Source organism: Aliidiomarina sp. B3213, from assembly GCF_003290085.1.
GTDB lineage: Bacteria > Pseudomonadota > Gammaproteobacteria > Enterobacterales > Alteromonadaceae > Aliidiomarina.
The window spans coordinates 230,246-287,916 of the sequence record NZ_QMKJ01000003.1 but is presented as its reverse complement, the minus strand read 5'-3'; the positions used below and the strand labels follow the sequence as shown (position 1 = coordinate 287,916).

51 protein-coding genes (2 of these 51 running past the window's edge) are annotated in these 57,671 nt (G+C 46.8%); 37 read left to right on the top strand and 14 right to left on the bottom strand.

What is annotated here, in order from left to right; all coding sequences use genetic code 11:
• Positions 1-170, bottom strand: partial view of a bifunctional aspartate kinase/homoserine dehydrogenase II gene (gene metL / locus DQX04_RS10770; RefSeq protein WP_111915932.1) — the 5' portion only. 2,278 nt of this gene lie to the left of the window's left edge; the window shows 170 of its 2,448 coding nt (coding positions 1-170); its start codon is at positions 168-170; its stop codon lies off the left edge, out of view.
• Positions 171-315: 145 nt separating this feature from the next.
• On the opposite strand from metL, the gene metJ reads away from it, so the two are divergent.
• Positions 316-657, top strand: coding sequence for a met regulon transcriptional regulator MetJ (metJ, locus tag DQX04_RS10765; RefSeq protein ID WP_111915931.1), 342 nt, complete (start codon positions 316-318; stop codon positions 655-657).
• Here metJ and DQX04_RS10760 read toward each other — a convergent pair.
• Complete coding sequence (locus tag DQX04_RS10760; protein ID WP_111915930.1) at positions 654-1,928, bottom strand: malic enzyme-like NAD(P)-binding protein; 1,275 nt, start codon at positions 1,926-1,928, stop codon at positions 654-656. The two genes, metJ and DQX04_RS10760, sit on opposite strands and share 4 nt — an antisense overlap.
• A 261-nt stretch (positions 1,929-2,189) precedes the next feature.
• On the opposite strand from DQX04_RS10760, the gene DQX04_RS10755 reads away from it, so the two are divergent.
• Positions 2,190-3,170, top strand: coding sequence for a class I SAM-dependent methyltransferase (locus DQX04_RS10755; RefSeq protein ID WP_111915929.1), 981 nt, complete (start codon positions 2,190-2,192; stop codon positions 3,168-3,170).
• 72 nt (positions 3,171-3,242) lie between these two features.
• On the opposite strand, the gene rpmE is transcribed toward DQX04_RS10755, so the two are convergent.
• A complete protein-coding gene (gene rpmE / locus DQX04_RS10750; RefSeq protein WP_111915928.1) occupies positions 3,243-3,455 on the bottom strand; it encodes a 50S ribosomal protein L31 in 213 nt (70 codons plus the stop codon).
• 282 nt (positions 3,456-3,737) lie between these two features.
• Here rpmE and priA point away from each other — a divergent pair, with 282 nt between their 5' ends.
• The 5 genes from priA (at position 3,738) to hslU (ending at position 10,329) form a co-directional block, all read left to right on the top strand.
• Positions 3,738-5,948 (top strand): primosomal protein N', encoded by a 2,211-nt coding sequence (gene priA, locus DQX04_RS10745; RefSeq protein ID WP_111915927.1) that lies wholly within the window; start codon positions 3,738-3,740, stop codon positions 5,946-5,948.
• 83 nt (positions 5,949-6,031) lie between these two features.
• Complete coding sequence (gene argS, locus DQX04_RS10740; protein ID WP_111915926.1) at positions 6,032-7,780, top strand: arginine--tRNA ligase; 1,749 nt, start codon at positions 6,032-6,034, stop codon at positions 7,778-7,780.
• A 6-nt stretch (positions 7,781-7,786) separates the two neighbouring features.
• Positions 7,787-8,365, top strand: a complete 579-nt coding sequence (locus tag DQX04_RS10735; RefSeq protein WP_111915925.1) for an SPOR domain-containing protein — start codon at positions 7,787-7,789, stop codon at positions 8,363-8,365.
• A gap of 75 nt (positions 8,366-8,440) precedes the next feature.
• Positions 8,441-8,980 carry an ATP-dependent protease subunit HslV gene (gene hslV, locus DQX04_RS10730; RefSeq protein ID WP_111915924.1) on the top strand — a complete coding sequence of 180 codons (540 nt, stop codon included), beginning with the start codon at positions 8,441-8,443 and terminating at the stop codon, positions 8,978-8,980.
• Positions 8,981-8,982: 2 nt separating this feature from the next.
• The gene (hslU, locus tag DQX04_RS10725; protein WP_111915923.1) at positions 8,983-10,329 is read left to right on the top strand and encodes an HslU--HslV peptidase ATPase subunit; all 1,347 of its coding nucleotides are present in this window, start codon (positions 8,983-8,985) and stop codon (positions 10,327-10,329) included.
• Between the two features lie 59 nt (positions 10,330-10,388).
• On the opposite strand, the gene DQX04_RS10720 is transcribed toward hslU, so the two are convergent.
• A complete protein-coding gene (locus DQX04_RS10720) occupies positions 10,389-12,440 on the bottom strand; it encodes a bifunctional diguanylate cyclase/phosphodiesterase (RefSeq protein WP_111915922.1) in 2,052 nt (683 codons plus the stop codon).
• 142 nt (positions 12,441-12,582) lie between these two features.
• Here DQX04_RS10720 and rraA point away from each other — a divergent pair, with 142 nt between their 5' ends.
• Positions 12,583-13,068, top strand: coding sequence for a ribonuclease E activity regulator RraA (rraA, locus tag DQX04_RS10715; protein WP_111915921.1), 486 nt, complete (start codon positions 12,583-12,585; stop codon positions 13,066-13,068).
• 4 nt (positions 13,069-13,072) lie between these two features.
• Entirely contained in the window at positions 13,073-14,128 is a 1,056-nt protein-coding gene (locus DQX04_RS10710; RefSeq protein ID WP_111915920.1) for an arginase family protein, read from the top strand.
• Here DQX04_RS10710 and hutI read toward each other — a convergent pair.
• Positions 14,087-15,304, bottom strand: coding sequence for an imidazolonepropionase (gene hutI, locus DQX04_RS10705; RefSeq protein WP_111915919.1), 1,218 nt, complete (start codon positions 15,302-15,304; stop codon positions 14,087-14,089). The genes DQX04_RS10710 and hutI overlap by 42 nt on opposite strands.
• Positions 15,305-15,408: 104 nt before the next feature.
• On the opposite strand from hutI, the gene hutC reads away from it, so the two are divergent.
• The 3 genes from hutC to hutH are packed head-to-tail and all read left to right on the top strand — an operon-like array spanning position 15,409 to position 19,350.
• A complete protein-coding gene (gene hutC / locus DQX04_RS10700; RefSeq protein WP_111915918.1) occupies positions 15,409-16,131 on the top strand; it encodes a histidine utilization repressor in 723 nt (240 codons plus the stop codon).
• A gap of 5 nt (positions 16,132-16,136) precedes the next feature.
• Positions 16,137-17,819: a urocanate hydratase gene (gene hutU / locus DQX04_RS10695; RefSeq protein ID WP_111915917.1), complete on the top strand. Its 1,683-nt coding sequence runs from the start codon at positions 16,137-16,139 to the stop codon at positions 17,817-17,819.
• Positions 17,820-17,829: 10 nt separating this feature from the next.
• Positions 17,830-19,350 (top strand): histidine ammonia-lyase, encoded by a 1,521-nt coding sequence (hutH, locus tag DQX04_RS10690; RefSeq protein ID WP_207801113.1) that lies wholly within the window; start codon positions 17,830-17,832, stop codon positions 19,348-19,350.
• 65 nt (positions 19,351-19,415) lie between these two features.
• Here the strand turns inward: hutH and DQX04_RS10685 are convergent, their stop codons facing one another.
• Positions 19,416-20,321, bottom strand: a complete 906-nt coding sequence (locus DQX04_RS10685) for a bifunctional GNAT family N-acetyltransferase/hotdog fold thioesterase (RefSeq protein ID WP_111915915.1) — start codon at positions 20,319-20,321, stop codon at positions 19,416-19,418.
• Positions 20,322-20,386: 65 nt separating this feature from the next.
• On the opposite strand from DQX04_RS10685, the gene DQX04_RS10680 reads away from it, so the two are divergent.
• The 13 genes from DQX04_RS10680 (at position 20,387) to DQX04_RS10615 (ending at position 30,570) form a co-directional block, all read left to right on the top strand.
• Positions 20,387-21,064, top strand: coding sequence for a spermidine synthase (locus tag DQX04_RS10680; protein WP_111915914.1), 678 nt, complete (start codon positions 20,387-20,389; stop codon positions 21,062-21,064).
• Positions 21,065-21,192: 128 nt separating this feature from the next.
• Complete coding sequence (locus DQX04_RS10675; protein WP_111915913.1) at positions 21,193-21,786, top strand: hypothetical protein; 594 nt, start codon at positions 21,193-21,195, stop codon at positions 21,784-21,786.
• Positions 21,774-23,393 (top strand): NRDE family protein, encoded by a 1,620-nt coding sequence (locus tag DQX04_RS10670; protein ID WP_111915912.1) that lies wholly within the window; start codon positions 21,774-21,776, stop codon positions 23,391-23,393. Before DQX04_RS10675 ends, DQX04_RS10670 begins: the two co-directional genes overlap by 13 nt.
• Positions 23,390-24,280, top strand: a complete 891-nt coding sequence (locus tag DQX04_RS10665) for a GNAT family N-acetyltransferase (protein WP_111915911.1) — start codon at positions 23,390-23,392, stop codon at positions 24,278-24,280. Before DQX04_RS10670 ends, DQX04_RS10665 begins: the two co-directional genes overlap by 4 nt.
• 50 nt (positions 24,281-24,330) lie before the next feature.
• Entirely contained in the window at positions 24,331-25,224 is an 894-nt protein-coding gene (locus tag DQX04_RS10660) for a virulence factor BrkB family protein (protein WP_207916334.1), read from the top strand.
• Positions 25,221-25,667, top strand: coding sequence for a D-aminoacyl-tRNA deacylase (dtd, locus tag DQX04_RS10655; RefSeq protein WP_111915910.1), 447 nt, complete (start codon positions 25,221-25,223; stop codon positions 25,665-25,667). Before DQX04_RS10660 ends, dtd begins: the two co-directional genes overlap by 4 nt.
• Positions 25,668-25,780: 113 nt before the next feature.
• Positions 25,781-25,972, top strand: a complete 192-nt coding sequence (locus DQX04_RS10650; RefSeq protein ID WP_111915909.1) for a DUF2061 domain-containing protein — start codon at positions 25,781-25,783, stop codon at positions 25,970-25,972.
• Positions 25,973-25,975: 3 nt separating this feature from the next.
• On the top strand, positions 25,976-26,698 hold the full coding sequence (locus tag DQX04_RS10645; protein WP_207916337.1) for an SDR family NAD(P)-dependent oxidoreductase: 723 nt from the start codon (positions 25,976-25,978) through the stop codon (positions 26,696-26,698).
• Positions 26,699-26,754: 56 nt separating this feature from the next.
• Entirely contained in the window at positions 26,755-27,009 is a 255-nt protein-coding gene (locus DQX04_RS10640) for a hypothetical protein (protein WP_111915908.1), read from the top strand.
• A 72-nt stretch (positions 27,010-27,081) separates the two neighbouring features.
• A complete protein-coding gene (locus DQX04_RS10635) occupies positions 27,082-27,342 on the top strand; it encodes a DUF3081 domain-containing protein (protein ID WP_111915907.1) in 261 nt (86 codons plus the stop codon).
• A gap of 39 nt (positions 27,343-27,381) precedes the next feature.
• The gene (locus DQX04_RS10630; RefSeq protein ID WP_111916001.1) at positions 27,382-28,017 is read left to right on the top strand and encodes a hemolysin III family protein; all 636 of its coding nucleotides are present in this window, start codon (positions 27,382-27,384) and stop codon (positions 28,015-28,017) included.
• 35 nt (positions 28,018-28,052) lie between these two features.
• Positions 28,053-29,648 carry a diguanylate cyclase domain-containing protein gene (locus tag DQX04_RS10625; RefSeq protein ID WP_111915906.1) on the top strand — a complete coding sequence of 532 codons (1,596 nt, stop codon included), beginning with the start codon at positions 28,053-28,055 and terminating at the stop codon, positions 29,646-29,648.
• 544 nt (positions 29,649-30,192) lie between these two features.
• Positions 30,193-30,570 (top strand): hypothetical protein, encoded by a 378-nt coding sequence (locus tag DQX04_RS10615; protein WP_111915904.1) that lies wholly within the window; start codon positions 30,193-30,195, stop codon positions 30,568-30,570.
• Positions 30,571-30,655: 85 nt separating this feature from the next.
• Here DQX04_RS10615 and typA read toward each other — a convergent pair whose 3' ends face one another.
• Entirely contained in the window at positions 30,656-32,497 is a 1,842-nt protein-coding gene (gene typA, locus DQX04_RS10610; protein WP_111915903.1) for a translational GTPase TypA, read from the bottom strand.
• Positions 32,498-32,752: 255 nt separating this feature from the next.
• On the opposite strand from typA, the gene DQX04_RS10605 reads away from it, so the two are divergent.
• Both DQX04_RS10605 and DQX04_RS10600 read left to right on the top strand, forming a co-directional pair.
• Positions 32,753-33,826 carry a serine hydrolase gene (locus DQX04_RS10605; protein WP_111915902.1) on the top strand — a complete coding sequence of 358 codons (1,074 nt, stop codon included), beginning with the start codon at positions 32,753-32,755 and terminating at the stop codon, positions 33,824-33,826.
• Positions 33,827-33,841: 15 nt separating this feature from the next.
• Positions 33,842-34,885, top strand: coding sequence for an AI-2E family transporter (locus DQX04_RS10600; protein ID WP_111915901.1), 1,044 nt, complete (start codon positions 33,842-33,844; stop codon positions 34,883-34,885).
• On the opposite strand, the gene DQX04_RS10595 is transcribed toward DQX04_RS10600, so the two are convergent.
• The 3 genes from DQX04_RS10595 to DQX04_RS10585 form a co-directional block, all read right to left on the bottom strand.
• A complete protein-coding gene (locus DQX04_RS10595; protein WP_111915900.1) occupies positions 34,882-35,925 on the bottom strand; it encodes a CNNM domain-containing protein in 1,044 nt (347 codons plus the stop codon). The genes DQX04_RS10600 and DQX04_RS10595 overlap by 4 nt on opposite strands.
• 300 nt (positions 35,926-36,225) lie before the next feature.
• Entirely contained in the window at positions 36,226-37,881 is a 1,656-nt protein-coding gene (locus DQX04_RS10590; protein WP_126266351.1) for a sensor histidine kinase, read from the bottom strand.
• Positions 37,882-38,013: 132 nt separating this feature from the next.
• A complete protein-coding gene (locus DQX04_RS10585; RefSeq protein ID WP_111915898.1) occupies positions 38,014-39,501 on the bottom strand; it encodes a S10 family peptidase in 1,488 nt (495 codons plus the stop codon).
• Positions 39,502-39,836: 335 nt separating this feature from the next.
• On the opposite strand from DQX04_RS10585, the gene glnA reads away from it, so the two are divergent.
• The 8 genes from glnA (at position 39,837) to DQX04_RS10545 (ending at position 49,419) form a co-directional block, all read left to right on the top strand.
• A complete protein-coding gene (gene glnA / locus DQX04_RS10580; RefSeq protein ID WP_111915897.1) occupies positions 39,837-41,246 on the top strand; it encodes a glutamate--ammonia ligase in 1,410 nt (469 codons plus the stop codon).
• A 129-nt stretch (positions 41,247-41,375) separates the two neighbouring features.
• The gene (gene glnL, locus DQX04_RS10575) at positions 41,376-42,473 is read left to right on the top strand and encodes a nitrogen regulation protein NR(II) (RefSeq protein WP_111916000.1); all 1,098 of its coding nucleotides are present in this window, start codon (positions 41,376-41,378) and stop codon (positions 42,471-42,473) included.
• Positions 42,470-43,876, top strand: a complete 1,407-nt coding sequence (gene ntrC / locus DQX04_RS10570) for a nitrogen regulation protein NR(I) (protein WP_111915896.1) — start codon at positions 42,470-42,472, stop codon at positions 43,874-43,876. Before glnL ends, ntrC begins: the two co-directional genes overlap by 4 nt.
• A 157-nt stretch (positions 43,877-44,033) precedes the next feature.
• The gene (locus DQX04_RS10565) at positions 44,034-44,723 is read left to right on the top strand and encodes a response regulator transcription factor (RefSeq protein ID WP_111915895.1); all 690 of its coding nucleotides are present in this window, start codon (positions 44,034-44,036) and stop codon (positions 44,721-44,723) included.
• A 24-nt stretch (positions 44,724-44,747) separates the two neighbouring features.
• Positions 44,748-46,124: a HAMP domain-containing sensor histidine kinase gene (locus tag DQX04_RS10560; protein ID WP_111915894.1), complete on the top strand. Its 1,377-nt coding sequence runs from the start codon at positions 44,748-44,750 to the stop codon at positions 46,122-46,124.
• A gap of 67 nt (positions 46,125-46,191) precedes the next feature.
• Entirely contained in the window at positions 46,192-47,247 is a 1,056-nt protein-coding gene (locus DQX04_RS10555) for an alpha/beta fold hydrolase (protein ID WP_111915893.1), read from the top strand.
• A 4-nt stretch (positions 47,248-47,251) separates the two neighbouring features.
• Complete coding sequence (gene trmL, locus DQX04_RS10550; protein ID WP_111915892.1) at positions 47,252-47,731, top strand: tRNA (uridine(34)/cytosine(34)/5-carboxymethylaminomethyluridine(34)-2'-O)-methyltransferase TrmL; 480 nt, start codon at positions 47,252-47,254, stop codon at positions 47,729-47,731.
• Positions 47,732-47,766: 35 nt separating this feature from the next.
• Positions 47,767-49,419: a hypothetical protein gene (locus tag DQX04_RS10545; RefSeq protein WP_126266350.1), complete on the top strand. Its 1,653-nt coding sequence runs from the start codon at positions 47,767-47,769 to the stop codon at positions 49,417-49,419.
• Between the two features lie 21 nt (positions 49,420-49,440).
• Here DQX04_RS10545 and DQX04_RS10540 read toward each other — a convergent pair whose 3' ends face one another.
• From DQX04_RS10540 to rph, 4 genes are all read right to left on the bottom strand, one after another.
• A complete protein-coding gene (locus DQX04_RS10540; RefSeq protein WP_165831987.1) occupies positions 49,441-51,312 on the bottom strand; it encodes a DUF4105 domain-containing protein in 1,872 nt (623 codons plus the stop codon).
• A gap of 89 nt (positions 51,313-51,401) precedes the next feature.
• Positions 51,402-51,887, bottom strand: a complete 486-nt coding sequence (locus DQX04_RS10535) for a DUF3015 family protein (RefSeq protein ID WP_165831986.1) — start codon at positions 51,885-51,887, stop codon at positions 51,402-51,404.
• 155 nt (positions 51,888-52,042) lie between these two features.
• Positions 52,043-52,687, bottom strand: coding sequence for an orotate phosphoribosyltransferase (gene pyrE, locus DQX04_RS10530; protein ID WP_111915888.1), 645 nt, complete (start codon positions 52,685-52,687; stop codon positions 52,043-52,045).
• Entirely contained in the window at positions 52,684-53,400 is a 717-nt protein-coding gene (rph, locus tag DQX04_RS10525; RefSeq protein ID WP_111915887.1) for a ribonuclease PH, read from the bottom strand. The genes pyrE and rph overlap by 4 nt, the downstream gene beginning before the upstream one ends.
• Before the next feature lie 182 nt (positions 53,401-53,582).
• Between rph and DQX04_RS10520 the strand changes: the two genes are divergently transcribed.
• Together DQX04_RS10520 and DQX04_RS10515 are read left to right on the top strand one after the other, a co-directional pair.
• Positions 53,583-54,446 (top strand): YicC/YloC family endoribonuclease, encoded by an 864-nt coding sequence (locus tag DQX04_RS10520; protein WP_111915886.1) that lies wholly within the window; start codon positions 53,583-53,585, stop codon positions 54,444-54,446.
• 204 nt (positions 54,447-54,650) lie between these two features.
• On the top strand, positions 54,651-57,671 hold the 5' portion of the coding sequence (locus DQX04_RS10515; RefSeq protein ID WP_111915885.1) for a DUF3427 domain-containing protein. Its footprint extends 96 nt past the window's final position; only the first 3,021 of its 3,117 coding nucleotides appear in the window; the start codon lies at positions 54,651-54,653; its stop codon lies beyond the right edge, outside the window.

Sequence of the window (57,671 nt, the reverse complement as noted above, 5' to 3'; positions counted from 1 at the left end):
GCGGCGGAAACAATGACTAGATCAGAGCTGCCAGCATGCTCTGTAACAATACGGGCAACTCGTCTGTAGCAGAAAGCGTCTGCCAAGCTGCTGCCGCCAAATTTATGTAGGTGAACTTCATTGGCAATGCTTTCAACTCGGTCTGCGGTGACGGTCTGGCCTGTAGTCATGGATACGTTTTACCTAGCAATATGAAAAATGGAATATTTCGCATCATATCTAAAGTTGTATTCAAATAGAAGTTTAGATGGCTAAATAAATTTAATTAGGGCATAATTCGTTTTGTCATAACTTATAACGAAAGGTTTTCAAGCAATGAAATGGAACGGCGATTACATTTATCCCTATGCAGAGCATGGTAAAAAAAGCGAGCAAGTGAAAAAAGTGACGGTTTCCATTCCTTTGAATGTACTGAAAGTGCTCACCGACGAGCGCACACGTCGTCAAGTCAGTAACTTACGCCATGCTACAAATAGTGAATTATTATGTGAAGCGTTTTTACACGCCTTTACAGGCCAGCCATTACCTACCGACGAAGACTTGAAGAAAGAAAACCCGTATAAAATTCCACAGCAGGTGCGTGAAATATTAGAAGCCCAGGGCGTTCACGTGGGGCCAAATGAAATCCCTGAGCAATCTTCGGACGACGAAGACTAATTATCTAGCATGTAGTTTTCGGGTATGTCGATTCTAGCCACGCCCGACTCTACTGCTGCTTTTGCTACCGCTCGGGCAACGCGTTGACACAGTCTTGGGTCCATTGGCTTAGGAATAATATAATCAGGACCGAAAGAGAGGCTGTCTACTTGTGCAGACTTCAATACCGCAGCAGGAACTTCTTCCTTCGCTAAACTCCGAATGGCTTCTACTGCCGCCACTTTCATTTCGTCATTAATGGACGTAGCTCTTACATCTAGCGCACCGCGGAAAATAAACGGGAAGCATAGAACATTATTCACCTGGTTCGGGTAATCCGAGCGACCGGTAGCTACAATTACGTCTGAACGAGCTTCATGCGCCAATTCAGGTTGTATCTCTGGGTCTGGATTTGAACAGGCAAAAACCACAGGGTTGTCTGCCATCAGCTTAAGGTCTTCAGCCGATAGCAGGTCAGGCCCCGACACGCCTACAAATACGTCTGCACCGTTTATAACTTCCTGCAAGGTACGTTTGTCGGTGTTATTGGCAAATAATTGCTTGTATTCGTTTAGGTCTGAACGGCGAGTATGAATAACGCCTTTCGAGTCGAGCATATAAATGTGCTCGCGTTGCGCGCCACACTTAATAAGTAATTCCATGCAAGCAATGGCAGCAGCTCCCGCGCCCATACACACGATTTGTGCTTGTTCTATTTTCTTGTTGCGAATCTCGAGTGCATTTAGCAAGCCCGCAGCGGTAACAATAGCCGTTCCATGTTGGTCGTCGTGAAATACTGGAACGTCGCAGCGCTCAATCAGTGCCTGCTCTATTTCAAAACACTCTGGTGCTTTAATGTCTTCTAAATTAATGCCACCAAAGGTATTGGCAATCGAAGCTACAGTATTAATAAAGTCTTGAGTGGTGCGGTGTGTAACTTCAATGTCGATAGCATCAAGATTAGCAAAGCGTTTAAATAGCAGTGCCTTACCTTCCATGACCGGCTTTGACGCAAGGGGGCCTAAGTTACCTAGCCCGAGAATAGCAGTACCATTACTGATGACCGCAACTAAGTTGCCTTTAGCGGTGTACCGGTAAGCGTCTTCTGGGTCTGCCGCAATAGCTCGCACCGGCTCGGCAACGCCAGGACTGTATGCAAGTGCCAGATCTTTAACCGAATCTGCGGGCGTTGAAATTTCTACGCTAATTTTTCCTGGAGTTGGAAATTCATGGTAATCGAGAGCTTGTTGGCGAAAAGCAGCTTTTGGGTCGGTATTCGACGTATCGCTCATGCTGTTAGAGATCCTTAGCAGACAATAAGTTAGAAAAACTTAGACTATTCAAAGTAGTTGTTCAGTATAGAAACGCAAGTGTAATGTGTTTAGCCGAAAAAACACATCTTACCAATCTAGTTGTAAATTCAACCTTACAGAACCCGCATTCTGACTTGCTAGAAAGCGCAGAGGCGGGTATTGTGAGCCTTTGTTGTTGCCCAAGCTGGCGCGTAAAAGACCGGCGGGTATTTCATTATTTTAGACACTCGGAAGTAAACCATGAAACATTGGACTCAATTTTGGAAAGCCAGTAGATCGTTAAGTAGTTTCGCAGAAGGTAAGTCTTCGCAAGGCTACGCAGACGAAGTAAAGGCATACTGGGAAAATATTGCAAAAGATTTACCGAAAGACGCAGTAATTGTAGACGTAGGAACCGGGAACGGCGCGCTTGCAGTATTGTTGAATGACCTGAAGAAAGAAAAGAAAACTAACTGGACAATTCATGGTGTTGATGCAGCAGAAGTATTCCCTCAGGAATTAGAAAAAGCTGTTCCAGAATTTAAAGGTCGTTTCGATGGCGTTCAGTTCCACGGCGAAACCAGCATGACTAAAATGCCTTTCGACGACAACTCAGTCGACCTTATTGTGAGTCAGTTTGCGTTTGAATATGCAGACGAGAAGGAAGCATTAGCTGAAGCGCTGCGTGTATTAAAACCTTCTGGCCGCCTTGCTATGTTGGCGCATCACAAGAAATCGAATGTTCATAAGTCTACCGAAACTGGTGTTGAAGTTATCGATTATATCGTGGGTAAAACTCCGCTATTTATCCAAGCCGACTTGTTCCTGCGTTTTGCTTCTCAAGGCTTAACTCAAATGGACAAGCAGCAATTTGAAAGCACGCAAGAAGCGCAAGCGACAGGTAAAACGACTGAATGGATTGCTGAGCAAATTCGCGAGAAATTCAAAAAAGAAGAGCAAGACGTTTGGGTGACGGACATTTTGCGTCGCGTGTTTACTCTGATGGGTGCTGCTGACTCTGCTGAGAAAGCAAAACAAGCGGGTCGCGAGCTTTCAGGTCATTACGACTTGTTGTTGGGACATCAATTCCGTTTGAAAGACATGCTTGAGTCTGCGAAGACTGAAAGCCAAGTGAAGAAATTGATCACGGCTGCGAAAAAGTCTGGCGCGGAAGGCGATTATGAAAGCTTCAATGTTGAAGACGAAACCTTCGCATGGGCTGTTTCATTACAGAAGAGTTAAGTTGAAACTTAAACTGTAGATACAAAAAACGCCGCGAAAGCGGCGTTTTTTATGGAACAAGTAAAGTTAAACTTACTTGCTCTTAAGAGCGCCGAAACGCTTCTTGAAGCGGTCAACACGTCCACCAGTATCCAATACTTTCTGCTTACCAGTGTAGAACGGGTGACACTCAGAACATACGTCGATGTGAAGGTCTTCACAACGCGTAGAGCGAGTTTCAAATTTGTTTCCGCACGAGCAAGTTACATTGATTGCTTCGTACTTAGGGTGAATACCTTGTTTCATGGGTAACCTCATTTAAGGCCGCATCGCCATCCGCGCTCTCCGCGAACACCATACGTTGTTTCAATATATTGGGTGCTCATCCTGCTATACGTTCTGTAGATAGGCAGAACACAAGACTCGTCACCATTTCTAGCTAATTTTAGTATCGCTCATAAAGCGAGCGCGGATTTTACCTCACCTCATAGGTAGGATCAAGGCGATCATGAAGCGGTTTATGATTCCTTTCTTGCGCGTAAGTCGCTAGCATAAGGACATACATTCGCTTTACTTTAATTGGGTGAAATGACCGCGCCTCCTGCTAATAATCGCTTTGTTTCTGTGGCTTTGCCGGTTCCTTTACGGCAGGTATTTGACTACTTGCTGCCTGCAAACTTACCAGAACCTCCGGTCGGAGGGCGTGTTTTTGTGCCGTTTGGTCGTCGCAAGCTCATTGGGTTTGTGTTAGCGGTGGGTAGTGAAACAAGCTTTCCTGTTGAACAGATTAAACAAGTAGAAGAGGTTATTGATAGTGAGCCGTTGTGGCCCAAATCGATGTGGGACATGCTGCAATGGGCTGCGCACTACTATCATCATCCATTAGGCGACGTGCTTCAGCACGCGGCTCCCGCTCTAGTTCGGCAAGGCAAAATGCCGAAGTACGAAACAACGACTTTGTATGCGCTCACGGAAGAGGGTTCGGAAGTTATTCTTAACGACTTAGGCCGTGCGCCACAGCAGCAAAAATTACTTGCCGCACTGCAGAAAGGGCCGGTTTCTGCCGCAGGCGTGCGCGCGATAGAAGTACCTGCTGCAACGGTTAAAACACTGATCGACAAAAACTGGATAGAAGCTACAACGCGTTCCGAAACACCCCAGGAATGGGAATGTAAAGGTGCAAACGACCCATTACGCCTTAATGCTGAGCAAGCGGTTGTGGTAGCTGCCATGGCATCTGCTATTGAAAAGCATGAGCCAAAGGTTTGGTTGCTTGAAGGTGTAACCGGAAGTGGTAAAACTGAGGTTTACCTGCAAGCCATGGAGCCGGTACTAAAACGTGGTGAACAAGTGTTGGTTTTAGTACCTGAAATTGGCTTAACGCCACAAACCATCAAACGCTTTGCTAAACGTTTCGACGTGCCAATTGTGGTTTTGCATTCACAACTTACCGACACCGAGCGCCTCCAGTCTTGGTTGCAGGCGAAAGACGGTAAGGCAGCCATTATTATTGGCACTCGCTCCGCAATATTCACACCGTGTAAAAACATTGGCTTAATGATTATTGACGAAGAACACGACGCCTCGTTTAAACAGCAAGACGGGTTTCGTTACAACGCCAGAGATTTAGCGGTGAAAAGAGCCCACCAAGAGAAGTTTTCTCTAATCTTGGGCTCTGCTACGCCATCTTTAGAAAGCTTGGCGAATGTGAAAGCTGAGCGATATAGCTTGCATCAACTTACGCAGCGCGCAGGTTCAGCTCAAGCTGCGCAGCATGAAATTATCGACTTGAAACAACAGCGTATGAGCCAAGGCCTTGCCGAGCAAACCATGACTCTCATGGCTCGACACCTACAGGCGGGTAATCAAGTGCTGTTGTTTATTAACCGCAGAGGTTACGCCAGCTCTTTACTTTGCCATGAATGTGGCTGGGTAAGTGACTGTAATCGATGTGAGTCGAACATGACCTTACACCAGCAATCCCATAGCTTACAGTGCCACCATTGTGGCTCGCAGCGTCGAGTACCACGGCAGTGCGGGCAATGCGGTAGTACCCAACTCATTTCCCAAGGATTAGGCACCGAACAGCTAGAGGAAGCTTTACAGAAGCACTTCCCCGGTTATCCCGTGCTGCGCATAGACCGCGACAGCACCCGTAAAAAGGGTCAGCTCGAAACAGCGTTACAAGCCGCAACGAAAGGTGAGTACCCTATTTTGCTGGGAACACAAATGTTGGCAAAAGGGCACCATTTTCCAGACGTAACTTTAGTGGCGCTTCTCGACGTAGATGGCGCACTATATAGCTCCGATTTTCGTGCGCCCGAACGGTTAGCACAATTATTTGTGCAGGTTGCGGGCCGAGCTGGCCGTGCTGAGAAAAAGGGAACGGTACTGTTACAAACCCATCACCCCGAGCACCCATTGGTGCAGGAGTTAGTGAATAACGGTTACCGAGACTTTGCCCAAGCGGCGCTTGAAGAACGAGAAATAGCGTTGCTTCCGCCTTATTCAGCAATGGCGTTACTACGCTCAGAAGCAACGTCGATACAGGCGGCAGAAAGCTTGCTGAAAGCAATGCTGCCAGTTTTCGAGGCTTACGGTGAAGTGACTGCAATGGGGCCTATTTCTGCGCCGTTAGGTCGAAGAGCAGGGCGCTATCGCTTTCAACTGATTTTATATGCACAACAAAGGGCTCCACTGCATAAATGTTTACGTGAAGTGTTGCCCATACTCGAAAAGTTACCCGAAACACGTAAAGCAAGGTGGTCGCTCGACATTGATCCACAAGATTTTGCTTGAGTCGCGCCTTTTTTTTATGTCGCTGAACGATTAAACTAAGCGACCATTTTGAATGAATATACAACTGAGGTTTGGCTGGCGCCATGAAAGAACAAATTGAATCCCTTCTCGCGCAGGCGCTTGCGCATCTGAAATCGAATGAAACTCTACCTGCAGATGTGGAGCCACGTATTCAGCTAGACCGTCCACGCGACAAAAGCCATGGCGATTTCGCAACAAACCTAGCCTTGATGCTAGCAAAACCGGCGAAACAGAACCCAAGAGCATTGGCTGAAGCTATTGTGGCGGCGATTCCAGAGAATAACCTTCTTTCTAAGTGTGACATTGCAGGCCCAGGCTTTATTAATTTCACGTTAGACCGTGCTCAACTTATTGGTCAGCTAGAAAACGCTTGGCAAGACAGCAACCTAGGTGTTGACGTTGCGGAGCAAGGCGACACGGTTGTTATTGATTACTCTTCGCCGAACCTTGCGAAAGAAATGCACGTAGGGCATTTGCGCTCTACCATTATTGGCGACGCTGTTGCGCGTGTACTTGAGTTACAAGGCCATAAGGTTGTTCGCCAGAACCATGTGGGCGACTGGGGTACGCAATTCGGTATGCTGCTAGCGCACATGGAAGACGAGATGCAAGACCAAGCCGAAGCTCGCCTTCAGCTTGCAGACCTAGAAACTTTCTATAAAGCAGCGAAAAAGCGCTTTGACGAAGAAGAAGGCTTCGCTACTCGTGCGCGTAATTTAGTAGTAAAGCTTCAGTCTGGCGACCCACAATGCCAAGAGCTATGGCAAGAATTCATTCATATTTCATTGTCACACTGCCAAGAAGTCTATGACCGTTTAGGCGTAAAGCTTAGCCAAGCTGATGTAATGGCCGAAAGTGCATATAACGACGACCTTGCACCAGTGGTTGCTGACCTTACTGAAAAAGGTTTGTTGGTAGAAGACGAAGGCGCGAAATGCGTGTTCTTGGACGAATTTAAAGGTAAAGACGGCGAGCCACTTCCTGTTATTGTGCAGAAGAAAGATGGCGGCTATTTGTACGCAACTACCGACTTAGCCGCAGTTCGCTACCGTGTGGGTGAGCTTCACGCAGACCGCGCAATTTACGTAGTAGACGCGCGTCAGTCGTTGCACTTTGAGCAAATTTTCACAGTTTCAAGAAAAGCCGGTTACGCAAGTGACGCGGTTAAACTTGAGCACCTTGGTTTCGGTATGGTGCTAGGTAAAGATGGTCGCCCATATAAGAGCCGTGACGGTGGTGTAACCAAACTTGCAGACTTGCTCAACGAAGCTGAACGTCGTGCCCTGGAGCTAATTAGCGAGAAAGACAATGACCTTTCTGCGGCAGAGCGTTACGACGTTGCACGTGTTGTGGGCATCGCCTCTGTTAAATACGCAGACCTTTCTAAGAACAGAACTAGTGACTACATGTTCGACTGGGACACCATGTTGAGTTTCGAAGGGAACACGGCGCCTTACTTACTTTACGCGAACACACGAGTGAAGAGTGTCTTCCAAAAAGCGGGTGTAACCATGGACTCGTTGCAGGGCGAAATTCAGCTGCCAACCGAGCAAGACGAAGCACTGGCGAATGTATTAGTCCGTTTCGCTGAAACTATTCAGTCTGTAGGACAAAAAGGTATGCCGCACTTTTTATGTGGTTACTTATTCGAATTGGCGGGCGCATTCTCGTCGTTCTACGAGGCATGCCCAATTCTAAATGCCGAGGATGAAGCATTAAAACAAAGCCGTTTGAAGCTTGCTGCACTTACGCAACGCACGCTGGAAAAAGGCCTTGAATTGCTTGGCATCGAAACCTTAGAACGGATGTAAATTACTTTGGCTGTAGATTACGCGAAGAAGAAAGCCCCGAAGCGCAAACCTCCCCCGAAACGTAAGAAGTCGGTAGCAGCGAAGCCTCGAGCAGGAGCAAAGAAGAACCATAGCGGTGGTTCTCCTTTGCCGCGCGTAATTATGGCCATTATTATCCTAGTAGCATTCGTGGCTTTGCTGGTTTGGTTGAAGTCTAAAAACACCGAGCAAGCAGTGCAAAGTCAACCTGGTGCTGCGCAAGTGAATGAAGAGCCGCTTCCTGAGCCGCCACAAGAACAATGGCAATACATCGACGAGCTAGAGAACAAGGAAGTAGAAGTTGATGTTCCTGAGCGTGCAGAGTCGCACCCACGGGTGATTCAATGTGGCTCATTCCGTTCAGAAAGTGATGCTGAAGCGATGAGAGCGCAAATTGCATTTATCGGCTTAGAAGCTCAAATTCGTGCCACCGAGGGAACTTCTGGCTTATGGCACCGAGTCGTGCTTGGGCCATTTGAAAACCAACGTGCGGCACAAAGCACAAACCACCAATTACAACGCGGTGGTATGCATGGTTGCCAGATCTGGAACTGGACATTCGATTGAGCTATTGAATTTTAGCTCCCCCGCCCCTATCTCAACTTCTATACCTCAAAACGCCCATATTAGGAGTAGAGATTTATGACCACGATCGTATCGGTGCGCCGAGGAGATAAAGTTGCCATTGGTGGTGACGGACAAGTTTCTCTAGGCAACACGGTAATGAAGGGCAATGCGCGTAAAGTTCGCCGCTTGTACAAAGACCAAGTTTTAGCAGGGTTTGCAGGTGGAACTGCAGACGCTTTTACACTATTTGAACGATTTGAAGCGAAACTAGAACAGCATCAAGGTCATCTAACCAAAGCCGCAGTTGAGTTAGCCAAAGACTGGAGAACCGACCGAGCCTTACGAAAGCTAGAGGCGTTGTTGGCGGTGGCAGACAAAACAACTTCACTCATTATTACCGGTAACGGCGACGTCGTGCAGCCAGAGGACGACTTAATTGCCATCGGTTCTGGCGGACCCTATGCGCAAGCCGCTGCACGTGCACTTCTCGAAAACACGGAAATTGCAGCGCCAGAAATTGTGGAAAAAAGCCTGAGTATCGCCGGCGATATTTGTGTGTATACAAACCGATTCCAAACCATTGAAGTGTTGGATGCAGTACCTTCTAAGGAGTAATTATGTCTAACATGACACCGCGCGAAATTGTCGACGAACTTAATCGCCACATTATTGGTCAAGACGAAGCAAAACGCGCCGTTTCTGTAGCTTTGCGTAATCGCTGGCGTCGTATGCAGCTGAACGAAGAGTTGCGCCAAGAAGTTACACCGAAAAATATATTAATGATTGGTCCAACGGGTGTAGGTAAAACTGAAATAGCCCGCCGTTTAGCGAAACTAGCGAACGCGCCATTCATTAAAATTGAAGCCACAAAATTCACGGAAGTCGGTTATGTGGGTAAGGAAGTAGACTCCATAATTCGCGACTTAACCGACACCGCAGTGAAACTGATGCGAGAAACAGAAATGGCTCGCGTTAGACACCGCGCCGAAGACGCTGCAGAAGACCGTATTCTGGACGTACTGTTACCTCCAGCTAAGAAAGGTTGGCCGAGCGACGATGAAGACGACTCAAACAGCGAAGACTCTAGCCAAACACGACAAGCTTTTCGTAAGAAATTGCGCGAAGGCAAGTTAGACGACAAAGAAATTGAGATTGAAGTTTCTATGACCCAAATGGGTGTAGAAATTATGGCTCCTCCGGGCATGGAAGAAATGACTTCTCAGTTGCAGAACATGTTCCAGAACATGTCGGGTGGCAAAACCAAGAAACGCAAAATGAAGATTAAGGACGCGTTTAAAGAATTGGTTGAAGAAGAAGCTGCGAAAATGCTTAACCCTGAAGAAATTAAGGAAAAGGCAGTAGCTGCAGTAGAGCAAAATGGCATCGTGTTCCTAGACGAAGTAGACAAGATCTGTAAGCGTTCAGACTCTAGCGGAGGTCCAGACGTTTCCCGTGAAGGCGTGCAACGTGATTTGCTTCCTCTAGTTGAAGGAACAACCGTAAGCACGAAGCACGGTATGGTTCGCACCGACCATATTCTGTTTATTGCGTCTGGCGCGTTCCAAATGAGCAAGCCGTCTGACCTAATTCCAGAACTACAGGGTCGCTTACCGATTCGGGTGAACTTAAAAGCGTTAACCACAGACGACTTTGTCAGCATTTTAACTGAGCCGAATGCTTCATTAACCGAACAGTACCGTGCGCTAATGAAAACCGAAGGCGTAGACATCGAGTTCACGCAAGACGGCATTCGTCGTATTGCTGAAATAGCTTGGCAAGTGAACGAGCGCACCGAAAATATTGGTGCACGACGCTTGCACACGGTATTGGAGCGTTTGATGGAAGAGATTTCGTTCGAAGCTTCAGAGCGTGAAGGTGACCATATTTCTGTAGACCAAGCTTATGTGAATAAGTACTTGAATGAGCTTGCAGATGACGAAGACTTAAGTCGATTCATCCTGTAGGTCGTTTAAATCAGGAAGTATTTGAAATGTAGAGCGGGCATGGAAACTTGCCCGCTTTTTTATTTCTCGCTAATTAGGCTGAAATTCACTTCGCCCCAGGTTTTCCAATGCTTTTTAAGAATTTCTCGTGCCTCTGAAGTGTTCACCGGTGGCGAGAGCAAATAGCCTTGAGCCGAGTCACAACCCAGGTCAAGTAAAGTGGCGAGCTGTTCGTGGGTTTCTACACCTTCGGCAATGACGGTTTTGCGCAAGCCATGACTGAGTTGAACTAGAGTTCTTACAATCGTGAGGTTAGAGTCGCCTTCTAGCATTTCATGAACAAAGCTACGGTCTATTTTAATTCGGTCAAACGGAAGTCTGCGCAAATAAGACAACGACGAGTAACCAGTGCCGAAGTCGTCGATAGAAATGCGAATGCCCATCTCTCTGAGTTCACTTAATACGTTCAAACCTGTGGTCATGTCTGAAACAGCGACACTTTCTGTGATTTCTAGCTCTAAGTCTGTTGCTTTCAGTTCGTATTGCTGGAAAAGTTTCTGAATGTGGGAAGTGAGTCGGTTGTTTTGGAACTGACGAGCACCCAAGTTTACGGCAATGGGTACGGTTCTTTCGCCAGCTTTTCGCCATTCATAAATAAGTTTTGCGCAGCGAGCTAGAACCCAGTCGTCCAAATCTGAAATCATGCCGAGCTGCTCGATAAATGGCAGGAATTCGCCTGGTCCTAATAAGCCACGGATAGGATGTTGCCAACGTACTAGGGCTTCAAAGCAGGTTAAAGCTTGTCTACGGCCACTAAAAATGGGCTGTAATTGAATGAAAAACTCGTCTTGTGCAAATGCGCGGCGTAATTCCGGCTCGATGTCTGCAAGCCTTATGTAATGCTCGTCCATTCCGCGTTGATAAACCATCACGGACGGGTTGCTAGAAAGCTTTGCATTCGCCAGTGCTATGTTTGCTTTACTGACTAATGTTTCTGCACGGCTGCCGTGCTGAGGATATCGAGAAACTCCCACACTGCAAGAAACAGAAAGCTCGCGGCCATCTATGTGCATAGTGTCTTGCAGACGGTCATGTATGTTTTGTCCTAGTTCCTGCAGTAATGACAAGCGTTTGAGGTGATCAAATACAATAACAAACACGTCGCCACTAATTCTGGCTTGGAAAATTTGACGGTAAGGCAAAGCTTTCAAGCGGTCACTAATTTCAACAAGAACTCTGTCGCCGCCCTTCATACCTAACGTGTCATTAATGGCCTTAAAACGGTCTGCACCGATCATCACAATCGACAGCTGTCGGTCGCTTGCTCTACACGAATCGATGAATAGTGGGAGCTTGGTCATGAGCTCTTCGCGGTTAGGAAGCTGCGTAAGTGCGTCGTGCCTACCGAGAAAGTCGGCTTGTTGAATGGCGCTGAGCGCATGGTGTCTTTCACTGTCGAGCAGCCAAATGGTAATACCCAGCACCACAACCACGACAGAAACCATGTTGAAGTAGCCTTGTAATGCCCACACGACTTCATTTAGGCCATTAAGGCTAAGAAACAACAGAGCACCTAATACGCCCAAGTTCTTAAGCCCATGCACTATGAACGAGAAGGCGATAAGTTTTGGTCCTAGCCCCGCTTTGGTGACTAGCCAAATGATAATCCCTGCGAGTAACAGGGCGAGGCCTGTGATCAAGAACATCGCATCGTCGCCGTAAGAAACAACTTCAAGACCTGACGCAGGCTCAGTAAAGAAAATCGGTGCAACGCCACCTACAATACTAATCGCGTATATGAGCCAGCGCACTTTCTTACGGGGTAGCTTATTTCGAATAATATCGACCGCGCCTATAACTAACGAAGCAAGTGCTACATAAAATGCGCTAATGTGAAAATGCTTTAAATAGAATAAGGTGTTGTCTGAAAACCAGTCGAAGTCAAAACCTACTAAGCGTATGAAATTAGCTGCACAGCCTAATGAATAGTAGAACGTTGCATACGACCAAAACCGGAGGTAACTGCGCTTATATTGGCGATAATAAAACAGCAATAGCACGGCAAAACCGAACATAAGTAAAGCTTGTCCGGCATAACTTGAGCTTGCAATTAATGTGGTAGAAATCGCCATAGAAGAATTAAGCTTTGCGGTAAGGTAAAGAACTCATTACACGATTTAACGAGTTTTACCGGATAAAATCAACCTAAGCGGTGTAAATGCGCGTTTTCATGGTTATACTGTGCGCAGAAACTTTCCCTTTCAGGAGCTTCCCATGGAATATAACACCTCTGAATTATGTGACTTATACGCTGACCTCGTAGACGTGGTTGAGCCAATGTTCGTTAACTACGGCGGATTAAGTTCGTTTGGTGGTCAAATTGTCACGGTGAAGTGTCATGAAGACAAAGGCGTCATCGAAACCGTACTTGCGCAAGAAGGTACAGGAAAAGTGTTGCTTGTAGACGGTGGCGGCTCCATGCGACGCGCATTAATCGATATTAATGTGGCTGAGTTAGCCTTAGAAAACGACTGGGAAGGCATAATTTGTTACGGTTGTGTGCGCGACGTCGACGCGATTGAAGACATTGAAATTGGTATCCAAGCCATTGCTTCAATTCCAGTTGGCGCTGGCTCGGAGGGTGTGGGCGAGTCTGACATCCCCGTGAACTTTGGCGGCGTAACCTTCTTACCTGACGACCACATTTACGCCGACAACACAGGCGTTATTTTGTCTCCTGAGCCATTAGATATCGAATAAACCGATGTACGAGTTTGTGCAGGCTGTAGACCCGCAGGAATGGGTTAAGCCGAGAGATAACGAAACTAAGGTTGGCCAAGCGGTTCCTTTATTACCGAAAGCAGAGTCTTATTCGGCGGCGTTAGCCAGTGCGTATAGTGCTGGCCAGCGTGTTGCTATTTTAGGAGTTCCAGAGTGTATTGGGCCTCGGGCAAACTTAGGTAACGGTGGTGCGCAAGACGGTTGGAATGCTTTTTTGAAAAGCTTTCTCAACTTGCAGTCAACGCATGCATTGCCACTACAAGACTTGCTTCTAGTGGGTAATGTAGACACTACCGACCTTATGTTGGAGGCGGAACAACTCGATGTCAGTAAGCCCCATGAACTACTTAGACTGCGTGAGCTTGTTGCTTTATTAGACACAAGAGTGCAGCACGTGGTGGCTCCGCTATTCAACGCTGGCTTTGAAGTGGTGCTAGTCGGTGGTGGTCATAATAACGCTTATCCGTTGCTAACCTCATTACACCAAGCTGTAGGCGTTCCAGTCGGCGCAATTAACCTAGACCCTCATTCCGATTTTCGTCCGAGAGAAGGACGACATAGCGGAAATGGTTTTAGTTACGCTTACACCGAAGGAGCATTAGGTTATTACCACGTCATGTCGTTGCATGAGGGCAAAAACTCGGCAACTACATTAAAAAATCTTGCAGACGCAGGTTTTCGCTATCACAGCATTCATCATTTATACGATATGCAATTCACTGACGCGATGCGCGACGTAACGGCCAAGGCGATAGCATGGCAAGCACCGCTAGGTGTTGAAGTTGATGTCGACGCTATTCAGTTTGCGCCGGCGAGTGCATACAACACTACCGGCGTATCCGTGGCTCAAGCATATAGCTTTGTGTCTGATTTAGCGTCGTTACCTGAAGCCAAATATCTTCACTTGGCGGAAGCTGCACCGAGTTGTCACCCCGCAGGTATAGATGCAGGAATGCAACACGCGGGTCAGTTGTTAAGTGAACTTCTGATTGCTTGGCTACGCGGCCGAGGAAGAAGAGCTAGCGAACCTTTGCGTTAGACGCTGAACACCAAACTCGTAACAGATCATTTCTGGCGCTTCCATATTCCATAATGCCATGTCGGCTTTGTATCCTTTGGCCAACACCCCAACGTCGCTTTGCCCCAAAGCCTTTGCTGCATGTTTGGTCACACCTAACCACGCTTCTTCAGGAGTCAGCTGAAATAATGTACATGCGAAGTGCATCATCAATGGCAGGTTCACAATAGGTGAAGACCCCGGGTTTGCGTCGGTGGCGATAGCAATGGGCACACCAGCTTCTCGCAATGCTTCAATAGGTGGTAACTTTGTTTCACGCAAGAAATAAAAAGCACCTGGAAGTAGTACAGCAACACTGCCTGCTTTAGCCATTTGCTCGATACCTTGTTGAGAAAGATACTCTAAATGATCTGCAGACAAACCGTTAAAGCTTGCCATGAGTGCTGCACCATCTTGGTCGCTTAGCTGTTCGGCGTGAATTTTCACCGGTAAGCCATGGGCTTTTGCGGCCTCAAATACGCGTTCAGACTGTTGGCGCGTGAAGCCCACTGTTTCGCAGAATACGTCTACAGCGTCAGCTAAGTCAGCTTCTACCGCCGCAGGAATAATAACGTTACACACATGGTCGATATAGTCGTCGGCGCGGTCGCTATATTCGGGAGGTAGCGCGTGCGCGGCTAATAATGTGGTGACAACTCGAGCGGGTAAGGTTTTACCTAAACGTCTTGCCACACGAAGCTGCTTCAATTCGTCTTCTAGGTTTAAGCCATACCCAGATTTAATTTCGATAGTGGTTACGCCCTGCTCAATAAGAGCTTCCGCGCGCAGCAAAGCGTCTTCGAAAAGTTGCTCTTCACTTGCTTCGCGTGTGGCTTTTACGGTGGATTTAATGCCGCCCCCAGCAGCTGCTATTTCTGCGTAGGTGGCTCCATGTAAACGTTGTTTGAATTCGTTGGCACGGTTTCCACCCCATACTAAGTGAGTGTGGCAGTCGATAAGTCCGGGTGTAAGCAGCTGGCCTTCACCATCAATGCGATTAGACAAGTTTTTATAGTTGTCGGGTAGCTGCGACTGTGGCCCAACCCACTCTATTTCACCTTGTGAAAAAACTAGCGCACCATGCTCTATAACGCCTAGAGGGTTGTTATCAGAAGACTGCATAGTGGCAACAGTAACGTTCTCTATCAAGGTTGGCATAAAGACTCCGAAGCTGACAAAAAAGAATTTCTTTGCTATTGTATATACAACAGTATAGCACACCAAACAATGGATTGGGTTGGAATGAAGCGGGGGACTTCAGGATGACCAAGTACGAAAGCATTAAAGAGCATATTTACCAGAAAATAGAGAGCGGCGAGTGGCCTGAATACCACTCGGTGAGTTCTGAAAATGCCCTGGCGAATCAATTCCACGTGAGTCGTATGACCGCGCGCAGAGCTTTACAAGAGTTATGCGACGAAGGTCTGGTCACGCGTACTCGAGGGTCTGGCACTTTTGTTGCGCCGTTGAAATCGCAGTCTGCGTTGTTAACGATTCGAAATATCGCCGACGAAATACGCATGCGTCAGCACCAGCACTCTGCTCGGGTAGTGAAAATGGAGAAAGTGCCGGCTTATCCAGCGCTTGCCACCTTCTTGCATGTGCCTATCGACTCAGACGTATGGCATTCGGTGATTGTTCACTATGAAAACGGTCAGCCGGTACAGGTGGAAGACCGTTATGTGAATCCTAGATTAGTACCCGACTACGGCGACCAAGACTTTAGCGAGCATACACCGCACGAATACTTGTGCGAAGTCACACCGCTGACAGAGGCGAGCCATCAAATTGAAGCGATGGCGCCAGACCAACAATTAATGAAGTGGTTGCAGCTTAATGAGCCGGAGCCATGCCTACAAATTCATAGACGTACCTGGTGTCGAGACGGAGTTGTAAGTCAAGCCACGTTAACGCACCCAGGTTCAAGATTCCGGCTCGGTGGACATATGACCTTCCGCGCCCCCAGAAAAAAGGTAGAGGAGTAAATAGCATGAAATCGACGCGCCTAGATACCTCGCGCAAAATTCGTGCAGCGCGCGGTAGCGAACGCACTGCGAAAAGCTGGCAAACCGAAGCTGCGAAACGCATGCTGATGAATAACCTAGACGAAGAAGTTGCGGAGCACCCGCAAGGTCTAGTGGTGTACGGTGGAATTGGCCGTGCGGCGCGTAACTGGGAATGTTACGACCGTATCGTTGAAGTACTGGACCGTTTAGAAGACGACCAAACCTTGCTAGTTCAAAGCGGCAAGCCTGTTGGCGTATTTCCTACGCACAAAGACGCACCCCGTGTACTTATTGCTAATTCAAATTTAGTACCGCAGTGGGCGAACTGGGAGCACTTTAACAAGCTCGACCGCAAAGGTTTGATGATGTACGGGCAAATGACCGCCGGTTCATGGATTTACATTGGTTCGCAAGGCATTGTGCAAGGCACCTACGAAACATTCGGAGCGGTTGCTCGCCAGCACTTTAATGGCGACGCTAGCGGTAAGTGGGTACTTACTGGCGGTCTTGGTGGAATGGGTGGCGCGCAGCCACTTGCGGCAACCATGGCTGGTTTCAGTATGTTGGCATGTGAAGTAGACGAAAGCCGAATCGACTTCCGTATTCGCACTCGCTACGTAGACGAAAAAGCGACTGATTTAGATAGTGCGCTCGCACGTATTGAACAAGCTAATAAAGAAGGTAAGCCGGTGTCTGTGGGATTACTCGCAAACGCAGCCGACGTATACGACGAGCTAGTTAAACGTGGCGTTACTCCAGACGTAGTGACCGACCAAACTAGTGCTCACGATCCTTTAAATGGTTACCTGCCACAAGGTTGGACTATGGCTCAGGCTGCAGAGCGTCGTGAACAAGACGAAGCTGCGGTAGTGAAAGCGGCGAAAGAAAGCATGGCTGTGCAGGTGAAAGCGATGCTTAAGCTGCAAGAGCGTGGCGCGGCAACACTAGATTACGGCAACAACATCCGCCAAATGGCGAAAGACGTTGGTGTGAGCGACGCATTCGACTTCCCCGGCTTTGTACCTGCGTACATTCGCCCACTATTTTGCCAAGGTATTGGCCCATTCCGTTGGGTAGCGCTTTCTGGAGACCCGGAAGATATTTATAAAACAGACCAGAAAGTAAAAGAACTTATGCCCGACGATGCGCATTTGCACAACTGGCTAGATATGGCGAAAGAGCGTATAGCGTTCCAAGGACTACCCTCACGTATTTGTTGGGTGGGTTTGAAAGACCGTGCGCGCTTAGGTTTGGCGTTCAATGAAATGGTTCGCAACGGTGAACTGAAAGCACCAATTGTGATTGGTCGTGATCACCTCGACTCTGGCTCTGTTGCAAGTCCTAACCGTGAAACAGAGTCTATGATGGACGGTTCTGACGCAGTTTCAGACTGGCCGTTATTGAACGCTCTATTGAATACGGCGGGCGGTGCTACATGGGTAAGCTTGCATCACGGCGGTGGTGTTGGAATGGGCTATTCGCAACATTCAGGCGTAGTTATTGTTGCCGACGGTACAGACGAAGCAGAGCAACGTTTACGCCGTGTATTGTGGAACGATCCAGGCACGGGTGTAATGCGCCACGCAGACGCGGGTTACGACATTGCAAAAGACACCGCGAAAGAATGCGACCTTGACTTACCTATGATTACGGGCGGTCAGAAGTAGGAGTTTTATGATGAAAAAGATTGCTTTAAAACCAGGTCATTTAACCTTAGAAGACCTTCACTTTGTTAGCCGTAACCCGGTTGCTTTAGAGCTCGCAGACGAAGCTTGGCAAGATATTGAGAAGTCGGCGCAAACTGTTGCAGACGTACTTTCGCAAGGTCGTGTGGTGTATGGTATTAACACCGGTTTTGGTTTGCTTGCGAACACACGCATTCAGCCTGATCAATTAGCCGACTTGCAACGCCGTATCGTATTGTCTCATGCTGCTGGCGTAGGTGAGCTCATGGCAGACTCTGTCGTGCGCTTAATGATGGTCTTGAAGATTAACTCATTAGCACGCGGCTTTTCGGGTATTCGCCCGCAGGTGATGGAATTCCTTCTGACGATGTTAGAAAAAGAAGCCTACCCTTGCGTGCCGGAAAAGGGCTCTGTGGGTGCTTGTGGTGACTTAGCGCCACTAGCACACATGGTGTTACCGCTTTTAGGCGAAGGTGAAATTCGCTATCAAGGCGAAGTAAAGCCTTCTTCAGAGGTGTTGCCGCTTATTGGTCTTGAAGCTATGACGCTTGCACCAAAAGAAGGCTTGGCATTGTTGAATGGTACGCAAGCTTCAACGGCTTTGGCTTTGCACGGCCTATTTGCGATTGAAGACGTATTCCGCGCGGGCTTGTTGGCTGGTGGTATGGCGGTAGAAGCTGCGCTTGGTTCTAGAACTCCATTTGATGCGCGTATTCATGGTGTACGTGGTCAATTAGGCCAGCAAGACGTAGCGGCGGAACTTCGTCGTATTCTTGCTGAAACCAGTGAAGTAGGTCAGTCACATGAAAACTGTGACAAGGTACAAGACCCTTATTCACTGCGTTGCCAACCGCAAGTCATGGGAGCTGTTTGGGACCAAATTCGTTACGCGGCAACTATTTTAGAACGCGAAGCTAATGGCGTAACCGACAATCCATTAGTGTTTAGTGAAGACCAAGATATTCTTTCGGGTGGTAACTTCCACGCAGAACCGGTTGCGCTTGTGGCAGACGCCTTGGCTGTAGCGTGCAGTGAAATTGGTGCACTTTCAGAGCGCCGTATTGCACTGCTGGTCGATAAAAACTTGAGTAACCTACCTCCTTTCCTAGTTGAAAACGGCGGTGTGAACTCTGGATTTATGTTGGCTCAGGTTACTGCAGCTGCACTTGCGTCTGAAAACAAAACGCTTGCGCACCCAGCTTCGGTAGACAGTTTGCCGACTTCAGCGAACCAAGAAGATCATGTGTCTATGGCTACATTTGCTGCGCGTCGCTTAGAAGATATTGCCGAAAATACTGCGGCTATTGTTGCAGTAGAATTACTTGGTACGGCTCAAGGATTAGAGTTTAGACGTCCGTTGAAAAGCTCTATTACGATAGAAGCAGCGTTCGCTAAAGTTCGAGAAAAAGTAGGGTTTTATGACGAAGATCGCTACTTTTCACCGGATATTAAAGCAATTACAAGCCTAATTCGCAGTGGCGATCTTTCACCATTGTGTGAAATTAAGCTTTAAGTTCTTAGTTTTAAGTCTTAGCAGTAAAGCGACCTAACCGGTTGGGTTAGGTCGCTTTTTTATTTCTATCTTTTAGCCTTAACCACATAGTGTCCGGTAAACATGGCGGCAAAGTCGTCGCCGTCATACACGGCTACCGTCAGTGTTAAATGAGCATTTTTGCCTTGCTGCAAGGCCGTGAAGTCGCCTTCCATGTCGCTCATGGTCGATATCGCACGGGGTTCACTCTCGACAGGCATTTTGTATTCGATATTGGCGTCGGCAAGCACGATACCGCCCTCAATATTTTCTTCCTGCATGTGCAGCTGAATCATGCCCCAACCGGCAAGCGTTGCGAGGGTATATATGCTGCCTGCAAACATGGTTTGGTGCACGTTAATGTTGCGTGCTAGTGGTGCGCGAAGTTCGAATGTTCTACCGGTATATTGATAAATACGAATACCCATAGCTTCGGTAATCGGTATTTCTTTGTGCCATACGTTTTGCAGGTCTTCGCACCATGTAGGTCGATAAACGATGTAGTCGGGTTTGTCCAACGCCTTCACTAACTGGTGTTCAGCTTGTGGATTTTTTACCGTATCCGCTTCTTCTTTCAGCTCATAGCCACAGCGGATGTAAAACCCTAGTGTATTTTCTCGAGAATTAATAATAACGCGTTCCGCACCTTGTTCTTTCGCAGCAGACTCGAGCGCGTAAATAAGGTTTACACCGTGTCCTTCGCCTTGCACTTTAGGGTCTACCGCCATAAAGCGTATTTGCGCTTCTTCTGGGCTATTAAAGTGAATGCGCCCTACACCGATAGCTTCGCCCTTGCTGTTGACTAGCATGCGGTGTTCGCCGACTTGATCGTATTCGTCTTTTTCAGAACCGCGTGGCCTTTTAAAGGGTTTACGCAGCACTCGCCAACGCAAGTCGTAGTAGCGTTCAAACGTTTCTTCACTGTGCGGTATAACGACTGAAGTTTTACTCATTGCCTTCCTGTTTCAAACACATACACTAAGTCTCTATGGAGTTATTCCCGTAAAGAGGCTTTGCATTGACTCAATATTTAGACGCACCAGCCCTAGAAAATATTATTAGCTCTTCAGACATCGTCGCGTTCAAAGGGAATAGCGAGGTTAGATTAGTCGTATTAGAGAATCAAGAATATCGTCTTTTAGTATTAAATGGCGCTGTTCAGTCTATTCAGTATAAAGCAGAACCTTTTACATTATTGTTTCCACATCAAAGGCAATTGCTGAAAGTTTTAGGCGAGCTACCAGAGAACGCGCAGGTACTTGAAATGGGATTGGGCGGAGGCTCTGCATTAGCGCATGCACAGCAGTATTTTCCCCAAATGCAATGGACCACATTAGAGCGCTCTATCGACGTTATCGATTTGTATCTCGACTTTTTTGCTCCGCAAATTCCTCATCACCGACATCAAATTGTGTGTGCCGACGCTGCAGACTGGTTAGGAAAAAACGATGCCAGAAAATTCGATCTAGTACTTTGTGACGTCTACGACAAAATACAACGGCCTCTGCTGGCAAAGTGCGCCGCATGTGTGGCGAATAATGGTTGGCTGGTGGTGAATTGGTTACCGCACTTACATGAAAACACTGATATAGAAAGGTTTTTAGAAGGCGTACCCGAATTAAAAGGCTGGCAGTTCAATGTGAGCAGAGTTGAAGGCTACCGGAATAAAATACTGCAGTTTCAGCGAAGTGAATGAAATAAAAACTAAACTATTGGTTAATAAATAGGTCACAAAGGGGTGTGTATTTCTTAAAAGTGTCATATTGTGAAGGTATAACAGGCTAAAAATAAATAAGTTTTTAGTTTTCCGCTGGGAGATTATTTATGTCTTTAAAGGACGTGTCTGCAAAGGAAGCGTTAGTCGAGCCAAAGGAACAGTTGTTAGTAGAAGAAAATAAGCGCCAGTTGGACTGGTTAGAGCTTTTGCTCAACCAACTTCGTCCGCAAGACTACAGCCGTTCCGACGCATATTCAGGAGCGTCAGCCATTTCCAGCCATGTTCGCCATGTATTGAATCATTACGACCTGTTCTTGCAAGCTTGCCAGCTTCACACATCCCAAGACACGTTAAACTACGAAGCTAGAACAAGAAACCATCCTGCAGAAAAGAATATAGACGCGGCTAAATACTGGCTTGCAACCATTCGTAAAACCATGAATAGCGCTAATCTCAACGAGAAGAAACCGTTGAAGTTAAAAGAGTGCGCAGGACAAGTCGAGGTGCTGTCCAGCGTGGGGCGTGAAATGGCATTTTTGTATAGCCATACAGCTCATCATTTAGCGCTCATTAAGCAACAAGCTGTTCAGTTAGGTTATGAGCTTGCAGAGAGTTTCGGTGTTCACCCTTCCACATTGCGTGCGCAAGCAAATCAGAAGGTGCAACCTATCCAAGCGAAAGGGAAAGCATGTGCACGATAACTTGGCGAATTGTTGCTGAGAAAGAAACCGACAACCAACCCGTTGAACCCCGCCTGTACATTGTCGCGAACCGAGACGAGAGCCGAACTCGGGTTCGTGCTTTGCCTCCGCAATATTTTGAAGCGTCAGACTGCCGACTCTTAATGCCTGTCGATCCACAGGGTCAAGGAAGTTGGATAGCCACCAACGAATTTGGCTTAACTGTTGCGCTTTTGAATAATTATGAAGCTGAAGCCGAGTTCCATAAGTTAGAAGGTGCGCGTAGCCGCGGATTACTCGTGAAAGCTTTGGCCGGTTGTACAAATTTTTTGGCGGCAGAGAAACAATTAAACGCGGAAGACATCAAGCGTTATGCGCCTTTTCATTTGCTACTATTTGCTGGCGCACAACACCCTGTGTGCTGGACATGGAATGGCCACAAGCTTAGCCAGAAGCACCTGACCAGTGGTTATTTAAGTACTTCAGCGTGGCAGTCTAAGCATATTCCTAAAGTTCGCGCCCGCTATTTAAAAGATGCCTTAGCCAAAGTGACCAACGAAAGTGAGCACTTACATTTACTTCGTTCTGCTAAACCCAAAGGCGGTGGATTTGGTGTTGCGATGAAACGCAACGATGCCATGACCGTAAGTACCACAACGCTTCAAATAACGCCGAAGCAAACGGTGATGCATTATTTTGATGGGCACCCTGATGAGCAGCTAACGTATGAGCAACGTGGTGAAGTGGAATACCGTTTAGACATAAAAGACAGCTTGTATATTAACGCTCAGTTTCACGGCAACGCGCCGTGGCAAACACGTATTCAATTTGAAGCATTATTTGAAGAAAAGGCGCCTGCTTTGTTGGCATCTTTGCCGAAAGGAAGCCTAGCGGTAATCAAGCGCGTTTTGCGTGAAAAACCGTTGAATGAACTTTTCTCTAGATTCGATCATGCGCCACCGCAAGCGTTTTGTGACGCAGCTCTCAACGAGTTAGGCGTGGAGCTAAAGGTACATAGCGAGAGCTGGCCTTCAGCTGAGCAAAGACCGATATTTGTCTGTAATCACCCCACCGGTGGCGTCGACGGTATTGTTCTCATGGCTGCGTTACACAAGCGTTACCCTGAACTAAAAGTGGCGGCAAACGATGTGCTCAAGCAGATAACGCATCTGACACCATGGATTACTCCAGTCAATGTGTTTGGCAATAAACGGGCGGCCCTGCAACCGCTACAAGAGGTGTTCGCGAGTGGCGCACCGCTTATGGTTTTCCCGTCCGGAAAAACAGCACGGCGAGATGGGAAAGGACAGCTGGACGATGGCGAATGGTCGGGCGTACCGGCCAAACTCGCATTGAAACATAACCGAGTTGTGGTGCCGCTACATATTAAAGCGCATAACTCGAAATGGTTCGACACATTGGCGGCGATAAGAAAGCGTTTCGGTGTAAATATGAATATTGAAATGCTGCTTCTAGTGCGCGAACTCATGAAGCCCGCATGTAAACAATTTCACTTGCACTGCGCAAAGCCGTTAAGTCAGAGTGATTTGAGTCAAATCGTGGCTAGCCGAATTGCTGGGGAACTCTTAAAACAGAAAAGTTATGCATTAGTTGGAAATACGCCATGAAGCCAATTGCACAACCTATACCTGCTGAAGCATTAGCTTCAGAATTTAATCAAATCGAACCTTTGAAAGCCTTCCGAGGCTTGGAAATTTATCAGCTTCATGGTGACGAGTGTCCTAACATCATGTTGGAAATTGGCAGAATTCGTGAGCTGGTGTTTCGCCAAGCTGGCGCAGGTAGGGGCGAAGAACGGGACTTAGATTCTTTAGACACAGGCGCTTTGGGTTATTTGCAGCTTGTGGTTTGGGATCCGGTAAATCTTCAAATCGTGGCTTTGTATCGCTTTCAAAAAGGTGAGCACGCTGTAGAAGGCGGTGACGCATGGTTAAGAACTTCGACGCTATTCGACTACTCTGATGAATTTCGTAGTAAATGGTTGCCGAACGCTATAGAACTTGGTCGCTCGGTCGTGAACCCAGAAGCAAAAAAGAAAACTTTGGGCTTCTTTGCCGTTTGGCAGGGTCTTGGTGCACTTATTCAAGCATACCCTCAAATGTCTTGCTTCTTCGGTAACGTCACGCTTTATAAAACCTTAGGCGAAGACGTACTCAACACCATCGTTGGTTATTGCGAAACTTGGTACGCACCAACCACACCACTACTCACAGCAAAATCAGGGTTACAGTTTTCTAGTCGCTCGGAAGTTGCAAAGGCAGTCCAGCAAGTCGATTCCGAAAGCTCAAACCAACGTATTCAACGGTTGAAAGAGGCTTTGGACGCGTTGGGCGAACGTGTACCACCTATCTTGCAAAGTTACATGGGGCTAGGTGCCAACATTTATATGGGGCAAACGGCTTTAGACGCAGATTTTGGTGAGGCGTTTGAGTTAGGTATCGTGGTGCCCATAAAGGCTATACCCGCTGAAGTTTTGGAGAAATTCACGCGTTAGCTTATATTGAGAGGGTGAATAGCCTAGTAGCTTCAACTCAAGGACATGGCGTGGAAGACAATTCTGAAAAAGAAACCTGGCAGGACCAAGCATTAGACGTAATGAAGCGCAGCGGTGACTTTCTGGTGTTTTGCTGGAACCGGTTTCGTGACGAACGCATTAACGTGACTGCCGGTCATCTGACTTATGTTACTTTACTCTCGTTAGTGCCGTTGTTGGCTGTCATCTTTTCGGTTTTTGCAGCTTTTCCAATGTTCGACGGCCTTCGAGAAGATATTCAAGAAACACTGTTGTCGAACCTTATTCCTACCAGTAGCGAAGCTATTGAAGCTTATCTTAATCGCTTTGTAGCCAACGCTAACCAAATGACCGTCGTGGGTGTGTCTTTTCTATTTTTGGTCGCATTATTGATGATCTCGGCAATAGACCGTGCCTTAAATTCTATTTGGCGAGTGCACCAACGTCGCCGCATGATTATTTCTCTTGCGGTGTATTGGATGGTAATTACCTTGGGGCCAGTTTTGGTTGCCGTTAGCGTGGCTGTAAGCGGTTATTTATTCTCGTTAGCAGCAACCGCAGACGAGTATGTACAAGGGTTCCGAGCAGGGCTACTGAGCTTAGTGCCCGTGTTGTCTATGTTTGTAGCGTTCTTACTTTTGTATGTAACCGTGCCCAATAAAGTTGTGCGTATTCGGCATGCTTGGTGGGGCGCAGCAGTGGCAGCAATATTATTTGAGTTTGCTAAAAATGGCTTCGAGGCATACTTAAAACACTTTCCTTCCTACGAGCTCTTATATGGTGCGCTCGCAACCATTCCTATTCTGATAGTTTGGATTTATTTGTCTTGGATCGTTATTCTATTCGGTGCTGTTTTCGCGGCAACTATTGAAGATTATTTCGACCCAGAAAGATACGACGATATTCCAGCAGAGGAGTCTGAATGATTGGCTTAATTCAGCGTGTCCAAGAGGCGCGCGTAGAAGTAGAGAAAGAAGTGGTAGGGCAAATTGGCCAAGGTGTTTTGGTGTTCCTTGGAGTAGAAAAAACAGACACCGATGCTCAAGCCATTGAGCTGGCGCGCAGAATATCCAGTTACCGTATTTTTTCTGATCACGAAGATAAAATGAATTTAGACGTGAAGGACATTCAAGGCGAGGTGTTAGTTGTTTCTCAATTCACCTTAGCGGCAGACACACGAAAAGGCCGCCGGCCTAGCTTTTCTTCTGCTGGATCTCCAGCCTCTGCCCAGCGCTTGTACCATGTATTTTGTGACGCACTAAGAGCACACGACGTACCCGTAGCCACCGGCCAATTTGCAGCCGACATGCAGGTTCATATTGTGAATGACGGCCCGGTTACTTTCTATTTAAAAACAAATGCTGAGTAAATAACCCTAAAGCCTCTACGGTTACTCGAATATCTTAATCGATTAAATTGAATCTAATTATCAAGTGTAATCGTATAAGGTTGTATAACTACACGCAGTGGGGAGCTTTGGTTATGAAAAAAACAGCGACTTTCGCAGTGCTACATTTTAGCGTTGCCTTCACAATTACTTATTTACTCACCGGAAACTGGGTTCTAGGTGGACTGGTGGCATTAATTGAGCCAGCCGTGAACACGGTTGCCTACTTTTTCCACGAGAAAGCGTGGAATCACTTTGAGCAAAAGCGCTCGGTTACCGTAAGCTAAATCATGTTGAAGTATTTAGTTTACGGTGCCGGTGGTGGCATTGGCCAAGCTCTTGTGGAAGAACTACTCAAGCGCCACACAGACGCAGAGGTGTATGCGGTCAGCGCACAAAAGCAGCCTTCTGGGTTAAACCAAGACCGAGTTAAATGGTTTTTAACCCCGCATAGCCTAGAAGCTATGGAAGAACGCTTGGGCCAATGGCAAACAGAAGGCATCATGTTTGACGGCGTCATCTCTACCATTGGTTGGTTACACGACAACGACAACATGCCCGAGCGCAGAATAGAGCACCTCAATGCAACCCAGCTGTCACGGTATTTTGAAGTGAATGCCATTTTCCCCATGATGCTGTTGCAAGCACTCAAACCTCTTTTGGCGAAGGACTCCCCTGCATTCTTTGCTCAACTCAGCGCAAAGGTGGGCAGCATTGAAGACAACCATTTAGGTGGTTGGTACGGCTACCGCGCATCAAAAGCTGCTTTAAATATGTTTCTCAAAACAGCTGCGATAGAATTTAAGCGGACCCACAAGAAGCTTGTTATTAGCTCCATACACCCAGGCACCACAGACTCGGAGCTCTCTAAACCGTTTCAAGAGCGTATCCCCGAAGGTAAGCTTTATACTGCTGAACAGACAGCAGAGCGTATGCTTAATGTAATTGAAGGGCTAACGCCTTCTCAAACCGGAGGTTTTTGGTTCTGGGACGGCAGCGCTTTACCTTGGTAGTCTTGTTCTTCGTGCAATATTCATTCATGCTTGAGAAAAATAAGAAGGAATGAATTATGGATTACATTATTAGCCTCATTTTACCTCCGTTAGGCGTATGGCGAAGCCAGCACAAGCTCCAAGTACTGCTAAGTTTAGTGCTTTGGGGGCTCGCGATTATGTTCGTGGTTATAGCGTCGAATGACGGACCGGCAGGAACGTATGCGGCGGGCCCTGTACTTTATATGTTCTCAATTATTCATGCATTTATTCTCACGCACCGTCACTTACAAACAGAACGCGGTAGTCGCCACCCTCACCAAGGCCAATAATTAAAAGCGTTTGCTCTTGAATTTCATACACTTCGTTGCCATACCTAAACATAAGACACGTGGAGGTATGGCATGAAAAACGAATTGAGTACCCGATTTATTTTGCAAGTGTTCGAGAAAATTCGCGAACATGGTGAGAATAAAGACGACAAGCATGTATTAGAGGATATAACGGCATATACAGATTACGACGGTTATACCGTGTATATGGAAGGCCATCAGGTGAAATTGAATACGGGCTTTCACAATACCTATCACCTCGACTATGATTCCGAGCGTGCTTTCCAAAACTTCCTTAAAAAACTTCAATATATCGACAAAAACTATGGTTAAATGGGCACTCGATACACAGATGGTCAGACCAGAAAGTTTATGAAGACATATTCACTTGCAGAAGAAATTGCGAATTCAGTAAGTCATGGGGTAGGTGCGCTACTATCGATAGCCGGCCTCGTGGTGATGGTTGTGATGTCAGTTGCCTATGGCGACGTATGGACAGTAGTAAGTACCTCTATTTACGGTGCTTCGCTCGTGTTGCTATACACAGCGTCAACTTTGTATCACGCAATTACGAATGAACGCGCTAAACATGTGTTTAGGCTCATGGACCATTCCATGATCTTTATTCTTATCGCCGGAACATATACACCTTTCTTGCTCGTGAACTTAAGAGGCCCTTGGGGCTGGTCATTATTCGGGGTGATCTGGGGTATAGCCATTGGCGGCGTATTCTTAGAAACCATGAAGAAAAAGCGCGTGAAATGGCTTTCTGTAAGTTTATACCTTGGCCTCGGTTGGATGGCGCTTATTGCTATGAAACCGATGCTCGCTAACGTGAACGCGACCGGCTTATTGCTGCTTCTTGCCGGCGGGCTTTGCTACTCATTCGGCGTTATTTTTTATGTGAAAAAACAGATTGTGCATCACCATGCTATCTGGCACATGTTTGTACTGAGCGCGAGTGTTTTGCACTTCTTTGCAGTGGTTTATGGCGTAATTTTAGGCTAATATTTTCATATAGTATGGCCTAACAGGCGTTTCGATTGTTGAATGCAAAGCAAAGGTTCAGTCAAGTTCCTATTCGAACGATTGTATTTCGAAGCGCCACCATTTTCCTTATCCTTGCCCTTAGCTTTATAGCTACCATAGCCAACGAAGTTAGAAACTTCGCGCGCAACGACCACAATATTGGTTATCAGAATTTCGAGTTTAATGTTGTCGCCACAGCGCGCTTTTCCGACGCTATTTTCGACTCGGTAATCAATCAACCTCGAATTCTAGCGTTGATGCAGCAAGCACATTCAGAAGATTCTAGCGAAGTTGTTGAGGCTAGGCAGAGCTTATATGAAGCGTTACAGCCGCTTTATGAAACGCTGCGCGATGCAGACATTCAACAGCTGCATTTTCACACCCGCACAAACCATTCTTTTCTAAGATTCCACCGTCCTAGCTTATACGGTGACGACCTCACAGGTATTCGCAGTACCGTTGAGTATGTGAATGCAACGCAAACGCCTTTTCATGGTTTTGAGGAAGGCAGAGTATTTAATGGCTTTCGCCATGTTTATCCGCTGATCTACCAAAATGAACATGTGGGAAGTGTGGAAATCTCAAACTCGCTTGCAAGTTTTAAAAGAGTGTATGAACTAAGCCAAGAGGATACCGTCGACTTCGTGTTATTCCGTGGAGTTGTGGAAAGTAAGGTTTTCGAAGAAGAACTGAGTAACTATCACAACTATGCTTTAAGCCCGCACTTGTTGCTGCAAAACGAACTTATCGAACTCGATCTTGAGTCGCCGATTATTGATTACCAAGAAAAGCAAAGATTGCTTCAAAGATTTGCAGACCGTCGTGGTGTTGTTCGTGCCATTGAAAATCACACAGATTACTTTGGTGTCGCATGGTTTAACAATCGTGTGTATTCCATTAAGTTAAATGTGCTTAGAGGCGGCGTTAATCGAGAACCCGTAGGGTTTGCGGTTAGCTTGAGTAACTATAACTACATTAAAGAGTCTTTACCTGGGCACATACTTCAGCTTTCTCTATTTCTACTCATTTCGATTGCTTTCGCGTGGGTGCTTTACCGACAACGGCGATTAATGAAAGGTGCTGAGCATTTAGCCCGTTACGACGGCTTGACAGGGCTTATGAATCGTCGTTATTTCTCAGAAGTCGCGATTGATACGCTTACCCAAAATGAAAACCCTCCTAAATCTCGGTTTTACTTTCGCCGTAAGCCACCTTGGGTCAAAAGAGACTACTCGTTAATAATGTTCGACATCGACCACTTCAAAAAAATTAATGACCAGTTTGGTCATGACGTGGGCGACAAAGCACTAGAATTCATGGCACGCCTAATTAAAGAACAGAATCAAAGAGGCGATACCTATTGCCGCTGGGGCGGTGAAGAGTTTATGGCGTTAGTGCGCGGTAAGGTAGACAAAGCGCAAGAAAAAGCAGAGTTCCTCCGTGCACTTATTGAGGAAAGAACCGAGCGGGAAGAAGGTATTCCAGGTTTCACTTGTAGCTTCGGTGTAGTCGAGACCGATAAAAACATACCATGGGACAAGCAACTTACCGACGTAGACCATTTGCTTTACAAGGCTAAAGAGAACGGCAGGAATCGGGTTGAGGGGTAGTGGTTTAATACCTTACGGACAGAGAGACGGAGTTTGATTGAAATGATAAGGATATTCCTATCTATCTACCTTTTTGCATTAATGTCTTCTGGTGCTGAGGCATCCGATGTGGAAATAGTCACTAGGCTCGAGTGTCGCACTCCGGATCTGGGCACAGAGAGCGTCACTCCTGAGAGTATTCCCACTGATGTTTTCCAACATCATGATTTTATGTCTGCCACGTTGACCGTTAGCGTCAATAATTCCGATTCAAATAATCTCAAGACTAGCCTTAATGAGCATGATCAGAGACACCCTTACAGCCGAGTTGCAGTACTCTCGGTGCGTCGGAATATTGAAAAGCTTTTACCATGCGGCGAAGTATTTGATGTTTCGGTTTATTTTTCTAGGAAACATGATGTAGTTTCGAAGGAAAGAGTAGTAGAGATAACCGGCAGAATTCGAAATAATTGCTCAAGCTTTGCGTTGGCCTGTTTCGAAGCGCTATCTGTTGAGATAGTTGAATGACTTAACATTTCCAACCTTTTTTTCGAGGTTTGACTGTATGGATTACCAGACACTCTTGGTGATAGGTAGATTTATAACTGCAATTGTTTTTGTAATCAGTGTCGGCAATGCGTACCTCGTTTTTTCTCTTTTCAAGAAAAACAAACGAATAGCCTTATATGTTTTACTTCTTTTAGCAATTAACTTAGTGGTTGGAAATTCGTTCTTAGTGGAAGGCGATATCTATTTAATTACCCTGAGTGCTGCTGTGTTTTTAAGCTTATTTTTAAATGCCTGGGTTATATCGAGAGAGTTAAAACCATTCGAGCGTCTTCTAACTTTATCGTTGCCTACTTTGAATTTAATTATTTTCTGTATAAATATCCGTTTAAATGATGAGATGGGGCTTACTTACTATGGTGCGTACATAACTTGAGTTAGATTTTCATCTCTTGGACCCCAAACAAAAAAGGCTTTCCAATCGGAAAGCCTTTTTGCATTCAAAGCCTAGAAGCTAAGCCTTATTCACCGCTTGTGCGTGAAGCGCGTTTACGTTCGTTTTCGGTAAGAAGCTTCTTACGAATACGAATCGACTCTGGTGTTACTTCTACTAGTTCGTCATTGTCGATGAACTCTAGTGCAGACTCCAAAGTTACGCGGATAGGCGGAGAAAGTGTAGTTGCTTCGTCGGTACCTGACGCACGAACGTTAGTAAGCTGCTTACCTTTCAAGCCGTTTACGGTTAGGTCGTTTGAACGGTTATGAATACCGATGATTTGGCCTTCGTAAACTTCATCACCGTGAGTTGCGAATAAGCGACCACGTTCTTGAAGGTTAAATAGTGCATAAGACAAGCACTTACCTTGCGCGTTTGAAATCAATACACCGTTAGTACGCTGACCAATTTTGCCACCTTTGTGCGGACCGTAGTGGTCGAACGCGTGGTAAATCAAGCCAGTACCTGAAGTGAGTGACATGAACTCAGTTTGGAAACCAATTAAGCCGCGGCTTGGTACGATAAAGTCGATACGTGTACGACCTTTACCGTCTTGCTGCATGTTGGTCATTTCTGCTTTACGTAGACCAAGAGCTTCCATTACAGAACCTTGGTGCTGTTCTTCAACGTCAACAGTTAGGGTTTCAAACGGTTCTTGTTTAACACCGTCAACTTCTTTGATGATTACTTCAGGACGAGACACTGCAAGCTCGAAGCCTTCACGACGCATGTTTTCGATTAAAACACCCAAGTGAAGCTCACCACGACCAGAAACGCGGAACTTATCTGGGTTCTCTGTTTCTTCTACGCGAAGTGCAACGTTGTGTACCAATTCTTGTTGTAAGCGCTCAAGAATTTGACGAGAAGTTACGAACTTACCTTCTTTACCCGCGAACGGAGAAGTGTTTACTTGGAAGGTCATCGTTACTGTTGGCTCATCAACGGTAAGTGCTGGCATCGCTTCTGCGTTACCTACAGCACAAACTGTGTCTGAAATTTTAAGTTCACCCAAACCAGTAATTGCGCAAATGTCACCTGCGCCTGCTTGGTTTACTTCAAGGCGATCAAGACCTAAGTAACCAAATACTTGGCCTACTTTACCGTTACGCGTTGTACCGTCGGCACCTACTACAGTAACTTGCTGGTTTGGCTTCACTGAACCACGGCGGATACGGCCAATTCCGATAACGCCAACATAGCTTGAGTAATCAAGCTGAGAAATTTGTAACTGTAAAGGACCGTCTTCGTCTGCTTCTGGTGGTTGAACTTGTTCAACGATAGTTTGGAACAATGGGTCCATGTTGCCATCACGAGCTTCAGCGTCAGTAGACGCGTAGCCGTTCAATGCAGAAGCATAAACGATAGTGAAGTCGAGCTGTTCGTCGGTTGCGCCTAAGTTGTCGAATAGGTCGAATACTTGGTCGATAACCCAATCAGGACGCGCGCCAGGGCGATCGATTTTGTTCACAACAACGATTGGCTTCAAACCGTGTGCGAAAGCTTTTTGGGTTACGAAACGTGTTTGCGGCATTGGGCCGTCTACAGCGTCAACCAAAAGTAAAACCGAGTCTGCCATCGACAATACACGTTCTACTTCACCGCCGAAGTCAGCGTGGCCCGGAGTATCAAGAATGTTGATGTGGTATCCGTTCCAGTTGATTGCAGTGTTTTTCGCCAAAATGGTAATTCCACGCTCTTTTTCAAGATCGTTAGAGTCCATGATGCGCTCTTCAAGTTCGCCACGGCTTTCTAGCGTGCCAGACTGCTGAAGAAGTTTATCAACCAAGGTAGTTTTACCGTGGTCAACGTGCGCGATAATAGCGATATTACGTAGATGTTTGACGTCTTTAGACTTTAAGTCGGTCATACTTGCTTTCCAGTTTAGAGGTGCCACATTCAATGGTTTGGAATGATTTCCAAGCATCTTTACAACATGCGGCTGAAAAAATAGGTCGGGATTATACAGGTATGAGTGCGTAAAAAACAGGCGGCATTGAAATGCTTTTATGAATTTTCTGTTTAAATGTGGATGTGCAGGTAGTCTAGCTTCACATGTCGTAACATTTTAAGAGCTGTGTTTGACTACAATCTTGTTACTATACAGTGGTTTATAAGCGCAAGAATGGTGAAAGGAATGCAGCTAGCTAGGTTTTCTCTACTTCTAGGGTTTTGTTTGTTTTTGGCGGGTTGTTCGCTTCAACAGGCGCCGGAACCTCGATATATCAGCCCTGAGGTAGCGGGTTTTGACGATGAAAAGTTACAACAGCTCACTGAAATCGCGGAAGAGGCAGGCAGTTCGTCGATTGTGCTTATGCATGAAGGGCAAATTGTTTATAGCTATGGCGATATTTTCGAGAAGCACACCATTCACTCTATTCGCAAATCGATGCTCAATAGTATTTTCGGCATCTATGTCGAGCGCGGCATGATTGACTTGGATGCTACCATAGACTCACTCGACCTCGATGACATACACGGGCTTTCTGAATTGGAGAAATCCGCAACGGTTCGCCAGTTGCTGCAAGCTCGGTCTGGAATTTATCACCCGTCTGCTGCCACCAGTGCAGGCATGCTCAGAAACATACCCGAACGCAATAGCGTTGAGCCCGGTACTCAATATGTTTACAACAACTGGGACTTTAATGTGGCTGGCGCCATTTTCGAGCAACAAACAGGGCTTAGTATTTACAAAGCTTTCCTTGAAGAAATTGCAAAACCCATCGGTATGCGCCAATACCAAGGTGATTATGTGACTTACCAAGAAGGCGACGAATTGGGTGAATACGAAGCGGACGGCTTCTATATGCACGAACCCGAGCTTTCCAAGTACCCTGATTATCACTTTCGAATGTCGGCTTATGACATGGCGCTTTATGGCCAACTTTATTTGAACGGTGGTATGTGGAATGGTGAGCAAATTATTCCGCAAGGTTGGATTGAAGAGAGTACTACTTCATACTCAGTGACGAATCCCTACATGGATTTTGGCTATGGTTACCTATGGAATGTGATCAACCCGAACGAGGAGAGAGCAACCAAATCGTTCTACCACACAGGTGTTGGCGTGCACATGCTAGCTGTATATCCAGGTAGTGACTTCGTATTTGTGCACCGCGTGCAAACCGAAGAGGGTGTCGAATTCAATCAACAGAACTTATATCGGTTGATCGGCGCAATGTTCTCAGCGAAAGATTAACGAAGGACAACCAGGATGAGAGAAAATCTAGAGCGGCGGTCTTTTATGTTATTGCTTGCGGCCGTCAGCGTGTTATTTATTTGGATACTCGTTCCTTTTTGGTCAGCCATATTTTGGGCTGTGGCGATGGCTGTAATCTTCTTTCCCCTCAAGAACGCTATTCAGAAAAAGCTTGGTGATCGCCCCAATTTAAGTGCAGGCCTTACGTTGTTGGTCGCAGTCGTTATAGTCATTATTCCTATTTTGCTGATTTCCGGGTCTTTTGTAAAAGAAGGAATTCGGCTGTATGAGGCGATCAACGCGGGTGACATCGACCCACAGCAAGTGATAACCCGTATTCGCGAAGCTTTCCCAATTATTCAAACCCTTTTTGAAAAGTTAGATATCGACATGAATAGCTTGCGTGAAAGATTTTCTCAATTCGCAGTAAACTCAAGCCAATTCATTGCTCGAAGCTCGGTCAACTTTGGAACGGGTACGTTCAACTTTATCGTAAACCTAGCGATTATGTTGTACCTGACATTTTTCTTCTTGCGTGACGGCTCGAAGCTTACTGATCTGATGGTTGACGCATTGCCATTTGGCAAAGGCAGAGAAAAAACACTGTTCAATAAATTTGCTGAAGTAACAAGAGCGACTGTGAAAGGCAATATTATCGTTGCTATTGCGCAAGGCGCACTTGGCGGCATTATATTCTGGATTTTAGGAATTCAGGCCGTGATTATCTGGGCAGTCATTATGGCAATCTTGTCCTTAATTCCTGCAGTGGGTGCTGCACTGGTTTGGTTCCCTTTTGCAATTTACTTGTTTGCGATAGGCGACTGGATAAGCGCCAGTATCTTAATTGCTTACGGAGCCATTATTATTGGATTGGCAGACAATGTGCTGCGCCCGATTTTGGTGGGCAGAGATACCAAACTGCCAGACTATGTCGTACTGCTATCTACTTTGGGTGGTATATCACTGATGGGCGTGAATGGCTTCGTGCTTGGGCCACTCATCGCCGCATTATTTTTAGTGTGTTGGCAGATCTTCGCGAAAGACTTACAAAACGACTAAGCGTCTGGCTTGGTCTCGTCAGCGTTGCCATTGCCTCGTTGAAGTCTTTTATTCCAGTTCTGCTTTGCATAGCGGCGTAGGCTTGGAATGGTGTCGGTTTCGTCCATGATGGGCTGCCCTAGAATGGTTTCAATAATATCTTCTAGTGTAACCAGACCAAGCCACGATCCATGTTCGTCGAACACCAGTGCCATGTGTTGCTTTTGCTCTAACAAACGCGTCATCACCTGTTCAATGTCAATGGTTTCCATAACCACTTCCACTTGCCGTGCTAGGTCTTTAATTTCGCAATCACTTTGAGCTTCTAAAGCTTCGTTGCGAAGAATAAAGCCGTGCGGTACTTCGTCTTTGTCGATCACCGGAAAGCGAGAATAGGGCATGGCTTTTACCCGTTGCAAGAAGTCACTCACGGTTTCGTCTGGCTCTACAGCTTGGCAAACTGTGCGTGGTGTCATTACGTCGCGCACACGAATGGTGTGCAAATCAAGAATATTGCTAATTACGCGTCGCTCGTCGGTATCAATTGCTTTTTGTTCATGCCCCAGTGTCGCTAGCGCTTTAATTTCTGAACGCACGTCGATATTTTCTTCACCGCCAATACGCTGAGTTATTTTGTCGGACATCCAGATAAACGGCTTCAAAGACACAATCATGAAGTTGAGAATGCCTGGAAGCAACGGAGCGAGTTGGCGCCAGAATTTTGCGCCAATAGTTTTTGGAACAATTTCCGAAAGCACCAGAATAAGTATGGTCATAATGGCGGAAGCTGCCGCTAAATAACCGTCACCAAATACCACGCCTACTTGCGCGCCTACGCCTGCGGCCCCAGCAGTGTGTGCTACGGTATTCAAGGTCAGAATTGCGGCTAAAGGTCGGTCGATGTTCGACTTTAATACGCCGAGTTTCTTATGTAGGCGAGGTCGCTCTTCCTTCAATTTAGCAACATAGCTTGGTGTTATAGATAAAAGCGCGGCCTCTAGAATAGAGCAGAGAAAAGAAACGCCAATGGCGATAAAAGCAAAAACGATGAGTAAGAACATTTGGGCTTGTTGACCTTTGCTGTTTAGATTTTGTTCGTTCTGGCGACGTTTTGATCGCGAAACGAGCAACGAAGTTTAGTTATTCTAAATAAGGCGCGAGTGACAAAAAGCAAAGCGTCGCCAGACGAACCCGAAGGGCAGCGCTTGGCTGGCCTTTCTACTGCGTTAGAGCTTGCTTCATGTAGAATAACTACACATCAAAAGCTCTGCCTTGTATAAACAACAGCCAAACTGCTGCAAAAGCAACCAGCAAAGGTCAACAAGCCCTAAAACCCTATGGGTTAAAAACGGACGCTAATTTTATCTAAATTCCTTAGTCTGTCTAGTTTTAGGGAAACGAATAATAAATTTGGTGCCCTTTTGCTCGGTGCTTTGCACTTCGATGTTTCCTAGAAGTACAGCATCGACAATGTTGTAAACCACGTGCATGCCTAAACCGCTGCCACCCTGGCCCAGTCGTGTGGTGAAGAAAGGTTCGTAAATACGCACCATAGTTTCTGGTTTCATACCTTCACCAAAGTCTTCAACACAAAGCTCTACCTGGTTACCGTCTACTTCGTTCGCATAAATATCTACACGCCCTTCTGCTCGAGAAGCGTACGCATGTACGAGCGCATTCTGCACTAGGTGAGTGAGTACAGTTGCAAGCTGCCCGGCGAAAACTTCCACATAAAGGCTGGGGTCGACCGTATTGGACACACTGAAGTTTTTCTTTTGGATGTCTGTTTTAAGTGACGTAATAACTTCATCGACCAGGTCTTTTAAAGCCAAATGACTAGGCTTAGTACTGGTTGTTTCAATCGAAACTTCTTTAAAGCTGGTAATTAAGTCGGTGGCACGCTGCGTACTGCTTTTCAGCAAGCTAGCCGTTTCTTCAAGCTTGGTAACGCTTTTCGGTGGTGACTCAAGCTGTTTAAGATCATTCACAACGTCGTCGAGCAAAGACGCTCCCATGTAAGCATTGCTAATAGGGGTTGAAAGCTCATGAGAGATGCCTGCAACCAACTTACCTAGCGAAGCCAACCTTTCTTGCTGAACTAACTTGGCATTTGCAGATTGTAGACCCTCATAAGTTTCCTTGAGCTGCCTCGTGCGCTGTTGCACAGATGTCTCTACGCGGATGTTGTGAAATAAAACTGCGCCGTAAGCAAAAACGGCTAAACATGTAACCGTAATGCCAACAAAAATGATGAATAAACCAAGATTACTTTCTTGCCATAACGGACTATTGTCTGCGTCTAAAGCCCAGCGAAAATTAAGTGTATTTCCACCGAACTCTAAAGACATAAAATGTATAGCTTCTGCTTCTGTAGCTAAAGGCGTGAGCTGTGCGTGGTTAACAAGCGGTTGCTCGGTCGTGAAAATGCTGAGGCTTTTCCCTTGGTCAAGAATGTCGCTCGCGACGCGCATTAAGATGTCGTTAAACGGAATAACTACGATTAAAGCGCCTTCTTGTCCGTTATTCATAACCGACACAGACATGGCAAGGTAACTTTTAGTTTCATACTGAAACAGCGGAGCTACATATAAATTGCTGCCGTTGTTTAAGCTATGTTCAATCGCAAGGTTAATGGGTGTTGGAAGTTCTTGCGTGACAGGCCAAGCGAAGTTTCCAGAAGTTTGCTCAAACTGTTGTAATGCTGCGTTGTACCAGCCTGTGGCCATATTATTTCGAGACTGGGTGAAGGAAAATAAATTGTCATGCGCCGCGCGTAACTCTTCTTCTGTAACTTCCCGCGAGCCTTTGTAAAGCGTAGCGAGGCTAAGTAAAGGTTCACGCTCTAGTTCCATTCGGTAAATAAGCTCGTTGCTCATACGTTCTGCTTCGGCAACAGCTCGGTATTCCCATACTTTGAATTGATTTCGTTCTGCTGCGTAATACACAACCGCAGTCAACAGCAGGCCTGCCAGAAGCATTGCAGCCAAAGCTATTGTATATGCGCGACTTTTTTTCAACAGAGAAACCAAAAAGCGACCCTCTAAAGGTAAAGAACGTAAGAGTCTTTAGTATAGAGAGTCGCTTCTAAAACGCTAATTTTATTTACAAATTATAACAATTCGCAGGTATTCAATGTTAATTAATCTGCCTTAGTCGTTAGCGTAGAATTCCCGCAGATCACGCACCAACTGTTCTAGCGACGGATGATGAATGTACATCATGTGTCCTGATTCATAATATTTCATGGTTACGCGGCTTGGATCTATGCCGTTATTGTTGAAGCTATGTTCGGTTGCGAAGAACGGCGTTGCAGCGTCGAAATAGCCATTGGCAATGAAAATATCAAAGTCGTTGTTACGCTCTTGAGCTGTCGCGAAGTGCGGAGCAAGGTTGTGGTAACCCTGTTGTTGCCCGCGTGGCGTACTCCAGTCCCAACCGCCGAAAACACGACCGCTAAGAATGTTGTACTGCTCTGTACGGTTTACACCTAACGAGTTGCGCAGGTAGTAGTTCATTGCTGCAGTATAAGGACCGTCTATGCCGTAAGCTGAAGGATCTGCTGCAGGGAATTCGCCCGCATTGTCCCATTCTTCACCGATATAGCGACCGTCTAAGCGACCTGCAACTTGACCACGGTCGCGCAGTAGTTCGCGGAAGAAGCGGTGCGGTTCGACACGAAGGTTCGCATTGCTAATAAACGACTTGTCTAAACCTGTGAAATAGTGAAGACGGTCGATAATGCGCTGCTCTTCTTGTTCACTTAAGCGTGCGCCTTGGAAAAGTGCAGTGTGCAATTCGGTTGCAGCAAAATCACGTGCTTCGTCTAAGAACGCTTCTAGGTTTTCATGTTGATTGGGTAATGCATTGTGATACCAAGCAATAGCGGCATAAGTTGGCAAGTAAGTTACATACGGTAAGTCGTTGCCTGGGTCGGTGCGTGCTGTACCGAAGTCTACGATTGAAGAGATCAGTTGCACGCCATTAATCGGCATAGTGCCCCAACCTTGCTGAATTTCAGCAAGTAGCGCACCTACGCGCGCTGTACCGTAACTTTCACCCGCTAAGTATTTTGGTGCATTCCACTTGTTGTGTTCAGTGGTGAATAAACGAATGAACTCAGCTAAAACTGCAGCGTCTTTTTGCACGCCCCAAAAGTCAGAACCTTTACCTTCACCCAAAGCACGAGAAAAGCCGGTGCCTACTGGGTCGATAAACACTAAATCAGTAATGTCGAGCAAGCTGTCTGGATTGTCGGTAAGTTCGTAAGGTGCAGCGCCTGGGTTCTCGGCGTCGCTAGGTAGAACTATTTTTTGTGGGCCATATAAACCTAAGTGCAGCCATACTGAAGAAGAGCCTGGGCCGCCATTGAAAACGAAAGTAATGGGGCGCCGCGTTGCATTGTCTACGTCTGTTCTGAAATACGCAGTTGAAAAGATAGCCGCAACAGGTTCACCGTCGTCATTTTTAATCACGGTGTCGCCAGCAATCGCACGGTAGCGGATGTTGTCGCCATTAATGCGAGCCCGATGTTCGGTTACGCTTGGTTCGGGTACTAAAGCGTGGTCGTCTGCAAACGTTGCGCTCGCAGGCACCATAAAAACGAGTAATGTGAGTAGCACACTTAATTGAGCTCTCATAACCTTAAACTCCTCAGTATTGTAATAAAGTGCATATAACCTAGCATTATTTCCTCAAAAGACTAGTTGATCGCCGACAAGGCGTATAAAAAACACGATTGAGAGGACTTATTGAAACTGCGCACCACTTTGGCGCGTTGCGTCGCACCAATATTGTGCATTTAGCTATGTAAATCCTTGCTGGAAATTTGCTTTGAAACGTTAATAACTGATTTATAGAGGTTTTTCAGTTGTGGCACAACGGTTGCAAATTCAGGGCAAAAGCGCCAAAGCTGTGCCATACTGAATCTGCACTTTTGGCGTTTGACCCTTTAAACACTAACTGGAGGTTATCCATGTCTATCGAAGCCGTGCTGGAGTTAATTGAAGAAGAAGAGGTTCGCTTTGTCGACCTGCGTTTTACCGACACAAAAGGTAAAGAGCAGCACGTTACTATTCCTGTTTCTCAAATTGACGAAGAGTTTTTCGAAGAAGGCAAAATGTTCGACGGCTCGTCAATTTCTGGTTGGAAAGGCATCAACGAGTCTGACATGGTGCTATTGCCAGACCCAACAACTGCGGTAATCGACCCGTTCTCTGAGTCAACTACGCTTATCGTTCGTTGCTCAATTCTAGAGCCAGACACGCGTCAAGGTTACGACCGTGACCCACGCTCTATCGCAAAACGCGCAGAAGAATATCTTAAGTCTACAGGGGTAGCTGACACAGCATTGTTTGGTCCAGAGCCAGAGTTTTTCTTGTTCGACGACGTTCGTTTCCACACCGACATGAGCGGTTCGTTCTACAAAATCGATTCAGAAGAAGCGAAGTGGAACTCAGGTGCAGACTATGCAGAAGGTAACCTTGCGCACCGTCCAGGTGTTAAAGGCGGTTACTTCCCAGTGCCACCGGTAGACTCTGCTCACGATATTCGTAGCGTGATGTCTGAAACTATGGAAGACATGGGTCTTGTAGTTGAAGCGCACCACCACGAAGTAGCAACAGCAGGTCAAAACGAAGTGGCAACTCGCTTCAACACTTTGACCAACAAAGCTGACGAAATGCAGGTATTTAAGTATGTGGTACACAACGTAGCGCACGCTTACAACAAAACAGCGACCTTCATGCCAAAACCAGTTGTAGGTGACAACGGTTCAGGTATGCACGTTCACATGTCTCTAGCGAAAGACGGTAAAAACCTATTTGCTGGCGACAAGTACGGCGGGTTGTCTGAAACTGCACTTTATTACATCGGCGGTATTATTAAGCACGCGCGTGCATTGAACGCATTCACTAACCCAGCAACCAACTCATACAAGCGTTTGGTTCCTGGCTTCGAAGCACCAGTAATGCTTGCGTACTCAGCGCGTAACCGTTCAGCGTCTATTCGTATTCCTTTAGTAGGTAACCCGAAAGGTCGTCGTATTGAAGCTCGCTTCCCTGATCCAGTAGCGAACCCTTACTTAGCGTTCACTGCGTTAATGATGGCGGGTCTAGACGGTATCCAGAATAAAATTCACCCTGGTGATGCAATGGATAAAGACCTTTACGACCTTCCACCAGAAGAAGCTAAAGATATTCCAACAGTTGCGTCTTCATTGGAAATGGCGCTAGACAGCCTAGACAAAGGACGCGAGTTCTTGACTAAAGGCGGCGTAATGACCGACGACATGATCGACGCTTACATCGACCTTAAACGTCAAGAAGTTGAAACGTTGAACAAGACTACTCACCCAGTTGAGTTCGACATGTATTACAGCTGCTAAGTTGTTTTACTGGAGCGCGGCCTTGTCGCTGAACAAGGCGCGCTCATCTTGCACTTTTCTAAGAAATGCACCAAAATGGTGCATTCTTTTTCTCAGCCGAACCTTTTCGAAGAACCTCGGAGTGTAAGCATGGCCACGCAATCTGATTTTGCCGAATTATTCGAACAGCTGACCACAGCTGTTGTGGTGCTTGATCAACGCTTACACATTACCTACGCCAATGGTCGTGCAGAATCTATATTTGCCGGTAGTGGCAGGCGTTTGCTTGGCGCACCGTTTGAAAGTGTTTTTCGCTTCACTAGTTTAAGCCCCGGTTTATTGCAACAGGTATTAAGCGAGCAGCAAAGCCTTACCGACAGCGACGTAGCCATTGTGCTGCACGACGGCAAGAAAATGACCATAGAACTGAGTGCCAGCCCTGTTTCGTTCGAGGGTGTGGAAGGCTTGGTTTTAGAAATGCGCCAGGTCGATCTTATTCGTCGGTTGAACCAAGAAGAGTTACAACGCCACCAGCAAGCCGCAGCGCAACAGTTGGTGCGCGGTTTAGCACATGAAATTAAGAATCCTTTGGGGGGTATTCGCGGTGCGGCTCAGTTGCTCAATGCTGAATTGCAAAATGCGGAGTTAGAAGAATACACGCAAATGATTATGAGCCAGTCGGATCGTTTGCGAAACTTAGTCGACCGTTTATTGGGGCCAAATCAGCTCGGTAAGCGAGAGTCAGTGAATGCCCATGCTGTCATTGGTAGTGCGCTTAATGTCTTAAAAGTGAATTTACCTTCCGGCATTGAGCTTTACGAAGACTACGACCCGAGCCTACCAGAACTTATTTTATGTGCCGACCAAATGGAGCAGGTGTTATTAAACTTACTCAATAACGCGGTTGAGGCTTTAGGTGAAAGTGGTCGTTTAACGGTGAAAACACGCGTTAGCCATAAAGAAACCATTTACGGTAAGCAGTACCGCCAAGTTGCACTTATTTCTGTTATCGATAACGGCAAAGGGGTTTCTGAAGAACTAAAAGACACCTTGTTTTACCCACTGGTGACCGGTAGAGAGGGTGGCACAGGCTTGGGTCTTTCTATCGCGCAAACCTTAGTGCACCAGCACGAAGGAAAAATAGAACTCACTAGCCAACCCGGTGAAACACAATTCACTATATTCCTACCCTACACCGACGCCATGCGCGCTGCCCAAGAAGCTGCTGAACAAGGAGTGTCTGCATGAGTACAAGTACATTAGCGTGGGTGCTCGACGACGACGACTCTATTCGTTGGGTAATGGAAAGAACATTTAAGAACGCAGGTTGGAATGTTCGGTTGTTTGGTTTACCCGAAGAGTTGCTCAAAGCTATGGAAGTTGAAGAACCTCCGTCGGTATTAATTACCGACGTACGCATGCCCGGTATGAATGGCATGGACGTTCTCGCCCATGTGCAAGCGCAATGGCCACAGGTTCCCGTGGTAGTGATGACAGCTCACTCTGACCTAGATAGTGCTGTAAATGCCTTTAAAGGCGGTGCATTCGAGTATTTGCCGAAGCCATTTGATTTAGACGATGTTATAGCGGTGGCGGAACGCGCAGTGAGCCGCAACGCAAAGCAAAATAAAAAGAAAGCACCGAAGGTAGACAATGAAAGTCTGATTATTGGTGAAGCGCCGGCAATGCAGGAAGTCTTCCGCGCTATCGGCAGGCTTTCACGTTCACATGTCAGTGTTTTACTTACCGGCCCTTCGGGAACGGGTAAGGAGTTGGTGGCAAAAGCGTTGCACGAGCATAGTGACCGCGCCGAGCGTAATTTTGTGGCATTGAATATGGCGGCCATTCCAGAAGACTTAATTGAGTCGGAATTGTTTGGCCATGAAAAAGGCGCGTTTACGGGCGCAGTGCAAAAACGTGATGGTCGCTTTAAGCAGGCCGACGGTGGCACATTATTTCTAGACGAAATCGGCGACATGCCACTTGGCGTGCAAACTCGATTGCTACGGGTATTGGCAGAAGGTCAATTTTACCCCGTAGGTAGCCATGAGCTTACTCGGGTAAATGTGCGCGTTATTGCCGCTACACACATCGATTTAGCGAAAGCGGTAGAAGAAGGTAAGTTCCGCGAAGACTTGTATCATCGCCTAAACGTAATTCATGTTCGCTTGCCTACTTTGGCAGAGCGCCGAGAAGACATTCCTTTATTGGTAGAGCACTTTCTAGGTTTGGCAGCACAAGAATTACAAACCGGTGTGAAGTCGGTTTCTGCGGAAGCTATGAAAAAGCTACAAGCTGCGCCTTGGCCGGGGAACGTGCGGCAACTCGAAAATACCTGTCGTTGGATTACGGTTATGGCGAGTGGCGACAGAGTGGACGTAGACGAACTACCACCAGAAATTAATGGTAATGGTGAGGGCTTCCAGTCTGCGTCTGAATTGCATCAAGATTGGTGGTTGGGTTTTCGCAATGCCCTTAAAAAGACCTTCCAAGCTGACGACACCGAAGGCTTTACGCAATTGATGGGCAATATTGAACAAATTGCCATTGAGGAAGCGCTTCATTCTACCGGTGGTCATAAGCAAAAAGCCGCAGAGCGCTTAGGCTGGGGTAGAAATACACTGACGCGGAAACTTAAGCGCGAAAGTTAAAGAAAACGTAAATATGTCTGTAAAGACTCTTAATTCCCCTCTTTATCTTTACAATGTTATCTTTACAAAAGGCAGGCTAAACTCAATAAAAACGGGCTTTTGCTAAATCTAGTGCCGTTTTTAAAGGGCTTAGCACAGTGTAAAGAGGTAACAGAGTATGACTTCTATTTTACTGATCGACGACGACATTGAATTGTGTGAAATGCTTACGCAAGTGCTAACGCGTGAGGGTTGGAAGATTACCACCGCCAACGACGGCAGAGCGGGGTTAGAGAGAGCAACAAGCCAGCCGTGGGACATCGTTCTACTCGACATCATGTTACCTCATATCGACGGCTTACAAGTGTTGAAGCAGCTACGCCAAAGTGACGTGGATTACCCTGTACTCATGCTTACTGCGCGTGGCGACGACGTAGACCGTGTAGTCGGCTTAGAGCTCGGCGCCGACGACTACCTACCCAAACCTTTTTACCCGCGAGAGCTAGTCGCCCGTATTCGCGCTTTATTGCGCCGCCAGCAACGAAACAACAGCAAGAGTGACGATACTGAAGTTCAGTCATTACGCTTTGCAGGCTTTAAAATTGATACCAAGGAATGCACCGCTTCCTGCGACAATCATGATCTTGTGTTAACACCAACAGAGTTTGAAGTGTTGCGACAGCTTATGACGCACCATGGTCAGTTGGTCACGAAAGAGAGCTTGTCGATGCATGTGCTAGGCCGTCAGCTAGGCCCTTACGACAGATCGCTCGACGTGCATGTGAGCAATATTCGTAAAAAACTACCGCAGGCTCCAGAGCGCATAGAGACTGTTCGAGGCCGCGGTTATCGTATGGTAGAGTGCTAGTTCTACATTGAATAGGGCGAGTAAATGAAGGCTTTAAGAACTCGATGGTATCAGTCGCTTACCCTTCGTTTGCTCGGCTTGTTCTGGTTTCTTCTGTTAGCTGCTGCCAGTATTTCCTTGTATGCAGCGTTTAGCGTTACACGCCCCCCTTCGTTAGCGCAGGTGTCGGAAGACTTCGAGCGCAGCTTAACACCCATATTTAATACCGCCGCACCTGCCGACCCAGCATTTCAGTCGGGCAGGTTGCTGGTGGGCGAATACCGAATTGTGGCGCGTCAGGAATTGGACGAAAACGGTGTACCAAGTCGTGCTGAATATGCTCCGGGTCTGCATCAAACCGTGATTATGCAAGCCGAACGCTTACTGCAATTGAATGAAGCGCAGCAAATAGCGGTGGGAAACAGGTTACTCGCTGGGCCTTTTACACTAGGGCCGGTGAATTTAGTGATCAGCAGGCCGCTCACCCAAGAAGAAAGCTTAGCGTTAGACTCGCAAGAGCAGCAAGATTGGCTTCCACGACTACTAGTACTCGCGTCGGTGATTACTGGAATAGGCGCACTGGTGTTGGGTATTTGGTTTGTGCGCCCATTGATTATTCTAAGAAACGCCACGCGCGAAATTGCAGCAGGGCAAGCCTACCCAAATTTACGCAAATTGCCGAAGCGAAGAGACGAACTAGGCGAGCTGGCGCGAGCGATGAAACGCACGGCAGAGGAGCTTGCTGTTTCTCGTGACGCCCAAAGACGCTTATTAAGTGACGTTTCTCACGAGCTACGCTCTCCTTTAACTCGCTCTCAAATCGCCCTCGACTTACTGCAAGAAGAATTAACGGGTGACAATGTTCATGTAAACCAGTTGAACAAAGACGTACAGCGTTTAGGACATATTATCGAGAGTATTTTATGGCTGTCGCGCCTAGAAAATGGGTTAGACGAGCCTATCACCGAGCCGTTCTCGCTGAATACTTTGCTAGGCGACATTCAAGCCGACTTAAGCTACGGCAAAGACGACTGGCGTGAAAGACTGCACGTTAAGATGGCGCAAGAGGAAATCACCCTAGAAACAGACGCCCTATTGGTGCGCTTGGTGGTGGAGAACTTAATTCGCAATGCATTTCAGTATGGTGGTGAACAAAGCCCAGTAGAGGTTTATGTACAGCTCATAGGTTCTGAATGCGCAATTACTGTGCGTGACCATGGAGCAGGTGTTGCAGAGGAAAAATTAGAAGAGTTGTTTCAGCCGTTCTTTCGGGCCGACCCGTCGCGGCATCATGGTGCCGGTGTGGGGTTAGGTTTGGCACTTTGCCAGCGTGCTAGCCGTGTGTTGCAGGGTGAATTACATGCAGAAAATCATCCCGAGGGTGGGTTTGCGGTGACACTTTCGATACCATGTAGTGTTTAGCAGATTAATGTAAGAAAGAAAAATAAGAAACAGTGCGCACACCGACTCACAAGAATAGAGACACAGCATGGACAAGGCAGCTCTTCAACAACAACTGAATGCATGGTTAGAGGCTCGCCCCGCAGACACAGATTCAGCGTGGCTAGACTGGGCAAAAACAGATTTAGCTGCGTTTTGGCAGCGCACCGAACATTTAGAATTTAACGGCAAGCACGACAAACGCATTGCGTACGGTGTTTGGCCGCAGTTAGAACCTTCTCCTTGGGTAGTTATTTCGCCCGGTCGTATCGAGTCTTACATTAAATACCAAGAAGTGGCTTTAGAGTGGGCCGCAACGGGTTATTCTGTGGCGCTTATCGACCACAGAGGCCAAGGATTTAGCGAACGCTTAACCGACCACCATGAACATGGGCACGTTGACCACTTTATTGATTATGTAGACGACTTCACAACCTGGATGAGCGAGCTAGAGCCGCGTATTCAAGGACAGCCTTGCTATTTAGTCGCGCATTCCATGGGCGGTGCCATTGCTAGTTTATATATGGCGCAATATGGTCGCGCAAAAGTCCCGTTTCAGTTCAAAGCTGCAATATTAAGTGCACCCATGATGGGTATTAACACCAAGCCATGGCCTGAAAGCTTAGGCAAGGCAATAGTGCGGTTTGGGGCGAAAGTGAAACGCTCGGTTGCACCTAATTCGGCGCACTACTTCATAGGCATGAAAGACTACGACCCATTACCTTTTGCCAAGAACGACTTAACTCACAGTGCGAATAGGTATAGCTGGCTTACGGGTATGTACAAAGAGCATCCGCGCATTCGCTTAGGCGGCCCTACGTGGCAATGGTTAACCGAGTCATTAAATGCCATGGACATTTTGCCCCGCATGGCACGCAAAATATCTACGCCCATTTTATTGATGCAAGGTAGCGACGATGTAGTGGTGATGCCTGAAGCACAGGACAGATTCATTGCAAACTGCGATAATGAACACACACGCTTGGTGAAAATAGACGGTGCCCGTCATGAAATTCTGATGGAAACCGACGACGTTCGTAATCGTGCAATGTCAGAAGTTACCGCATTTTTAGAGTCGTTACCTACGGCTTTGGCAGAGGAATAAGTTAGTGTCGCAAGCCCAGTCTCCCCTACATATTGTGTTGTTTGAACCGGAAATTCCGCCAAACACAGGGAATATTATTCGTTTATGTGCCAATTCCGGCATGCAACTACACTTAATTGAACCCTTGGGCTTTGATATCGACGAAAAGAAAGTACGTCGAGCAGGCATGGACTACAAAGAGCTGGCGCAAGTGAAGTTTCATAAGAACTTCGACGCCTTTTTAGAAAGTGTTCAACCCAAGCGCTGGTTTGCATGCACTACCAAGGGCTCGGTGGCTCATTCTAAGGTTCAATATGAAGAGGGTGATGCGTTAGTATTTGGACCTGAAAGTCGAGGCTTACCCGACAGCGTATTGAACCAAGCAAAAGACGGTTTTCGTATCCGTATTCCCATGCTGCCACATAGCCGCAGCCTGAACCTTTCTAATGCGGTTGCGGTCATAACTTATGAAGCGTGGCGACAACTCGACTATATTGGAAGCTAATGTCAGAACTTAACTTTAAAACCCGGAGAAATAAAATGAAGTACTCCTTATTGAGCTGGATAGGCGCAATGCTTGCTGTTGTGGTAAGTGCTAGTGCGCAGGCGCAAGACACTCCGCGGCTTTATAATTTGTATATGCTAGGTAGCGAATTAGAAATTTGCTCGAGCATGAAACAAGAGTGGTGCGAAAACACAAGTTGGATTCAAGCCAATGAAATGCGCACCGCTCGTTTGTTTGACCTGAGTGACGTTCGCCGCCGGTCAGCAACCAACCAAGCCATTTGGCCAGATAACAGAGAAGACATACGTAACGCGGTAAGTGAAGCCCTGGCACAAATGTCTGAGCACTTTGGCCGTGGCATTGTGCCCGAACCTCGTTTTGTAGAGCGCTTTCGCTCGCGCGCGCACTTAGACTTATTAATGCAACTTACCGACGCCGAATATAACCGCATTCTAGACACGCTCGAGTTACGCCGGTTAGAAGGTTTGAACGAAGTTGCGAATATTGAACAGTCTTCGCCAGTTACCCAAGAGTTTATTACCGACATCGTAAACATGATGCGTCCGATTAGCGGCGGCAGCCAACCAAGATTAACCTTGGTCACTGCAGCGGCTCGAAATAGCTTTGCACAAGTTCAACGCTATACCAGTGCGTTTGAGCAAGCAGGAGCAATTGTGCAATGGCTACCGTTAGACTCGGTAGTCACCAAAGCACAAATGATGAATGCCTGTGACGAATTAGAAGATTTCCGCAGAACAGACCTAGATACCTACGACCGTGACAGAGTGAGCCCGCAATTTCATGCCCAACAAGTGGCCTATTGCGAAGCAGATAATGCATGGCGAGACGTATTAGCAACAACCCATGGCGTGTTTTTCCTAGACGGTCGAGCACAGCGTTTACGCGACGCCATGGTGCAAAATAATGACCCAGTTGGTTTTTTAGGTGGCGTGCTTGAACGTTTCCGTGAAGGCAGCCTCATTGTGTTCTCGGAAGGTGAAGCGTCTAACGCTATGGTGCAAAGTAACATGCTTTCTAACGGCACAAGCCGAGAAGCCATGCGCCGCAGAGCGCAGTCGCGTGCAGCACCACCTTTAAATTGCGACCTAGACAATAGCTGCCCACGCAACTTAGGTACGAACACCGTAACTTATGATCCACTAGGTGGCTTAGGTATCTTCCCGTTTGGAACCGTAGACAGTGAGTTTGCCCAGCGAGGTCGTCAAGTTCGGTTAATGAAGCTAGCACAGCAGGCTGCTATTCCACTGAGCTTCGGTATCGACCGCAACACAGGTTTGCAGGTAAATACCGCGCAAAGTTACTTTCGTGTGCAAGGCAATGAGGGTGTAACTATTTTCGAGGGCGTACAAGGAAATAGGCAATTCACTGCAGCCACATTCCATTACTTACAAAACGGTGCAACGGGTCGACTTACCAGTACCAGCGTGAACGATATTGTTATGCTAGAGCAGCCAACAACAGCACCACGCAATGTCACCAACCGTTTTTTAGACAACACTGGTGTTTATGCGTCTATGACTACGCTATGCCAAAACGGAGTAGCGCAGTTGGTGGAAGACATTGGCCAGTTGATTATGCAAGTGAGCGACGACAGCCAAACACAGTCTAGCCGAGGCCGCTGCCAAGTGGTAAACGGTACTATGGGTGTGGCGCTTAACGACGACTAGGTTCGTTTAGAATAGCCACGCTTAAAAGTAATAGCTAAAGGCCAGGCCCAGTTCCTGGCCTTTTTGTTGCTCGCCGTTACTTAAGCGGTAGCGGTCGGCACGAACATAGAAGCGTGCGTCAAACGCACTGTCTATTTGCAATAAATGCTCTACGTTAAGTTGGCTTATTCTGCCCGCTTCCCCAGCAAATCCTTCGCGCGCGGTGAGTTCAATATGCGTACGCTGAATATTGGAATGGTCTAACAGCATGCCTAATGTGGCGGTTACGGCTACCGGACCTTTTTGAAAGCCGGTAGTACTTAGCTGCACACCTGCCATGGCGTAAGGTACTGCGTGTCCGAACCTATCCGACCAACCTGTTTTCAAGTCGAGATTGAAGTTTAAACAGTCGGTACAACTTAAATGCGTGTTGCTGATGTTTGCCGCAACTTGCCAGGCACGCGATCGCATTTCAGGTAACGGGGTACGCTGCACGTAAAGGTTCGTAACGTCGAACAACTGTAGGCGATTCAACGATATGTTGTTGTCGGTAATGTCGATGTCTGTGCGCAATACTTCCAAGCTGGCGTAAGGCATACGCGCAGCAGAACTTTGCAGTAAGTCGTAGTGTAGCGGCCTGAAACTTAGCCTGCCGACTGTACCTATTTCGCTATTATCCAAGAATGCCATGCGCCACATGCTCGAAGGTACTGCCGTTTCAATCGGTGGTGGCGGCAAAGGACGAGAAACTTGCGAATTTGCAGGAAGTTGTAGCCGTTTGACTAGCGCTTGCTGGCGCAATTGGGGTATCGGCAATTCCGTGTCTGTTTCTTCTAGCGTGAGCAAGTGGCTGAGTATTACATCAATAACTGCCCCTTGTTCATTTGTATTAAGCTCCGCAAACGCCGTGTTTTGGAAGTTTAACAAGTTTGGGTTTTGCCATGTGCTTTCAAGTGCAAATTGCTGATCACTGGTCAGTTGATGAAAAAGGTGTTCGGTAATGAGTCTTCGAGAAGGTTTGTGCTCACGCTCTGCAATTAACGGCTCGCCCTCGTACTCCGCTTGGCTTAAGTTACGCATTACGGTTTCAGGGGCAACCCAAGGCATGTTTGACTGAGCAAGGTCGTCGTTGATCACCAACTCAAGGGTTCTTGCTATGCGCGAAGCGCAGTTTTCAGACAAAAATAAGTAATCAAAGTTTTGCCCCAGGACTTCCCACATGTGAAGAATTAAAAACTCGCGGTCTTCATCGTTCAGGTTCAGTTTGTATTGCCATAAATCGCGCATTTCCGATTCGGAATAAATGGCTGAGTTATGGAAGAACAGTGCTTGTGAATAACGAGCCTGATAGCCGCCAAATAAGCCTTTCAGAATATAAGGAACGATTCCGTCGTCGCCAGTGTCTGCGCCAAAGTTCATGCTGGTGTCGAGTAGCGTTACCGGGGTGTCGTTTGAACTAGGTTCGCCAAGGTGAATAAGCATGTGGCCAAAAAACGAAGCCGGGTTTCCTAAATAACCTGACGCAAACATTACTCCTACGGATTGGTCTTGGTGTTTGCCTAACCACTCGTCGCGTTCTGGGCAATTAGCGTCGGTAGGCTGCACTAGGTTTTGCTGCGCTAAAAACTGGGCGCGCGCAGGGAATTTACATACCGCATGGCCTTCGCCTGCAATTTGTGGTGCTTCAAGCGCTGCTAGCGTAGCTCTTAGTTCTGCATAAGGGTTCTGCCTACCTTGCTCGCTTAAGAAAAAGCGCTGGTCGTTTACAGCGCTTAAAGCTCCGGGTTCGTCTACGTGCAGCAGTTTCAGCCAGGTACGCGACTGCGCAATCACTGCGTAAGGGTCGTCGCTAGCATAGGCAGGAACAGACACAAGTATGGGGAATAATATTAAAGAGAGAACAAGCCTGCGCACAGTACTTCCGAATAGAGTTAGGTTGATCAAAAACGGCGAAGAAAACTTCGCCGTTGTTTCTTAGTTCTTCATTTTGTTCAAAGAAGAAATTATGCGCAGCCTGCTGCTACTGTTTGTAAGCTGCTGTAGTAGCTGTACGCTTTCTCTTCGTGAGACATTTCAGTGTAGTTGCTAGAGCTAGCTACTTCAGCAAGGTCTGCGCGAAGTGCGCCAACAGTTTCTTCAGTTGCATTACAACCTACAAGGTTAAGCGCAGCTGTTAAGTGCTCGCCAGAACCTTGAGCAGTTTCCATCGCTAGCTGGTCATAAGAGCTGTCGATAAGAAGTGCTACGTCTACAATTGAAGTTCCGCACTGCTCTGGAGTTACAGTTGCAGAAGTTACAGCTGTTGTACCTAAATCCCAAATAATGTTCGAGATTGCAGCAGCAACGCCGTTCTCAGGGAAAATCATTGCGCCAATACCGCAATGTTGCCATGGGTTCACTTCCAGGCCTTGCGCTTCAGCTGTTTGAGGAGTTGCCATTAGGCCCGCAGACATTACGCCAGCAGCTACGAGTAGAGATAATTTTTTCATCACAAATCCTTCTTCATACATATTTGTTGTTATTGCTTTCCATGAAACAGTTTCGGTTTTTAAGTGCTTGAGCTGTTAGAAATACAACCGAGCCCGAAACGTCCAAATTTCATATTATGGAATGTTGGGTCGGCTGTAAATCGTTTCGAAAAAATTTACTCAATACCGTACTGGGCACGGTATGCACGAACCTTCTCAAGCATTTCTTCTTGACCAGGTTGTTCCGACAAGTATTCAACCAAATCGTTAAGCGTAACTATGGCGATTACTTTGGCGTCATAGTCGCGCTCTACTTCTTGAATAGCGCTGAGCTCGCCTTTGCCTTTTTCTTGGCGATCAAGGGCAATAAGCACGCCACCCAAGCTTGCGCCTGCCGCCTGAACGATGTCCATCGACTCGCGAATGGCTGTACCTGCGGTAATGACGTCGTCGACCAACATAATGCGGCCTTCAAGAGCTGCGCCAACCAAGTTACCGCCTTCACCGTGGTCTTTCTTCTCTTTACGGTTGAAGCAATAAGGCACGTCGCGGTTGTGGTGCTCAAACAAGCTAACGGCTGTGGTTGTAGCAATTGGAATACCTTTGTACGCCGGGCCAAATAGCACGTCGAACTCAATACCTGAATCTTGCAGCGCAGCGGCGTAGTAACGACCTAGTTTGGCTAAGTCGGCACCCGTGTTAAACAAACCGGCATTAAAAAAGTAAGGGCTTTTACGACCACTTTTTAAGGTGAATTCGCCAAACTTCAGTACACCTTTGCCTAAAGCAAATTCGATAAATTCGCGTTGGTATGCCTTCATCCGTTTAGCGCCTCTTTCTGAATATCGTTTAATTCACGAATGGCGTGCTTAGCAAGCTCTACCATGGCGTTCATTTCGTCGAAGCTAAACGGTTCGCCTTCAGCCGTACCCTGAATTTCAATCACTTTACCCGTGTCGGTCATCACTACATTCATGTCGGTTTCGGCAGCAGAGTCTTCTGGGTAGTCTAAATCGGCAACCGGTTCACCGTTGTAAATACCCACAGAAATAGCCGCAACCATAGACTTCAACGGGTTGGTTTTAATTAAGCCTTTCTTGCGCATATGGTTAATGGCGTCGACCATAGCCACACAAGCACCCGTAATAGACGCCGTGCGCGTACCACCGTCGGCTTGAATCACGTCGCAGTCTACCGTAATCGAGTTCTCGCCCAGCGCGCTAAGGTCTACCGCCGCACGTAATGAACGTGCGATAAGGCGCTGAATTTCCATAGTACGACCACCTTGCTTGCCACGCGCAGCTTCGCGGTCTGAACGGGTGTGCGTAGCACGCGGCAACATGCCGTATTCCGCAGTAACCCAACCTTGGCCTTTACCTTTCAAAAAACGAGGAACACTTTCCTGTACGCTGGCGTTACATAAAACCTTGGTGTCGCCAAACTCAATAAGCACACTACCTTCGGCATGGCGCGTGTAGTTGCGGGTGATCGTTACAGGGCGAATTTGATTGCTGGTACGGCCGCTTGGACGCATAGAAGAACTCCTCGTTAAAAGTGGGCTGGCATGCGGTGTATAACGCGCAAGCAAGCAGGCAAAAGGAATATTGTGGTTGCGAATTATAGCACGGACTCAAGGCTTATTTCGACGAGAAACCCAATACCAAGAAAAGTGATATACTGCGCGGAAATTGAATGCGAATGAATAGGGTAAAACGCATGATCTACAGCATGACCGCGTATGCGCGCGAAGAAATTAAAGGCGATTGGGGCACAGCAGTTTGGGAACTACGTTCAGTAAACCAAAGGTTTCTAGAAACTTACTTCCGACTTCCAGAACAATTCCGCGCCTTAGAAATTCCACTTCGCGACCGTTTAAGAAAGAAACTGCAACGCGGCAAAGTAGAATGTAACTTACGCTTTACCCCAGGCGCAGGCAAAGACACCTCGCTTAACGTGAACGAAGACATGGCAATAGCCGTACTTCGCAGCGCAGAATGGATACAAGAAAAAGGCGCAACCGCCTCCATCGACCCACTCGACGTACTCAGATGGCCAGGCGTACTCAGCAGCGAAGAAGCCGACATGGACAGCCTACAAGCCGAATTACTACAAGGCTTTGAAAAGGCACTCAGCAGCTTTATCGACCACCGCGCCCGCGAAGGCAGCAACATGCGCAGCCTTATTGAAGAACGCCTACGCGACATTCGCAGCAACGTCACCAAAGTGCGCGAACACATGCCAGAAATCATCAAATGGCAGCGCGAACGCATAGCCACCAAATTTGAAGAAGCAAAAATAGACCTCGACGCCGAACGCGTGGAACAAGAAATGGTACTACTCGCACAAAAAGTCGACGTAGCCGAAGAACTCGACCGCCTCGACAGCCACATTAAAGAAACCCTCAACACCCTTGAAAAAGGCGGCGCCTGCGGCCGACGCCTCGACTTCATGATGCAAGAGTTCAACCGCGAAGCCAATACGCTTGGTTCGAAAAGCATTCACACCGACATTACCGCCGCCGCTGTGGAGATGAAGGTGCTGATTGAGCAGATGCGGGAGCAGATTCAGAATATTGAGTGATTTTAAAGAGATTAATTTTTCAATGAATACTGTTAATTGAAATAAAAAATGCATTTGTAAAGGCTCCAAGTGGAGCCTTTGTTGTTTCTAGACGTCGGAATCTAAAAAATCAGAAGTATCAGTACTTACCAAATATTCAACGACTTGTTGTTTTGGCTCAATCCTGGCAACTTTGACTCTATGTTAAGCAAAGGATGACACAATATGAAGGAAGGCTTTTACGAGTTACTTCATTCAGAGGATACGCAACGACTTGTTGAAGAGTCTGGGTTGGAAGAGATCAGTGAAGCGCTAGAGCTTGCGCAGAGTGCGCGCCATCTTGCGGAGGTCGCGACTGAAGAGTTGTCGATTGTGCTTGCCAGTATTGGAGAAGAACGCGGGAATACTGATGAGCGACTGCGACGTCAAATTGAAGTTTTGAATGACGTAATTGTTCATGCCAGAAAGCTTTCTAATCTGGAAAAATCAGTAGTTTATCAAAATCCACCTAAAGTCTTGAGAGCCCTACATCATCCTCTCGAAGACGTTAAGTTACCCCAAGTAGGATTGGCGCAGCCGTGGCTATTTACTTCAGGGAAGGATTCTCCTGCTCTATTTCATGAGCTTCAAGCTGAACTCTCTAACTGTAAACACGTTGATATTTTGATGAGTTTCATAACTGTTTCTGGTGTTAGAAAAATTATCGATCTTCTGCGCGAGATAACTGCAACGGATGCACAACAATCCTCGAGAACGAGTTTAAGAATAATCACGACTACGTATATCGGAGCCACCGACTTAAAAGCGGTTGATATGTTGGCTAATCTACCGAACACACAAGTGAGAGTATCATTAGATGGGCGACGTAATCGCTTGCATGCGAAGGCGTGGATCTTTGAAAGAGATACCGGTTTTGGTTCAGCCTATGTGGGTAGTGCGAATCTATCCGGTGCTGCATTAATGGGCGGATTAGAGTGGACTGTAAAGTTCACTGAAAAGGGACAAAACCACCTTTTCAAAAGGGCAAAGGCCCATTTTGAGACACTTTGGCAAGACGAAGAGTTTCAAGCTTACGACCCGAACAACGAAGTCCATAAAAATGAGTTACATCAGGCATTAGCTCGCGAACGAGGCGCAAAAGATTACGGTGATAATGTCATCACAACATTCTTTGAGATAGAACCAAAACCTTTTCAACAAGTAATTTTAGACCAGCTCTCGAATGAGCGATCACATGGACGAAATAGGAATTTATTAGTAGCTGCCACCGGAACGGGTAAAACGGTTATGGCGGCTCTCGATTACAAAAGAATAGCCAAGCAGCTGGGTGGGAAGCCTAGGTTGTTATTTGTCGCTCACCGGAAAGAGATCCTGACTCAGTCACTCCAAACTTTTCGCCACGTTCTCCGTGATCAAAATTTTGGTGACTACCTTGTTGGTGGCCATCAACCAGCCTCTTTCCATCACTTGTTTGCGACTGTTCAGAGTATAAATAGTCAAGGCTTGATTGACCGCTTTGGCGGAGATTACTGGAATATCGTGGTTATTGATGAGTGTCATCATATTGAAGCAAAATCATTTAAAAGGCTTTTAGATGTTTTGAATCCCCATATTCTATTGGGTCTTACGGCAACTCCTGAAAGAGCTGATGGGCAAAACATTCTGCAACACTTTGATTCTAGACCGGATGGAACCCCATCGGCGCAACTTCGATTATGGCATGCTTTAGAACAGCAATTGTTAGCACCTTTTGAATATTATGCTTGTGCTGACGGTGTAGATTATTCTGGTGTGAATTGGAGATCAGCCAATGAGGCTGCTCAGCTTGAAAAACTGCTAACTGGAGAAATGAGTCGCGCCAAAGCGGTCGTAAGAGCATGGCAGGAATACGTGAACGACATAAAGTTATGTAGGGCATTGGCATTCTGTGTTTCGATCGCCCATGCGGAGTTTATGACTAATTTTTTCAATGAGAATGGAATAAAAGCGTTATTAGTTACGGGCCAAACTTCCGCTAAAGACCGTGCTGCAATTCCTAAGCTTTTAGAAGCCAAGGAAATAAATATTGTTGTAACGGTCGACTTATACAACGAAGGGGTTGATCTACCCTTTGTAGATACTCTGTTACTTTTAAGACCGACACAGAGCGCCACGCTTTTTCAACAGCAGTTAGGTCGTGGGCTAAGACTCTACGATGGGAAAGAAAGCTGTTTAGTTTTGGACTTCGTGGGTCAATATTCAAATGATTTTAGGTTTGATGTGCTTTACAGCTCTATAACCGGTTTATCTAAGCGAGAAATTCTAAAAGGTGTAGAAAATGGATTTGGAAACCTCCCTCCTGGATGCTATTTACAGATGCAAAAACAAGCCCGGGAGCAAATCCTTACAAATTTAAGGGAGGCGGTGAACCTCAACTGGCAAAGGCTTAAAACTGAGCTTGTAAGCTATCAAGTAAGACATTCAGATGATTCGCTGAGCTTAACAAAATTTGTTCAAGAGCAGGCGTTAAGTTTACCTGAAATATATCGCGAAAATGGTGCCTCTGGCTGGACTAGATTAAAACGCGACGCACAGCTTCTGGAGGGAGAACCTGCAGAATTAGAGACAAAATTAAACAGACGCTTTAAGGATCTTTGCCATATTGATGACCCGGATTACATTGATGTGATCCGTTCGATAGGTAATAGAGCCTTAAAAAACGACGAGATGTCACAAAGAAGAGCCCTTATGGTGGCATACCAGGTTTGTGGCGGCTCCAGTGTGCAAACCGTATCAAATTTATTGAATGACTTAGTCAACACTCCGGAACTTTTGGACGAATTGATTGAGTTATCTGACGCATTGGACTCCGCGACTAACGAATACTTCCAGCCTTTGCCAGCTATAGAGTCTTCCGGCTTAAAGCTACATAGTGCATATAAAATACGTGAAATCATGACAGCCGTTGGACATCATACCGAAACGAAATTTGCAGCAGTAAGAGAAGGTGTTTGGCGTGATCAGAACAAAAAATTAGAGCTTCTTTTCGTAACCCTTGATAAGCAAAATGCTCTACATGAAGGAGTTGCGTACGACGACTACGCAATTAGTCGAGAGTTGTTTCACTGGCAAACTCAAAATGCAGCTGCTCCTCACACTACGGCAGGCAAGCGTTACCTTCAAAGCGATAGTAATGGTTGGAAGTTTCAGCTCTTTGTTCGTGTGAACAAAAATTCACCTTACAGAGCCTGTGGGCCTGTAGAGCTT

Excerpts from the sequence above, each read along its gene's own strand:
- metJ (WP_111915931.1), top strand. The coding sequence starts at position 316 with ATGAAATGGAACGGCGATTACATTTATCCCTATGCAGAGCATGGTAAA.
- DQX04_RS10760 (WP_111915930.1), bottom strand. The coding sequence starts at position 1,928 with ATGAGCGATACGTCGAATACCGACCCAAAAGCTGCTTTTCGCCAACAA.
- DQX04_RS10755 (WP_111915929.1), top strand. The coding sequence starts at position 2,190 with ATGAAACATTGGACTCAATTTTGGAAAGCCAGTAGATCGTTAAGTAGT.
- rpmE (WP_111915928.1), bottom strand. The coding sequence starts at position 3,455 with ATGAAACAAGGTATTCACCCTAAGTACGAAGCAATCAATGTAACTTGC.
- priA (WP_111915927.1), top strand. The coding sequence starts at position 3,738 with ATGACCGCGCCTCCTGCTAATAATCGCTTTGTTTCTGTGGCTTTGCCG.
- argS (WP_111915926.1), top strand. The coding sequence starts at position 6,032 with ATGAAAGAACAAATTGAATCCCTTCTCGCGCAGGCGCTTGCGCATCTG.
- hslV (WP_111915924.1), top strand. The coding sequence starts at position 8,441 with ATGACCACGATCGTATCGGTGCGCCGAGGAGATAAAGTTGCCATTGGT.
- hslU (WP_111915923.1), top strand. The coding sequence starts at position 8,983 with ATGTCTAACATGACACCGCGCGAAATTGTCGACGAACTTAATCGCCAC.
- DQX04_RS10720 (WP_111915922.1), bottom strand. The coding sequence starts at position 12,440 with ATGGCGATTTCTACCACATTAATTGCAAGCTCAAGTTATGCCGGACAA.
- rraA (WP_111915921.1), top strand. The coding sequence starts at position 12,583 with ATGGAATATAACACCTCTGAATTATGTGACTTATACGCTGACCTCGTA.
- DQX04_RS10710 (WP_111915920.1), top strand. The coding sequence starts at position 13,073 with ATGTACGAGTTTGTGCAGGCTGTAGACCCGCAGGAATGGGTTAAGCCG.
- hutI (WP_111915919.1), bottom strand. The coding sequence starts at position 15,304 with ATGCCAACCTTGATAGAGAACGTTACTGTTGCCACTATGCAGTCTTCT.
- hutC (WP_111915918.1), top strand. The coding sequence starts at position 15,409 with ATGACCAAGTACGAAAGCATTAAAGAGCATATTTACCAGAAAATAGAG.
- hutU (WP_111915917.1), top strand. The coding sequence starts at position 16,137 with ATGAAATCGACGCGCCTAGATACCTCGCGCAAAATTCGTGCAGCGCGC.
- hutH (WP_207801113.1), top strand. The coding sequence starts at position 17,830 with ATGAAAAAGATTGCTTTAAAACCAGGTCATTTAACCTTAGAAGACCTT.
- DQX04_RS10685 (WP_111915915.1), bottom strand. The coding sequence starts at position 20,321 with ATGAGTAAAACTTCAGTCGTTATACCGCACAGTGAAGAAACGTTTGAA.
- DQX04_RS10675 (WP_111915913.1), top strand. The coding sequence starts at position 21,193 with ATGTCTTTAAAGGACGTGTCTGCAAAGGAAGCGTTAGTCGAGCCAAAG.
- DQX04_RS10670 (WP_111915912.1), top strand. The coding sequence starts at position 21,774 with ATGTGCACGATAACTTGGCGAATTGTTGCTGAGAAAGAAACCGACAAC.
- DQX04_RS10665 (WP_111915911.1), top strand. The coding sequence starts at position 23,390 with ATGAAGCCAATTGCACAACCTATACCTGCTGAAGCATTAGCTTCAGAA.
- dtd (WP_111915910.1), top strand. The coding sequence starts at position 25,221 with ATGATTGGCTTAATTCAGCGTGTCCAAGAGGCGCGCGTAGAAGTAGAG.
- DQX04_RS10650 (WP_111915909.1), top strand. The coding sequence starts at position 25,781 with ATGAAAAAAACAGCGACTTTCGCAGTGCTACATTTTAGCGTTGCCTTC.
- DQX04_RS10645 (WP_207916337.1), top strand. The coding sequence starts at position 25,976 with ATGTTGAAGTATTTAGTTTACGGTGCCGGTGGTGGCATTGGCCAAGCT.
- DQX04_RS10640 (WP_111915908.1), top strand. The coding sequence starts at position 26,755 with ATGGATTACATTATTAGCCTCATTTTACCTCCGTTAGGCGTATGGCGA.
- DQX04_RS10635 (WP_111915907.1), top strand. The coding sequence starts at position 27,082 with ATGAAAAACGAATTGAGTACCCGATTTATTTTGCAAGTGTTCGAGAAA.
- DQX04_RS10630 (WP_111916001.1), top strand. The coding sequence starts at position 27,382 with ATGAAGACATATTCACTTGCAGAAGAAATTGCGAATTCAGTAAGTCAT.
- DQX04_RS10615 (WP_111915904.1), top strand. The coding sequence starts at position 30,193 with ATGGATTACCAGACACTCTTGGTGATAGGTAGATTTATAACTGCAATT.
- typA (WP_111915903.1), bottom strand. The coding sequence starts at position 32,497 with ATGACCGACTTAAAGTCTAAAGACGTCAAACATCTACGTAATATCGCT.
- DQX04_RS10605 (WP_111915902.1), top strand. The coding sequence starts at position 32,753 with ATGGTGAAAGGAATGCAGCTAGCTAGGTTTTCTCTACTTCTAGGGTTT.
- DQX04_RS10600 (WP_111915901.1), top strand. The coding sequence starts at position 33,842 with ATGAGAGAAAATCTAGAGCGGCGGTCTTTTATGTTATTGCTTGCGGCC.
- DQX04_RS10595 (WP_111915900.1), bottom strand. The coding sequence starts at position 35,925 with ATGTTCTTACTCATCGTTTTTGCTTTTATCGCCATTGGCGTTTCTTTT.
- DQX04_RS10585 (WP_111915898.1), bottom strand. The coding sequence starts at position 39,501 with ATGAGAGCTCAATTAAGTGTGCTACTCACATTACTCGTTTTTATGGTG.
- glnA (WP_111915897.1), top strand. The coding sequence starts at position 39,837 with ATGTCTATCGAAGCCGTGCTGGAGTTAATTGAAGAAGAAGAGGTTCGC.
- glnL (WP_111916000.1), top strand. The coding sequence starts at position 41,376 with ATGGCCACGCAATCTGATTTTGCCGAATTATTCGAACAGCTGACCACA.
- ntrC (WP_111915896.1), top strand. The coding sequence starts at position 42,470 with ATGAGTACAAGTACATTAGCGTGGGTGCTCGACGACGACGACTCTATT.
- DQX04_RS10565 (WP_111915895.1), top strand. The coding sequence starts at position 44,034 with ATGACTTCTATTTTACTGATCGACGACGACATTGAATTGTGTGAAATG.
- DQX04_RS10560 (WP_111915894.1), top strand. The coding sequence starts at position 44,748 with ATGAAGGCTTTAAGAACTCGATGGTATCAGTCGCTTACCCTTCGTTTG.
- DQX04_RS10555 (WP_111915893.1), top strand. The coding sequence starts at position 46,192 with ATGGACAAGGCAGCTCTTCAACAACAACTGAATGCATGGTTAGAGGCT.
- DQX04_RS10545 (WP_126266350.1), top strand. The coding sequence starts at position 47,767 with ATGAAGTACTCCTTATTGAGCTGGATAGGCGCAATGCTTGCTGTTGTG.
- DQX04_RS10535 (WP_165831986.1), bottom strand. The coding sequence starts at position 51,887 with ATGAAAAAATTATCTCTACTCGTAGCTGCTGGCGTAATGTCTGCGGGC.
- pyrE (WP_111915888.1), bottom strand. The coding sequence starts at position 52,687 with ATGAAGGCATACCAACGCGAATTTATCGAATTTGCTTTAGGCAAAGGT.
- rph (WP_111915887.1), bottom strand. The coding sequence starts at position 53,400 with ATGCGTCCAAGCGGCCGTACCAGCAATCAAATTCGCCCTGTAACGATC.
- DQX04_RS10520 (WP_111915886.1), top strand. The coding sequence starts at position 53,583 with ATGATCTACAGCATGACCGCGTATGCGCGCGAAGAAATTAAAGGCGAT.